This is a genomic window from uncultured Methanobrevibacter sp. (assembly GCF_902769175.1).
GTDB lineage: Archaea > Methanobacteriota > Methanobacteria > Methanobacteriales > Methanobacteriaceae > Methanobrevibacter.
Genome location: NZ_CACXNW010000003.1, coordinates 57,672 through 115,342 on the forward strand (window position 1 = coordinate 57,672; position 57,671 = coordinate 115,342).

At 32.0% G+C, this 57,671-nt stretch carries 44 protein-coding genes and 3 pseudogenes (2 of these 47 cut by a window edge); 11 read left to right on the forward strand and 36 right to left on the reverse strand.

Annotated features, from left to right (window positions below; all coding sequences use genetic code 11):
* The 35 genes and pseudogenes from QZV12_RS01480 to hpt all read right to left on the reverse strand — a co-directional run.
* A protein-coding gene (locus QZV12_RS01480) for a class I SAM-dependent methyltransferase (RefSeq protein ID WP_295616093.1) crosses the window boundary here: on the reverse strand, positions 1–173 show its 5' portion. 520 nt of this gene lie to the left of the window's left edge; the window shows 173 of its 693 coding nt (coding positions 1–173); it begins with the start codon at positions 171–173; its stop codon lies beyond the left edge, outside the window.
* Between the two features lie 261 nt (positions 174–434).
* On the reverse strand, positions 435–1,808 hold the full coding sequence (locus QZV12_RS01485; protein WP_295616096.1) for an AIR synthase-related protein: 1,374 nt from the start codon (positions 1,806–1,808) through the stop codon (positions 435–437).
* A gap of 84 nt (positions 1,809–1,892) precedes the next feature.
* Complete coding sequence (locus QZV12_RS01490; protein WP_295616099.1) at positions 1,893–2,144, reverse strand: 4Fe-4S dicluster domain-containing protein; 252 nt, start codon at positions 2,142–2,144, stop codon at positions 1,893–1,895.
* Positions 2,145–2,369: 225 nt separating this feature from the next.
* Positions 2,370–3,776, reverse strand: coding sequence for a carbon starvation protein A (locus QZV12_RS01495; RefSeq protein WP_295616102.1), 1,407 nt, complete (start codon positions 3,774–3,776; stop codon positions 2,370–2,372).
* A gap of 144 nt (positions 3,777–3,920) precedes the next feature.
* Positions 3,921–4,334 (reverse strand): MarR family winged helix-turn-helix transcriptional regulator, encoded by a 414-nt coding sequence (locus QZV12_RS01500; RefSeq protein WP_295616105.1) that lies wholly within the window; start codon positions 4,332–4,334, stop codon positions 3,921–3,923.
* 59 nt (positions 4,335–4,393) lie between these two features.
* Positions 4,394–5,779 (reverse strand): MATE family efflux transporter, encoded by a 1,386-nt coding sequence (locus QZV12_RS01505; protein ID WP_295616108.1) that lies wholly within the window; start codon positions 5,777–5,779, stop codon positions 4,394–4,396.
* A gap of 229 nt (positions 5,780–6,008) precedes the next feature.
* Positions 6,009–7,007, reverse strand: coding sequence for a GGGtGRT protein (locus QZV12_RS01510; RefSeq protein ID WP_295616111.1), 999 nt, complete (start codon positions 7,005–7,007; stop codon positions 6,009–6,011).
* An 11-nt stretch (positions 7,008–7,018) separates the two neighbouring features.
* Positions 7,019–7,711, reverse strand: a complete 693-nt coding sequence (locus QZV12_RS01515; RefSeq protein ID WP_295616114.1) for an iron-sulfur cluster assembly scaffold protein — start codon at positions 7,709–7,711, stop codon at positions 7,019–7,021.
* 190 nt (positions 7,712–7,901) lie between these two features.
* Complete coding sequence (locus QZV12_RS01520; RefSeq protein WP_295616118.1) at positions 7,902–8,522, reverse strand: cytochrome c biogenesis CcdA family protein; 621 nt, start codon at positions 8,520–8,522, stop codon at positions 7,902–7,904.
* A gap of 25 nt (positions 8,523–8,547) precedes the next feature.
* Positions 8,548–9,198 (reverse strand): thioredoxin fold domain-containing protein, encoded by a 651-nt coding sequence (locus tag QZV12_RS01525; RefSeq protein ID WP_295616121.1) that lies wholly within the window; start codon positions 9,196–9,198, stop codon positions 8,548–8,550.
* Positions 9,199–9,418: 220 nt separating this feature from the next.
* On the reverse strand, positions 9,419–10,012 hold the full coding sequence (gene hisH / locus QZV12_RS01530) for an imidazole glycerol phosphate synthase subunit HisH (RefSeq protein WP_295616125.1): 594 nt from the start codon (positions 10,010–10,012) through the stop codon (positions 9,419–9,421).
* A gap of 173 nt (positions 10,013–10,185) precedes the next feature.
* Positions 10,186–11,301: a Ni-sirohydrochlorin a,c-diamide reductive cyclase catalytic subunit gene (gene cfbD / locus QZV12_RS01535; protein ID WP_295616348.1), complete on the reverse strand. Its 1,116-nt coding sequence runs from the start codon at positions 11,299–11,301 to the stop codon at positions 10,186–10,188.
* A gap of 119 nt (positions 11,302–11,420) precedes the next feature.
* On the reverse strand, positions 11,421–12,608 hold the full coding sequence (locus QZV12_RS01540; RefSeq protein ID WP_295616128.1) for a redox-regulated ATPase YchF: 1,188 nt from the start codon (positions 12,606–12,608) through the stop codon (positions 11,421–11,423).
* 371 nt (positions 12,609–12,979) lie between these two features.
* Entirely contained in the window at positions 12,980–17,059 is a 4,080-nt protein-coding gene (locus tag QZV12_RS01545) for a hypothetical protein (protein WP_295616131.1), read from the reverse strand.
* A 30-nt stretch (positions 17,060–17,089) separates the two neighbouring features.
* Positions 17,090–17,194 (reverse strand): annotated as a pseudogene (locus QZV12_RS13615) (hypothetical protein); the annotation flags it as partial.
* Entirely contained in the window at positions 17,155–18,099 is a 945-nt protein-coding gene (locus tag QZV12_RS01550) for a hypothetical protein (RefSeq protein WP_295616134.1), read from the reverse strand. The gene QZV12_RS01550 and the pseudogene QZV12_RS13615, both read right to left, overlap by 40 nt.
* 519 nt (positions 18,100–18,618) lie before the next feature.
* Positions 18,619–19,410 carry a proteasome assembly chaperone family protein gene (locus QZV12_RS01555; RefSeq protein ID WP_295616137.1) on the reverse strand — a complete coding sequence of 264 codons (792 nt, stop codon included), beginning with the start codon at positions 19,408–19,410 and terminating at the stop codon, positions 18,619–18,621.
* 142 nt (positions 19,411–19,552) lie between these two features.
* Positions 19,553–19,723, reverse strand: coding sequence for an RNA-protein complex protein Nop10 (locus QZV12_RS01560; RefSeq protein ID WP_295616140.1), 171 nt, complete (start codon positions 19,721–19,723; stop codon positions 19,553–19,555).
* 12 nt (positions 19,724–19,735) lie between these two features.
* Positions 19,736–20,518: a translation initiation factor IF-2 subunit alpha gene (locus QZV12_RS01565; RefSeq protein ID WP_295616143.1), complete on the reverse strand. Its 783-nt coding sequence runs from the start codon at positions 20,516–20,518 to the stop codon at positions 19,736–19,738.
* A gap of 178 nt (positions 20,519–20,696) precedes the next feature.
* Complete coding sequence (locus QZV12_RS01570) at positions 20,697–20,876, reverse strand: 30S ribosomal protein S27e (protein WP_012954984.1); 180 nt, start codon at positions 20,874–20,876, stop codon at positions 20,697–20,699.
* Between the two features lie 9 nt (positions 20,877–20,885).
* Positions 20,886–21,064 (reverse strand): annotated as a pseudogene (locus QZV12_RS01575) (hypothetical protein).
* Between the two features lie 745 nt (positions 21,065–21,809).
* Positions 21,810–22,613 (reverse strand): hypothetical protein, encoded by an 804-nt coding sequence (locus QZV12_RS01580; protein WP_295616148.1) that lies wholly within the window; start codon positions 22,611–22,613, stop codon positions 21,810–21,812.
* A gap of 124 nt (positions 22,614–22,737) precedes the next feature.
* Positions 22,738–24,303 carry a hypothetical protein gene (locus QZV12_RS01585; RefSeq protein WP_295616151.1) on the reverse strand — a complete coding sequence of 522 codons (1,566 nt, stop codon included), beginning with the start codon at positions 24,301–24,303 and terminating at the stop codon, positions 22,738–22,740.
* A gap of 327 nt (positions 24,304–24,630) precedes the next feature.
* On the reverse strand, positions 24,631–25,971 hold the full coding sequence (locus tag QZV12_RS01590) for a hypothetical protein (protein WP_295616154.1): 1,341 nt from the start codon (positions 25,969–25,971) through the stop codon (positions 24,631–24,633).
* Positions 25,972–25,979: 8 nt separating this feature from the next.
* Entirely contained in the window at positions 25,980–27,533 is a 1,554-nt protein-coding gene (locus QZV12_RS01595; protein WP_295616157.1) for a hypothetical protein, read from the reverse strand.
* A gap of 388 nt (positions 27,534–27,921) precedes the next feature.
* Positions 27,922–29,550 (reverse strand): hypothetical protein, encoded by a 1,629-nt coding sequence (locus QZV12_RS01600; RefSeq protein WP_295616160.1) that lies wholly within the window; start codon positions 29,548–29,550, stop codon positions 27,922–27,924.
* A gap of 316 nt (positions 29,551–29,866) precedes the next feature.
* Positions 29,867–30,601, reverse strand: a complete 735-nt coding sequence (gene pcn, locus QZV12_RS01605; protein WP_295616163.1) for a proliferating cell nuclear antigen (pcna) — start codon at positions 30,599–30,601, stop codon at positions 29,867–29,869.
* Between the two features lie 502 nt (positions 30,602–31,103).
* The gene (locus QZV12_RS01610) at positions 31,104–32,798 is read right to left on the reverse strand and encodes a hypothetical protein (protein ID WP_295616166.1); all 1,695 of its coding nucleotides are present in this window, start codon (positions 32,796–32,798) and stop codon (positions 31,104–31,106) included.
* A gap of 402 nt (positions 32,799–33,200) precedes the next feature.
* Positions 33,201–33,626 (reverse strand): transcription factor S, encoded by a 426-nt coding sequence (locus tag QZV12_RS01615; RefSeq protein ID WP_295616169.1) that lies wholly within the window; start codon positions 33,624–33,626, stop codon positions 33,201–33,203.
* 511 nt (positions 33,627–34,137) lie between these two features.
* On the reverse strand, positions 34,138–34,551 hold the full coding sequence (locus tag QZV12_RS01620; protein ID WP_295616351.1) for an NUDIX hydrolase: 414 nt from the start codon (positions 34,549–34,551) through the stop codon (positions 34,138–34,140).
* Between the two features lie 226 nt (positions 34,552–34,777).
* On the reverse strand, positions 34,778–35,050 hold the full coding sequence (locus tag QZV12_RS01625) for a DNA-directed RNA polymerase subunit L (protein WP_295616173.1): 273 nt from the start codon (positions 35,048–35,050) through the stop codon (positions 34,778–34,780).
* 55 nt (positions 35,051–35,105) lie between these two features.
* On the reverse strand, positions 35,106–35,672 hold the full coding sequence (locus tag QZV12_RS01630; protein ID WP_295616176.1) for an exosome complex RNA-binding protein Csl4: 567 nt from the start codon (positions 35,670–35,672) through the stop codon (positions 35,106–35,108).
* 387 nt (positions 35,673–36,059) lie between these two features.
* On the reverse strand, positions 36,060–36,515 hold the full coding sequence (locus tag QZV12_RS01635) for a hypothetical protein (RefSeq protein WP_295616179.1): 456 nt from the start codon (positions 36,513–36,515) through the stop codon (positions 36,060–36,062).
* A gap of 142 nt (positions 36,516–36,657) precedes the next feature.
* Positions 36,658–37,665, reverse strand: a complete 1,008-nt coding sequence (gene dph2 / locus QZV12_RS01640; RefSeq protein ID WP_295616182.1) for a diphthamide biosynthesis enzyme Dph2 — start codon at positions 37,663–37,665, stop codon at positions 36,658–36,660.
* A gap of 292 nt (positions 37,666–37,957) precedes the next feature.
* Positions 37,958–38,524, reverse strand: coding sequence for a hypoxanthine/guanine phosphoribosyltransferase (hpt, locus tag QZV12_RS01645; protein WP_295616184.1), 567 nt, complete (start codon positions 38,522–38,524; stop codon positions 37,958–37,960).
* Positions 38,525–38,878: 354 nt separating this feature from the next.
* On the opposite strand from hpt, the gene QZV12_RS01650 reads away from it, so the two are divergent.
* The 11 genes and pseudogenes from QZV12_RS01650 to QZV12_RS01700 all read left to right on the forward strand — a co-directional run bounded on the left by QZV12_RS01650 (position 38,879) and on the right by QZV12_RS01700 (position 48,990).
* Positions 38,879–40,219 carry a signal recognition particle protein Srp54 gene (locus QZV12_RS01650; protein ID WP_295616187.1) on the forward strand — a complete coding sequence of 447 codons (1,341 nt, stop codon included), beginning with the start codon at positions 38,879–38,881 and terminating at the stop codon, positions 40,217–40,219.
* A 177-nt stretch (positions 40,220–40,396) separates the two neighbouring features.
* The gene (locus QZV12_RS01655; protein WP_295616190.1) at positions 40,397–41,659 is read left to right on the forward strand and encodes a tRNA pseudouridine(54/55) synthase Pus10; all 1,263 of its coding nucleotides are present in this window, start codon (positions 40,397–40,399) and stop codon (positions 41,657–41,659) included.
* A gap of 259 nt (positions 41,660–41,918) precedes the next feature.
* Complete coding sequence (locus QZV12_RS01660) at positions 41,919–42,944, forward strand: glycosyltransferase family A protein (protein ID WP_295616193.1); 1,026 nt, start codon at positions 41,919–41,921, stop codon at positions 42,942–42,944.
* Between the two features lie 4 nt (positions 42,945–42,948).
* Complete coding sequence (locus tag QZV12_RS01665; RefSeq protein ID WP_295616196.1) at positions 42,949–43,821, forward strand: beta-1,6-N-acetylglucosaminyltransferase; 873 nt, start codon at positions 42,949–42,951, stop codon at positions 43,819–43,821.
* 174 nt (positions 43,822–43,995) lie between these two features.
* A complete protein-coding gene (locus tag QZV12_RS01670; protein ID WP_295616199.1) occupies positions 43,996–45,435 on the forward strand; it encodes an MATE family efflux transporter in 1,440 nt (479 codons plus the stop codon).
* A 153-nt stretch (positions 45,436–45,588) separates the two neighbouring features.
* The gene (locus QZV12_RS01675) at positions 45,589–46,110 is read left to right on the forward strand and encodes a glycosyltransferase family A protein (protein ID WP_295616201.1); all 522 of its coding nucleotides are present in this window, start codon (positions 45,589–45,591) and stop codon (positions 46,108–46,110) included.
* The gene (locus QZV12_RS01680) at positions 46,005–46,634 is read left to right on the forward strand and encodes a hypothetical protein (protein ID WP_295616204.1); all 630 of its coding nucleotides are present in this window, start codon (positions 46,005–46,007) and stop codon (positions 46,632–46,634) included. Before QZV12_RS01675 ends, QZV12_RS01680 begins: the two co-directional genes overlap by 106 nt.
* A 109-nt stretch (positions 46,635–46,743) precedes the next feature.
* Complete coding sequence (locus QZV12_RS01685) at positions 46,744–47,787, forward strand: glycosyltransferase family 2 protein (RefSeq protein WP_295616206.1); 1,044 nt, start codon at positions 46,744–46,746, stop codon at positions 47,785–47,787.
* 195 nt (positions 47,788–47,982) lie between these two features.
* A pseudogene (locus QZV12_RS01690) lies at positions 47,983–48,255 on the forward strand (glycosyltransferase family 2 protein); the annotation flags it as partial.
* A gap of 25 nt (positions 48,256–48,280) precedes the next feature.
* Entirely contained in the window at positions 48,281–48,601 is a 321-nt protein-coding gene (locus tag QZV12_RS01695; protein WP_295616209.1) for a hypothetical protein, read from the forward strand.
* Positions 48,601–48,990 carry a hypothetical protein gene (locus tag QZV12_RS01700; RefSeq protein ID WP_295616210.1) on the forward strand — a complete coding sequence of 130 codons (390 nt, stop codon included), beginning with the start codon at positions 48,601–48,603 and terminating at the stop codon, positions 48,988–48,990. The genes QZV12_RS01695 and QZV12_RS01700 overlap by 1 nt, the downstream gene beginning before the upstream one ends.
* A 345-nt stretch (positions 48,991–49,335) precedes the next feature.
* Here QZV12_RS01700 and dltA read toward each other — a convergent pair whose 3' ends face one another.
* Positions 49,336–57,671 carry the 3' portion of a D-alanine--poly(phosphoribitol) ligase subunit DltA gene (dltA, locus tag QZV12_RS01705; protein WP_295616213.1) on the reverse strand. Its footprint extends 1,324 nt past the window's final position, so 8,336 of the gene's 9,660 nt are visible here — the last part of the coding sequence; its start codon lies beyond the right edge, outside the window; its stop codon occupies positions 49,336–49,338.

The following is a 57,671-nucleotide window of genomic DNA, read 5'->3' on the forward strand; positions in this document are numbered from 1 at the left end:
CGATTGATGTTTATTCCTCCACCACATCCTATGTCCAATATAACATCTTCTGGAGAAATATCCAAATGATTCAAACCCCATAGGGAAACTGGAGTGTGTTCCTTATTCATTGTTTTAAGTATAATATTACCTAATTTCCCTTTCGGATTTCCCATATTTTCAAAGAATACCATTTTGACACCAAAAACGTATGATTTATGCTTATTTGAAAAAATAATGACTAATTAAATATTTTTACCATATAAAACTTAAAGTTTTTTAATCCTATTTGAGTAATTGATTGATGAATTTCATAAAGTGAAAAAAATAGAAAGATTAAAAAATAAAATAAAAAAATTATTAAAATAATTTAAACAATAAAAACAACCATTAATCATTTATCATTGCTTAAAAAAAATTATTAAAATAATTTAAACAATAAAAATAATCATTAATTATTTATTATTGCTTAAAATATAATCAATAACTCTTTCTTTTTTCTTGATTGAATTATCAGCTGCCTTTTGGACTTTTTCCTTCATGATTTCAAAGTCTTCAGGAGTTGTGTCTCCAACAAGCTTTTTGATTTTAGTGTATGCAGCTTCTCTAAATAGTGGAACAAGCTTTTCCACTTCTCCATCTTCCTTAATGAGTCTTGGAGAGCCTTCATCGTCCACTTTACCGATTTCTGTAATGTATACTCCAACATCAGAAACGACTTTCTTAACATCTTCTGCAATTTCAGGAGGCACTACAAGCATAAGGGAGTCAGTTGAAACACCAAGAGGATCAATATCCAAGTCTTCAAGCATATTCAATACATTTGGAGCTACAGTGGATTTAATCTTGTCATGATAGAACTCCAATCCTACACCAGTTGTTTCACAGATTTCATGAGCATCTCCTCTAAGACCACCATTGGTTACATCTGTCATTGCATGAACATCCTTAACAAGGTCTGCTGCAAACAATGCCTTGGAAGCCTTAACAAAGCTTATGTTCATTGTATCCCATACAACATCAAAGTATCCATTGTAAAGTGCAGTTGTGGTTATTGTTCCACCTCCAGCACCTTCAGTCATGAGAATTATGTCACCTTCAGTTGCTCCTTTTCTTGCAGTTGGAGGGTGCTGTGAAACACCTACGCTTCCTACACAGCTGACTAACCTGTCACCAAGAACCATATCTCCACCTACACGCAAAGTACTTCCTGCTACAAGAGGAACATCAATAAGCTCAGACACTGCACATACACCTGCAGTATAATCAAACAATTTGCCTATATCACCATCATCAGCTAAATGCAAGTCACTTAAGATAGCTACAGGGTCGGCACCCATTACACATACATCCCTTAAAGTAGCTCTGGTTACATGGAAACCACCTAAAAATGGATATTCACTAAGTCTTGAATGGATACCGTCTACAGCAGTGGTTATGTAAACGTCATCTCCAGGAGCAGGGACCTTAACCACTCCACCATCATCTTGAGCATTAGGATCCACTACAGACTGAACCTTAGTACTTTTAACAATCTCTGCAATCTTTCTGTGTACAAAGAAGTCTCCTGCACCACGGGAACCTACACCCATTTTTCCCATTCCGACATTAGCCTTTGGCACAGTTATGATGTCCTTTAAAAATTCATCTTCAGTATTGTTAAGCTCAAGTGTAGTCTTGACCTCATCAATGACGCTTTCAGCCATCAAAATTGAATGTTCATCTGAAATGTCCTTAAATTCTCTTATTCTTTCTGCAAGGATAGACTTAAGCTCTTCTTCATCTTCGCCTTTGGTAAGCCTTCCTCTTACAAAACCTTCTATATCCATGTTTACACCATTAGAAATAATTATAAATTTTTGAATTTTAAGTCTTATAAAAAATAATTATGTTAGAAATTATTATGAAAATATTCAAAAGCTAACAAAATTTATGCATTCATTTGGACAAGCTGCAACACATACCTTACAGTCTCTACAAATGTAACCATCCTTTAGAGATGAATTACCATCCTTAATAATAAAACTGTTGTTTGGACAGACTGCAACGCACCTCTCGCAAGCTTTACAATTTTCTCTATTAATCTCAATATGAGATTCTTCCTTAACTTCTTCAACCTTTTCTTCCTTAACCTTATCTTTCTTAAAAAATGAAAATAATCCCATAAACTTACTTTATTAAAACAAATTAATAAGTTTTTATTAATGAATTTAAAAATAGGTGAAAAATAAAAAGAATCTAAAAGATAAAAAAAAGAAAAATTCAATAATGTTAAGAATCTAAAAGATAAAAAAAAGAAAAATTCAATAATGTTAAGAATCTAAAAGATAAAATCAGAAAAAAAAAATGAAAAAATAATAAAAGAAAAAGAATAATCGAATTTAATCAAATTATTCCTCAACTTGAGACTTATTTCTATACTTATAAATAAAAATCACACTTACAATAACTGTTGCAACTACAGAAATTGAATTAGCAATGAATGGACTCAAACGGAACCCTTCTGGAGCTTGCAAGATATATCCGAATGTAATCAATGTACATAGGACTGCTGGAGCAAATGTAACAATATATGGTTTTTTCTTTCTCATCAGATATGCTGTTCCTGAAAGAAGGACTGCAGCACCTACCAATAATTGTGCCCAAGCAACATATCTCCAAACCAAAGTGAAATCAACGAATGTCAATGCAAAACCGGCAATAAACAAAGGCAATGCAATTTTTAATCTGGAAGTTAATTTTCCCTGGTCTATATGCAATTCATCAGCTACAGTTATTCTAGAGCTTCTAAGTGCAGTGTCTCCTGTAGAAATTGGGCAAACAACAACACCAAGAATAATCAAGACCACACCTATTGGATTAAGTAATTTTGTTGCCATTTCATAAACTGCCACTGTTGGAGCTGCTGCATATCCTGCAGCAAGTTGTGGTTGGACATGGAAAAATGCCAATGCGATAGCTGCCCAACATAAAGCGGTTAAACCTTCTAAAACCATTGCTCCAAAGAACACTGGCCTTGCATCATTTTCATTTTTCATACATCGTGCAACAATTGGTGATTGAGATGCATGAAAACCGGAAATAGCTCCACATGCGATTGTGACAAACAAATATGGGAAAATGTTTTTATCTGTTAAGTATAATCCTTGTGTTGTAAATTCTGGTATTGTATATGCTGGATTTAGAATTAATGCGCCAGTCATTAGTATTACCATTACTAAAAACAATATTCCGAAAAGAGGGTAAAATCTTCCAATAATCTTGTCAACTGGGAATAGTGTTGCAACCAAGAAATAGACAAATATTATCACTGTCCAATAAAATACAGGAGTGTTTGTCAAACTACCAATTAATGCTGCAGATCCAGTTGAGAATACTGCCGCAACAAGAACCCCAGTGACGACAGTAACGATTGCAATAAATTTTTGAGCTGTTGTTCCTAAATACTTGGATATGATTCCAGGCATTGTAAGACCATCGTTTCTTAAAGAAAGAAAACCTGAAAAGAAATCATGAACAGCACCTACAAATATTGTACCGAATGTAATCCATAAGAATGCTGAAGGACCAAATAATGCCCCTTGTATAACTCCAAATATAGGGCCTAAACCTGCTATATTTAAAAATTGAACTAAAAATGCTTTAAGTCTAGACATTGGCATATAGTCAACGCCATCTTCTAATCTCCACACAGGTGTTTGTCTATTTTCATCAACACCGACAAACCTTTCAAGGAGTTTTCCATAAATGAAATATGAACTTACCAGTAATACAAAACAAAGAATAAAACTATACATAATCTAATATTAAATTTTTTAAAATTTAAATATTTCCTACTAAACCATATTAATAGTTGAGAAAAGTATTTAAAAAAAGAATTTAAGAATGTCAAATTAAAAAAAAAAAAAGAACTAAAAAAAGAACTAAAAAAATAGATTAAATCAAATCAAACTATTGGAAATATTCATAAGAATGCTCCTAAAATGATCATACTCTTCAAGGCCTATGATTTCCTTAATCTTATTGTCCCACTGGACATGGTAATCCATAACTTTTTGTGCTGTTTTTTTACCTTTTTCAGTAACCTTTATCAACTTTTTACGCTTTTGAGGAATTCTTTCAATGAATCCCTTTTCTTCCAGCTTTCTCAAGTTTCTTGTTATTGTACTTTCATTTAGATGAAAAGCTTGAGCCAAATCCTCTTGAATTATTCCCTCATTTTTATAGATTGTTATAAGAAGAGGGAAAAGACCAAAGCTTAAGTCTTCACCCTTAATTTTTTCATTCAAGTATTTGGCATGTTCCCTATACAATATAGACACTAAAGGAACTGTTGGAACATCATCATCAATCATTCTAATTCCTCCACATTAAATGAACTGTTGGAACATCACCATCTATTTCCTTCACAAGATTATGATGCAATAGCTTCATTATCATTCTTTGCTCCTTTAATCAATCTGCTGATATACCACTCAATGGCAGCATAACCGATTAGAGAACCAATTCCACCACCTAAAAGCATACCACAGTAGATTCCAAATTCTCCCATATTGAATACAAATCCTAATAAATAGGAAAATATGAGAACCAATATGAATTCCCTAAATGCAGTTATACCAAAGGAGATTGTTCCCTTTCCAATTCCTTGGAAAACATTAGCGGCACTTGCACCAAATGGAACATAAAGGATGAACAGGCACATTATCTGTATAAAGCTTGTAATCAAAGGCTCTAATTGTGCACTGCTTTCTGAATATGAGAATACAAATGCAATTTGGTTTGCAAATACATTCAATAAAATGCAAACTATAATTGATGCAATCAATGCAACCTTAACAGCACATCTTGCAGTGACCCTTAGATTCTCGTACTTGCCAGCTCCAAATGCCACCCCTGCAACTGAAATTGAAGCAGTACCAATACCAATAGCTGGAAGCATACCTACTGTTATTATTCTCCAACCTGCAGTATAAACAGCAACAGCAATAGGTCCTGAAACTAATGTAAGCATGTAATTGACCACTATGGTTAATGCAGACAATATCAATTGCTCTAAACTGGCAGGAATACCTACAACTAAAATGTCCTTATACATTGACAAGTCATTGTGGAAGCTTTCCCTATTGTATTCAAGGTATGTGTCCCTTTTTATAAGCATCCAATAAAGCATAGCGGCAAGGGAAAGAAAGTGTGCAATAATGGTTGCCCATGCAGCACCTGCCACACCTAAGCCAAATACATAAATGAAAATAGGATCTATGAACATGTTTATGATAGCTGTGATTGCAATAGGCAATGTTGCCCTTTTAACATCTCCTTCAGCCCTAAATGCTCCACCAAAGATAGGAGGAAGCAAGACTGCAAATGAAAAGGCAAAAATTATTTGTCCATATTGAATGGCATAATACAAAACGCTTGATGCTCCCATCAACTTAAGCAATGGCTCTAAAAATATAAGCAAAATTGCAGCAACAAATATGGAAATTATTATTCCTAAAATCAGGTTATGTATCGCAGCATTGTTTGCTGAAGATTTATTTTCAGCACCGATATAACGGGAAATAAGGGAATTTCCCCCTGCACCGATACCATTTCCAATTCCAACAAGCACCATGAATAATGGTGTTATGTACCCAAGTGCAGCAAGTGGGTCTGGACCAAGTCCTGCAACCCATATACTGTCAATAATGTTGTTTGCAAATATTAAGAGCATACTTGCAATAATAGGTAGTGATAATTTGTTAATGGCCTTTTTAGGGTCTCCTGTAATCATTTCAATATTTGAATTTTTTTCCATTGCTTGCCTCTTTATAAATAAATAAAAAAATAATAAAATAATAATTTTGATAATAAGATAATTGAATAATTAATGCAAAGTATATAACACTTGCATATGCAATTGTCCTATACTTGTATATGCAAGTGTTGATATATAAAAGTTTTGATTATTAAAAATATGAAGAAATTCTAAAATCAGTAAAATTAGAAAAAAAATAAAAAAAGAATAGTTTAAAATATTATTTAAACTATTTTAAAGCTTCCTCTACAGCTACTGCAACAGCAACTGTTGCACCTACCATAGGGTTATTGCCCATACCGATTAATCCCATCATTTCCACGTGGGCAGGTACGGAACTTGAACCAGCAAATTGAGCATCAGAATGCATTCTTCCTAAAGTGTCAGTCATACCATAGGAAGCAGGACCTGCTGCCATATTGTCTGGGTGCAAGGTTCTTCCAGTTCCTCCACCAGATGCAACAGAGAAGTATTTTTTGCCTTCAAGAACACATTCCTTCTTATAGGTTCCAGCAACTGGGTGTTGGAATCTTGTAGGGTTGGTTGAGTTACCTGTGATTGATACATCAACACCTTCAAGGTGCATGATAGCTACACCTTCCCTTACATCGTCAGCACCGTAACATCTTACTTTAGCTCTTTCACCATCAGAATAAGCCTTTTCTCTAACCACTTTCACTTCACCAGTGAAATAGTCAAATTCAGTTTGAACATAAGTGAATCCATTGATTCTTGAGATGATTAAAGCTGCATCTTTTCCAAGCCCATTTAATATAACTCTTAAAGGCTCTTTTCTAACCTTATTTGCAGAGTTTGCAATACCAATTGCACCTTCTGCTGCAGCAAAACTTTCGTGACCTGCTAAAAATGCAAAACACTCGGTTTCATCACTTAAAAGCATTGAAGCAAGGTTTCCGTGACCTAAACCTACTTTTCTATCATCTGCTACACTTCCAGGAATACAGAATGCCTGCAATGCTTCACCGATTGCAGTTGCTGCATCACTTGCCTTTTTGCAGTCCTTTTTGATTGCAATAGCTGCACCTAAAGTGTAAGCCCAACAAGCGTTTTCAAAACAGATTGGCTGAACAGACTTTACAATTTCATAAGGGTCAAACCCTTTTTCATTACAGATTGCCTTAGCTTCTTCAAGATCTTTAATGCCGTATTTTTCAAGGACTGGAACAATTTGATCTATTCTTCTTTCATAACTTTCAAATAAACTCATGATTATTCCTCCTATTCCTTCCTTGGATCAATTTTTTTAACAGCATCTTCAAATCTGCCATATTGACCGCTTGCCTTTTCAATAGCTTCCATTGGATCTGTTCCATCTTTGATTAGGTCAAGCATAATTCCCAAACTGATGTATTTGTATCCAATGATTTCATCATCTTCATCAAGACCTATTTCAGTAATGTAACCTTCAGTAAGCTCTAAATATCTTGGTCCTTTTGCTTTTGTTGAATAAATGGTTCCAACTTGGGACCTGTGACCTTTTCCTAAGTCTTCAAGTCCAGCTCCAATTGGAAGACCACCTTCAGAGAATGCTGATTGGGTTCTACCATATACAATCTGCAGGAATAGTTCACGCATAGCTGTGTTGATTGCATCACATACAAGGTCTGTATTCAATGCTTCAAGGATTGTCTTCCCAACAAGAATTTCACCAGCCATAGCTGCAGAATGAGTCATACCAGAGCATCCAATAGTTTCAACCAATGCCTCTTCAATGATACCATCCTTAACATTTAATGTTAATTTACAGCATCCTTGTTGAGGTGCACACCATCCGATACCGTGAGTGAGTCCGGAAATGTCACTTATTTCCTTGGATTTTACCCATCTTCCCTCTTCAGGAATAGGTGCAGGACCATGGTCTGCTCCCTTATGAACAGGACACATATTTTCAATTTCTTTTGAGTAAATCATTTCAATCTCCACTTAAAAATCTTAAAATTATATTAAAATTATTTAAATTATTAAAAATGATAATAAAAAATTTAATAATTTTATAATCAATATGTAATTATATTTGTTTTATTCAGTATATAATATTTGATTTTTAAAATTTGGAAGTGAAATTTAAAATTAAAAAAAGAAAAAAGAGAAGAAAACTAATTTATATAAAAACTAAAATTGAAGTATAAAACAAGTAAATAGCACCAATAATAATCAATACAGAAAATACTTTTGGAACATAACTTGCCTTGGAAATCAATTTCTCCAAATCTATTTTTGAAATTGCCAAACATAAGACAAGCAAAGTCAATGCAAATCCCAGCACATAGATAATTATGTTTCCAACTGCATATAATGGACTGTTTGAACTTACAAGCAATGTTATAAGTGAAATGAGATAAGCGCTATAGCAATCTGCCCAAGCGATTGATGTAAAAAATCCTAAAGCAAATGAATTAAGAACTCCACCACCTGATTTGGCACTGATTGATTTAAATGACAGATTATAATCAAAAAACATCAATATTCCTATAATCAATAATAGAACTGCAGCAATGAGCCTTACATATATGATGTACCTATAGAGCATAGCTGTAAAGAATCCAGTCATGAATATGATTATTGTGAAAATGCTGAATAGACCTAATATAAAAGACAATATCTCTGCTTTTGATTTGGTCTTTAAACTAAAGCCTACAATTATTGGTATGGTAGGTATGATGCAAGGAGACAATATTGAAGCCACCCCTGTGAAAAATGAAATAATCGGCATTATCCCCATTTTAAAATCTCCCTTCAATCAAATATTAATTACTGATATCTTTCAAATGAGGCAAATATTCCTCTGGAGGTTCAAAACCATCAATTCTACCTAATTCCCTAGCATTTTCATCAAAAACGACTGTTGTAGGAGTTCCATGAATATTTAATTGAGATGAAAGCTCTGGACTTTCACTTGTATCTGTAATCAATATAATATAATTATCATTTATTTCCTTTTGAACACTAGCATCTGTTAAGGTGTCTTCCTTGAGATACTCACAATAGATACATGCAGCTCCATCAAATATGATCATTACATTCCTATGGTGTGCCTTAGCATCCTTGAATGCCTTATCCAAATCATTGCAGAAATACAATCCATTAATGAAAGATCTATCATAATATTTGGAATCATAATTCATCTTTTTATCTACACTGTCTTTCTCTTTCATCTTTTTATCCGCATTGTCTTTTTCTTTAGAACTGGATTTTTTAATAGAGTCTGCATGAGTATCATTAGAATCTACTAAGCAACTACCATTTTCACAATCGGACTGATTTAGATTTCCAGAATCAGAAACAGGTATTAGAGTCATTGAATCATCAAAAGAAGTAGGAGCCTCCACTACCATAATAATTCCGCATACAAAAACAAGAGCTACAATCATAATAAAAATAAGTTTAAATTTTCCCATGATATCTCCCCCAAACTTATTATGTACATGGTTATTTAAATAATTTTCTAAATAAATAAAAGGATTTGATAAAAAGGAAAAAACTGAACTTTTGATTTTAAGGAAAAAACTAAACCTATTATTTCTAAAATATGTCACAGCTTAGGAAATATAAAGAAAAAAAAGATATTAAAAATTTAAAAGAAGATAAGCAAATAAAAAAAGAAATAGAATAAAAAAATTATTCTAAACTTACAAAGTTCTTAAGTATTTTCAAACCTGGCTCTCCACTTTTTTCTGGGTGGAACTGTGTTGCAAATACATTATCCTTTGAAACTGCAGCAGTTACATCAAATCCATAATCCGCTGTTGCAGATAGATTTTCAGTATCATCAAGGACTGCATGATAAGAATGTACAAAGTAAAAGTCCTTGCCATCTACTCCATCTAAAATAGGACAATTCTTTGTTTGTCTGATTTGATTCCAACCCATATGAGGTATTTTTCTACCTTCAGGAATCTTTGCAACATGTCCTTTGAAGATATCGAGTCCTTTTACACCGGGAGATTCTTCACTTGAAGATAAAAGAACCTGAAGTCCTAAACAGATACCTAAAAATGGCTTTCCATCATCGATATGCTCAAAAATAACATCCTTATACGGTTCAATGTTTTCCATAGCAGTCCCAAAAGCACCTACACCTGGAAGAACAAGATGTTTTGCATTTGCTATTTCAGCAGGATCATCAGTAATAATTGCCTTTGAGCCTATCTTTTTAAAGCTATTAGAAATGCTTCTAAGATTTCCACTTTTATAATCAATAATTGTAATCATAAAATTACCTACAAAATTTGAATTAAATCCTTTATTAAAGTTTAATCTAATAAGTTACAATTTGAAATTAGATTGTTTTTAAGTTTAATATATTAAACTATTTTTAGAAAAAATTATTCTATAATTTAAATTAAAATAACGATTAATTAAAATGATAGATAATCAAATAAACATTAATTTTCTTCTAGCTCCCATTCAATTACTGAACGTATCATCATACCAAAGTCTGAATCAACTATGCTATCTATACCTAATGTCTTAGAATGAGCATCTAATTCAGCTATCACATGACTGTAGCCTAATTCATTAAGTGGCTGAACAAGTCTTGGACCGTCTGTAACTGCAATGGTTTCACAGTCAAGCTCCTCTACATACAATGCATGTGGAACACCTGCAACAATGACCAAATCAGGATTGATTTCTTTAAGATATTCCTCTGCCTTTCTTGGAGTGATTGGATATTCATCTAATCCTCCGGTAATGTATTCAATATCAATTCCAGTTTCATTTAATTCTTTGGTAATATTTACTGCATGCTGTCTTATTCTTGGAAGACCTATGTTTTCATCCAAATTAGCTATGAAATGAAGATTTTCAATATCCTTGTTTGAATTTATATTAGAATCATCAAATAATCTTGAAAAGTCACAATTTAGAATATCTGCAAAGAGATAGGAAGTTTCTTTTTTCGCATTCAATACAAATGCAACATTTTTACCTTCTTTAACCGCATTTACAATGATTTTTGCAACTTTTTCCTTATTGTCTCCAAAATTAGGCTTGATGTATTTGCCTTGAGCCATACCACGAGTCTTTTCAACATGTGTTGCAAGCCTTAGCATTTCATTTTGACGGTCTGCCTCTTCTTGAGGAATTACATCATATTCAACAGCAGCGTTAAGCACTGCAATAGCACCTTCTGTATTGTCTCCTTCACCGAAACCACCATGGGATTCCACTGGCAAAACAACACAATCAAGGCCAAGGTTTTCAATTGGCTCTTTTAAGTCTTCACCAATAATCATACTTGCACAGGTTCCTACGATTCCTATCAATTTTGGATTAAAGGTATCATAAGTCTCTTGCAAGGTTTCTTCAAGCTTTTCTGCAGCTCCCAATATAAAATCATTTTCAGCCATAGCTGTTGTAACAACCCTTACTCCATCACTTTCAAGAAGCCTGCCGGTTCTAAAGCAACAGCCATGAGGACCATGCATGATGATTACATCTGCATTTAAATCCCTTAAAGTGTATAAGGAAGCAGCAATTGGACTTGGACGTGGATGCATCATTTTTATTCACCTAATAATAATTAACAAATTTTAAATAAACTGTGAATTTTAAAAACATTAATAAAATATTAATAAATAAACTCTGAATTTTAAAAATATCAATTTATTTTAATAAATTAATGAGTTACAATCTTAATAATATCTCTGTCTTGAAGTTCATAATCACTTGCAATTCTCATGCTCTTTCTTGCATCAACTGCATGCATAAACTTGTCACCTATATCTGTGTGAATGATATATGCAAATTCACGTGGAGTGGATCCTTTAGGAACTAAGAAAGCATCTGGAAGCACATTTCCCTTTTGGTCTGTTAGCTTATGCTCATCTCCTACAGGATAAACAACAATCATGTTTAAAAGATCAAATACTGCAGTATTCAATGCCTTTTGGATTCCAGTGCTGCCATAAACATCAAGAATATTTGTTTGAATATATTCTAAAGCCTTAATCTGATTGGCATTTAACTTGCTTTCATCTATGATTTCAAAACTGCTGTCTCCTGAAATGTAGGAAATCAATCCTGCCCTAGTAGCATTCATAAGTGCAAGCTCGGATTCAGCAGATGTTGGAATTACACGAGGATACTTTTCCTGCATTCTTTCAATATTTTCATGTGCTCCAGGTAAATCTGCATTATTTGCAATGACAAGGGAAGGTTTTGCAATATTCAAGAGATTGCGTACAAATTCAATAAGGTCTTCATCTTCCCATTTGCCGTAATCAGGACTGACTGTTCTTAAGGCTTCAATTACATCTTCAATTAAAATTCCAGTACCAGACAATTGGTCAAAAAGGACCTTTGAAATGTCCAAATGTTCAGCTTCAACCTTACGGATAAGCCTTACCCAATTCTTGCTTACGATTCCATACATCCACATGACAATTTCATGCTCTAAAAATTCGATGTCTTCCAATGGGTCATGTGAACCAGGATCAACAGGGTTTCCTTCTGCATCAGTAGACCCTGAAGCATCGATTACATGAATGAAAACTTTAGCTTGCATCAAGTCATCCAAGAACTTGTTTCCGAGTCCCTTTCCTTCGTGAGCACCTGGAACAAGTCCTGCCACATCTATCAATTCTATAGGAATCAATCTTGTTCCGTCAATGCATTGAGAGTTGTGTGGATTGCAAGTGACATTCATTTCCTTACAGGGGCATTCGCTTAAAACATGGGCAACAGCCTTATTTGCATCTATGGTTGTAAATGGATAGTTTGCCATTTCCACTTGAGATGCAGTAGCTGAATTAAAAAATGAGGATTTTCCTACATTTGGTTTACCAGTAACTGCAATTTGAAGCATATTATCATTCCTAATTATTATAAATGTAAATTTAATTAAATTTTTATTAATTTTTGTAATTTTTAAATGATTAAAATTTAGTTTATTTGAATTTTAAATAAACTTTTAATTATTATAATACTTTATTATATCTATTTTACAAAGTATAAAAAATTATTTAAAAAATAGTTTCATAATTATGAAACAGAAAAATGATATGAAGATAATATAATGCAGAGAAAATAACTGTTTGATAAGATCAGATATAAAATATATTATAGTGTAGATGGATATTTTGCTAAATATAACCCACTATAGATTATAAAACAACACATCATCTACACTAATCAGGTACAATATTGTATGTGTTTGATATGATCTTGATGCAATCATTACAGTTTGGTCGATATAATGCGATCAATTGCACAATCAGTAGTTAACCTTACATCTACGGTCCTATCATCAAAATACATCTTTCCAAATATACCTTTAAAGCTTATATAACTCACTTCCAGATTAAAGGATTGGCCTTTAGCCAATTTAACCACTTCCTTGTTATTTGGATCTAATAGATAATCTTTAATTTCATTTAAATCTTCTTTGCTTAAACGAAAACGTAGATTGTTGGTAAATGTTACTTCACGTTCTATTTTAGCAGAATTTGCAGATATTTCTTCTGTTTGTTCTGATTTTATGTTTATATTCTCATTTCCTGGTTTGATTATATTTTGATCATTTTTATCAACACCATTATTAATAGTTCCCTTAATAGAAGCTTCATCATCATCACCCTTATTACTAGTTCCCTTAATAGAAGCTTCATCATCATCAATTAAAAGGTTTCTTTTTTCCTCCATTTCAATTTCTTGATCTCTTGAAATAACAGATTTATCATTCCCCTTATTAACCAATGGCCATAGGAATCCACATATTCCTCCAGCCCAAGCACAAATCACACCAACTGCAGCATAACTGGCAACAATATCAAAACGATTACTATGGTCCCTAGCAGAGCCTCCAATAACAGCATCATCAATAAAACCGAAACCTACGCCGATACCGAAACCAAATGCACTAACTGCTACAACATCAATAGCAGCACTAGCAACAGCACCTAAACCAATCAAAGGAATTGCAGCACCAGCAATAAGATAACCGCATCCAAAAGACAAAATACCGGCAGACCATATTAAAGCAGTACGAATAAGAACCTTCTCTAATTCGGAATACTTTTCATAATCGTTTACCAAACTACAACCGGAACAATTAAAAAGACCACAATCATCAGTCTCAAAATTCGCAACAGAAACATCACCAGCACCATTAAAAGCCAAATTAACGCCAGCAAAACTACCATTATAATTATAAATCAAACCATATTCCCCATAGGAATCATTAAAGAAAGTAGAATTGCACATAACTAATGAACCGCCTTCATTATAAACAAGACAACCGCTATTGCTATTGCCTTCAAAAAGACAATTGGCAAAACTGCAAAGGCCCTTATTCACAACAAGATACTTGGCAAGATTGTCAGTGAAATTACAGCCAACAAAACTACAGGAACTTGAAACATTAAAAGCAATGTGATTATAATTACTAAACAGCAAATCAGCAAAAGTGACAGAACCTTTATCAATATTTATGGCATTGCCAAAATTGAAATTCACCTTATGCCCGTTTCCAAGAATAAGCAAATCACCATCATAAGCTAATTTAACCAAATCTACATCACAGTCACAGCTTATGTTCAAAATCAATTTGGAAGGCTCGAAATCTCTAATATCCTCAAGAAGAGTAGGTAAATAATCATTTTTACTTATCAATGCTTCATAAGCTTCACAAGACATGCAACTGCTATTATCGCCATCAAAACCAATCCTATAAAAGAATGATCCATTACATAAATCAATGGAAGACTTCAAATCAGAACAAGCCTCAACAATAGCCCTGCTAACCTTACCTAAAAACTTGCCATCACAATTAATGAAATTACAAGATTCAAACCTTACAAAACCATTGCTTACATCTAAAGCACCACCATTGCCACTGAAACTGCAATTGATGAAATAATTGGAAGCTCCAACACCATACAACACTCCACCAAAACACTTATTATCCAACAAAGAACAATCATTCAAAACTAAAGTGCCGTAATTATGGAAAACACCATTGAAATTAGATAAGCTAAGGCCATTCAAGGTTAAAGAACCACCATAACCAATAAATGCAAAATGGTCATCAATATTAGTGTGGGCAAGCTTAATCTCAGCACCATTACCATTAATAACAATAGGAACAACACCTACATCCAAAGCATACCTCTCAATCCTATCCGGAATACCGTAATGAGGAACATCAACAGTAGGATGATAAAACTCATCCCTCCAATCCAAAGGTCTAATACAACCATCAGCACAGAGCCAATCACTCTCAATCTCATAAACGCCAGGCTGCAAATTAACAACAACTCTCGGACAATTAGGAACCAAGGAATTTAGCAAATAAAGAACACTTTTAAGCTGACCAACATCACTGCAATTAAAAACAACCTCACTTCCATTAGATTGGCTAGAGACACTAGACCCACTAGAAACACTAGACACATTAAACTCACTAGAGACACTGCATAAGCAAGCAGTTGGATCAAAATAGCAATCCCTAAAAATATCACTAAGGTCATCTCTATGATAAATGACAGTCATACTATACTCACAAGCCTTAATAAACCTGGTTCCAGACCCTTTAAAGTCACAATCATGAAACATGTTTACAGACTTTGGACCAGCATATAAAATGCCACCCCAAAACTCCCACCATTTACTGAAATCCTTCTCATATGATTCCATGGTGGCATGATTTTCCCGGAACACACAATGATCAAAACATGCAGTACCATAATTTGCAATAACACCACCAGAAACAGAAGTAGCCTCATACACATCATTAGGAGTGTCATGATCCTGAGGGTCATTATCAAAGAAATATGAGCCAATGCAATAAACAGTACCCTTGTTCACAACACAATGACGGAAATTCTGCAAAGTAACATTAACCAAAGAAAGACTGCCTGTGCTTCCAACATAGATAAACTGATTCTCAGCACCATTAACTACAGATCCCATATTACCATTAATGCATAAGCTAACATGATTTAAATGAAGACAGAACTTATGATAATCACTAAAGCCTGCATCAAAAACCGTATAGGGAGCCAAAGTAACATTAACAAACTTCCAATTAGCTTTTCCAGTCCCCATAAAATCAAAGAGAGTCTTCAAATCACCACTCTTATCCAGCCAAAAGCTAACGTTCTCCTTATCCAAACTCACATTAGACAAATCATCAAAAACCTTACCTTCTCTCAAATAACTTAATGATAGATGAGTATCTTTAAAATTAACATCTGAACTGAATTCAGGCCCAATATTATGCATATGAACAACATTAAGAAAATCTACATCAGACCCATAAACGACACTGGAAAACTCTCCATGATTCAACTCAAAAAAACTATTCACACAACGAACACTACCAGACCCACTGTACAATGCACCGCCATTAGCTGCAACATTACCTCTAAAGTAAGAGTAAAAAGGCTTTGTAACATCTTGATCAATATTAACATAAATGTTTTTCACTGCATAAACAGCACCACCGGAAGGCAAATGTAATATACACTCATTATCCTCAAAGCTAGAATTATAGACAAAGGCATTACTACCAGAGTATACAGCACCACCATATGCAGCCATACCAAAATGACTGCCATGTGCAGTATTCTTTTCAAACAAGCTGCCCTTGGAAGTGAAAACACCATCACAACAAATCGCCCCGCCTTTCTTAAAAGCAGAATTAGAAATGAACAAACCATTATTCAAATATAATGAGCCAGCACAACAGATTGCACCACCATCACCATCATCAACACTATTGCTTATGAAGCGACATGGATAATCATCACTGATATTATTGATGTAAACACTGCCCTTAGCAAATACTGCATCACCACAATCATCAGCATAATTGCTCTCAAAGAAACTGCCATCAACATACACATCAGTATTTGCATATATCGCACCGCCATTATAATCACAGAGATTTGAGCTTCCATCCACATGATTTTTTAAGAATCTGCAGCCCTTTGCTTTCACTGTTCCAGAACTGTAAACAGCTCCTCCTTTTCCACAAGCTACATTGTCATTAAACTCAGCATAATTGATGATAGCATCACCTTCACAGTAGATTGCACCACCATCATGATCATCAACCTTATTGCTTATGAAACGGCACAATACACTATTATCATTATAGTTTATGTAAAGTTTGCCTCTTGCATAAATTGCACCGCCCCAATCATCAGCATAATTGCTCTCAAATTCACAGCCATCAACATACAAGTCAGCATTTGCATATACTGCAGCACCATTAAAATCATATAAAGATGAGCTTCCATCCACCTGATTTCTCAAGAATCTGCAGCCCTTTGCTTCGATTGTTCCTGAACAGTAAACAGCACCGCCTTTTCCACGAGCCGCATTGCCAATAAAACCACAATCAGTAAAGTTTAAAGCAGCTTCACAGTAGACTGCACCACCATCATCAATGCATTATTGCCTTCAAAGCTTGTATTTAAAGCACATATTCCTCCTTTTGAGAAAATCGCACCACCATTATCATCATCAGCAACATTGCCTTTAAATAAACAATCCTTAAGGGTTAAAACATTATCAGCCTCATTATAAATAGCACCACCATAATCATCAGCCCAATTATTAATGAAACTGCAGTTAATCAAAGTGTATTTAGCAGAACCGGTAATATATATTGCACTGCCCTTATCAGTGTAATCGTTATGGCCATTGATAATGCAAAGGTTCTTCAATACAATATTCCCGCTGTTGGAATAGAATGCACTGCATCCTCCTTCACCTAAACAATTCAAGGTATGGCCATGACCATCAATAGTCAAATCCTTATTAAACTGAATCCTAGAACCATAATTCCCATTATAATCAAAAAACAAATGCAATGTAGAACCTGAAGAAGCCTTATCTATCTCCCCTTGAAGGACATCAAAAGAAAAAGGCTTAGGACTATGAAAGATTACATCAAAATCACCAATCTTAGGACCATGAATAACTAATTCTGTCCCATTTACCACCTTTGGACCTTGAATATTTAATTCAGCACTGTTTTCTTCTTCATCCTTTACCACAGCATCATTAGACTGCAAATCCAAGTTAGCCATACCCATATTTGAGCTTGAGATATTCTCATCAGCACGAACATTCAAAAGCACAACATCAATCTTAGCTTCTTCATTAGCCATAACACCATCATCACAACCAATACCAGAATTAAGACCATCATGAATAATGCCAACATCACATGAATCAAAATTTCCATTAGGAATCAACTCTGCATTTGAACCATTATCCGCAGCACATACACAATTGATTCCTAATAAAAATACAAGAATTAGTATAAAAAAAGAAATTTTAAATTCCATATATTTTCACTACCACAAAAAAATGTTTAAATTCTTTAAAGTTCCCATCATACACTACAAAAACTTATTTTAGGGAACTAAAAAAAATGTTTAAATTCTTTAAAGTTCCCATCATACACCCAAAAAACTTATTTTAGGGAACTAAAAAAATCAATAATAAGCATACATAAATTAATTATTAAATCCAATATGCCATTTTAATTAATCATAATATAATCATTTTCATATAAATTAATATATGTAAAAGAGAATATATAAACTATTTCGAGTGCAAGTACTTACTTACATCCTTAAAAGCTAAAAAAAATAACTACACAACCACATTTTCAAAAAAAATAATAAAAAAACAGTTTATTTTAGCTATAAATCACTTAAATAAAGTTTTATTAAGCCCTAAATATTTTAAAAAAAAATAGTGCAAAAATAAAATCAAAAAGCATATTGAAAAAAAAATAAGAAAAAAAGAAATAGCTAAATAGCTATTAAATTTAAAAATAATATTAAACTTTTTTTAAAAGCCTACCCAATGTATCTAAGGTCATCTTGAGGTTGTTGTGGTGGCTGTTGACCCATAGCTCTTGAAAACATTTCTTGTTCCATTTGTTGAGCTTGGCTAATCATTTCACGAACTTCTTCAGCTTTTGCTTCAAGCTCATCAGTGCTAACTTCAAGTTTCACTAAAATAGCTAATTTTTGCAAAATAGCTTCAGCTGCTTCAGCATCAATGAAATATCCAGGAGTTTTGCCCATTAAACAAATTCCTTTCATTCCCCTAAGTCTACCTAAACCTAAGAATAAACCAGAAGCACCAACAATACCTCCATCAGAAGATCTGAGTTCAATATCTGCCTCTTTAAGGACTTCAATAGATTCCTCATCAGTTGCAGCTGCTAAAACACGACCGTCTGTACCTTCTAATGGTTGACCGGTAGCAAGACCACCTAAAGTGAATAGCTCTTTAGCTCCTAATGATTCTACAAAATCAAGTACAGTACCGCAAAGCTCGTATTGACCTTCAGGTGCCAAAGCTTGACAATTGCCTACTAAAAATATGAAATCCCTTTCATCCGCACCAGCAGATTTCAAGTAGTACATTTCATTTTTCATATCTTCTACAACTCCCCCTTCTCCAACAAGGACTTGTGGAGGGAAGAATGGAGAATAGATCTCTACAAATTTAGTGGCATCCAATTCATCAATTACATGATCAATTGCTAATTTTCCAACATGACCAATTCCAGGAAGTGCTTCTATAAATATAGGGTTATTTAAACTAACTTCTTCTAATACTTTAAATTGAGTTGTTCTCATAAGATCATCCCCTAAGAACCTTTAATGATAAGATAATAATAAAAATAGAAAAAATAAAAAATAGAATAAATAGTTTAGACTAAACAAAGGATAAAACAAACATTAATCTAATGTTATTCCATCATGAATAATCAAAAACCTCTTATTCCTTATTAAGCATCTCTTTTTTTAATTGTCTACGATATTTTCCATACTTATCCTCAACGGAAAATTTAGGTGGGTAAATCACTTTCAATTGCCCCCCACATTTTGGACATTGAGTTTTAAGTGTGTAAATATTACAAACAGGACACTTCTTCATTTTCATTTTCATCTGATTCACTAATTAGTTTTCAATTTCACGTAAGAATTCTCCTGTACCATCTGCATCCTCTACAATTGAAATAGCTTTTTCAGCTGCTTCCTTCAATTGCTTTTCAGCAACCAAATAATCTGTAGAAGTTACAGTTATTCTGTAACGAGGAGCTCCAACACATTGAACTTCAATATTTTCAGCTTCAGCTGCCATAAGTGCCTTTTTAATAACTTCTACACCATCTGGGTTGTAGTTCTTAATGTCTACATATCCACTGATGTGGACTTCAGGTGATTGAATGTTTTTAACAGCAACTTCAGTTATAGCATCAGCCCATTCTTGACTAATTCCCTCTTCAGTAAGAGTTTCTGCTCCTTCTTCAGCAGAACTTTCGAAAGCACCATAGATATCTCCAAAGATATCCATAATCTCATATCCCACTTCATCATAAGCAGTGTCTAAGTCTTTATCTAAAGATTTAGCAGCTAATTCTAAGAATTTTTCAGCCTTTTGTTCAATTTTCCATTGCTGGATTTTTTTAGTCCTTTGGTCTTCTCTGATTCTTTTTAAAGAAGCGTCTACATGACCTTTTTTAGGATTAACTCTTAAAACACGAGCAACAATCTTTTGATTTTCTCTTACATGATCTCGAATATTCTTTACCCAACCAGAAGAAACTTCAGAAATATGAATAAAAGCTTCTTTACCTGCATATTCTTCTAAGTTAGCAAATGCACCATAGTTAAGAACCTTGTAAACAGTTCCTACAATAAGTTCTCCTTCGTCTGGCCATTCTTGACTTTTTCTTACCAATTAAAACACCGAAATAAAAATAGTTTAGATAAATAATTATTAACTGTGATACAAGCATAAACCTCATATCAAAATATAAATTACTTACCTTTATTCTAAGATCACATAATAATTGAAATTTTATAAGATTGCAAAAGCAACCTTTAATAAAATAGAACAATTATTAATAATTTTAAGCTTAATCTAAAACTTCATCGATGTGAGCCATGATTTTAGCTTTTCCACCACGGGATTTAACGATGGTTTTACCGCAGATTATACATTTTACATCAGAAGCTGCACGATCGAAAATGATTTGCTCGTTATCACAATCTAAACATTTAACTCTTAAAAAGTTACCTCTACCATTACTTGCCATACAAATCACCTATTTAGATATCCACTCAGGTTTTCCTACTCTGAAAGATTTTCTGATGTGGGATTTTCCACATTCTTTACATTTGTATCTTAAATCTAATTTTTTAACCGGCTTGTTACCACCTCTTCGTGCATAGTGTGTTTTTTACAGTGTGGACAGTACGTTCTTTTTTCTTTAGGCATTTTCATATTCTTCACCTTTAATAATTTTCTCTGTTAAAAGACTTTTAGAACTTAATTAACAGATTTTTCAAATAATAAGTTAATTACAACAAACCAATTGGAACTGTTTAGGTTTCCATTTAGCATGAGGATGAGTTATAACATACTGATAAGAACATTTTTCAGTTTCCTACAAGCATGAGAGTATCTACATTTCCTATAAAAATATTCATAGTCCTAACTAAGTAGGATAAAAAGTTTTAAAAACCATAAATTCATAGTCCTAGCTAAATAGGATAAAAAGTTTTAAAAACTATAAAAAAAGATTTAGCAAGTGCAAATCTTAGAATCTAATAATTAAAAAAATATTTTAAAATAAGAAAATATCATATTATTATAGATACATTAATTATATATGATTATTATCTATATATAAACCTTTTGCAATTAGAGATGAGACTCTTTCAAAAACTTTGTTGATAATGTATTAAAATGCAAATTCATATTATGAATAAAAACTAAAATCAACAAAGTTTTTTACAGTCCCAGATAATAGGACTCTTTCAAAAACTTTGTTGATAAACTATAAAATCTAATTTGGATTTAATCAAAAAAATAAATCAACAAAGTTTTCTAAAGTCTCAGTAATGCACTTACATAATAAAACCATCATTAGTTAGGTCTTTAGCTCTTGCTAGAGTATATTTCAAGGAAATGCATTTACATAATAAAACAGTCATCATTCTCTCAGGGATTCCATATGTGTAGTTAATTAACTTGAATCATTCCCTAAATCAATAAATTGGCAATCATCATCACAAGAAGATTCAAACATGCCCTTAACCTTTGATTTAAAATTACAAAAAAAGGTACAGTTGCGTGCATTAGATTGATACATTGCATCACCCCAAATTGCAGTATTGTTGATGAAAGTACAATTGCATGCATTACTACAACTGATTCCTCCACCATAACTACAATAAACGGATGTGTTGTTGATGAAAGTACAATTGCATGCAGTACCACCATTCATTCCACCACCATTATTCTGAGCCCTGTTGCCTATGAAAGTACAATTCCATGCAGTACCACCATTCATTGCTCCAGCATCGTATCCTTCATTGTTTTTGAAAGTGCAATTGTAAGCATCACCATGAGTCATTGCTCCACCCCAAACATATCCAGAGTTGCTGATGAAAGTACAATTGTATGCATTGCCACCATCGATTCCTCCACCAAACTGTGCGGAGTTTCTGATGAAAGTACAGTTGAATGCATTACCCTTATGAATAGCTCCACCATCAGTGCATCCTCGATTAGCATTGAAAGTACAGTTGAATGCATTACCTTTATCAATAGCTCCACCGTCCCGATGGGCTATGTTGTTCTTGAAAGTACAGTTGTATGCATCACCACCAAAAATAGCTCCACCATTACCGCCAATCCTACCATCATAAAAATTGGTTATATTGCTGTCGAAAGTAGAGTTGTATGCAGCGCCACCATACATAGCGCCACCATCCAAATAGGCGGAGTTGTTCTTGAAAGTACAGTTGTATACACTACCATCATACATTGCTCCTCCATAATTAGCACGGTTGTAGAGGAATGTAGAGTTGTATATGCATAAATCTCCATTGGAATAAACTGCACCACCCTGCTTTTCTGCAAAGCATTTTTCAAAGGTACAGTTGATTATGTTACATTTTTTTTAAGCTTTTAAAGAAGATTGCTCCTCCTTTATCATCATCCTTGTTGAATCCATTGATGAATCTGATGTTTTTAAAAGTAACTGATCCGTCAGTGACTTTAAAATAATGATCATGCTTGCTATCTCCAGCTAAATCAATTGTATGACCATGGCCGTCTATGACTATAGATTTATTAATTATAATTATTAGCTTATCCTTGATAGTTGCATAATTAGAATTTAGGTTTAAAGTTGAGCCTTCCTTGGCACTGTCAATTAAAAGTTGAAGGCAATAAAGGTTACCTGGAAGGCTGGAATCAATTATCTTCACCTTGCCTTTGCCTACAATTGGCTTATCGTCTTTGATAATATTTGGATAAACAGTGAAATTAATTAAACTCAAATCTTTTCCAGCATAAATTGTTCCAGCAGAATCATCTGCAACATTCCCCATAAAAGAGGAACTATTAACAATTAGATTACCATTGGCCCATATTGCTCCACCATCATCATTTGCAGAATTGTTGAAGAAAGCACAAGGGTATATTTCAGCAGTTGAACCTTCAACATCAACAGCCCCCCTACAGTCCTCTGCAACATTGCCCATAAAATAGGAATTATTAAGAATTAAATTGCCTTTAATCCATATTGCTCCACCATCATCTTTTGCATGATTCCTTATAAAATGACATTTGCATATTTCAGCAGTTGAACCTTCAACATCAACAGCCCCACTGCAATCACTAGCATTGTTGTTTTCAAATGTACAACCATCTAAATACAAAGAGCCTTTAGAATGGATTGCACCTCCATCGTCACCAGCAAAATTACCAATGAAAGAAGAATTGATTACAGTCAATTTGTTTCCAGTCCTATCGGCTATAGCTCCACCATGTTCTTCAGCCCAACAATTCTCGAAAGTACAGTTGACAATTCTACCTTTGGCATTGCCTTCAAAGGATATTGCACCTCCATTGTCACCATCCTTATTGTAACCGTTGATGAAGTTAATATTTTTAAAAATAATATTACCTGATTTCACTACAAAGTAATGGTCATGTTTGCTGCTTCCCTTCAAATCAATAGTATTGCCTTGACCATCAATAGTGATATCCTTACCACTAGTGATTTTGATTATAAGCTTTTTATCAATTGTTTCAATGTTATTCTTTAAAACAAGAGTGTTGGAATGAACCTTAGGTATGTCTGTCTGATACATAACCGCTACCCTTTCACGTAAAGCCTCTCCTGAATCTGTACCGCTGTTATCCATAACTGACACATATAAATTAAGACCATCCAAATTACTAGCTTCACAGATTACATCAGGAACAGTATCCTTATTTTCCTGTCGATCAGAGCCGTTATCAGAAGAATTATCATCTGATTTTTTATCATAATCCCTAGGAAGTTCCATTTTTGGCATTTCACCATCATCATTTTCAGAACCAGAACCACTTAAATCAGAACCGGAATCATCCACATCTAAAGATTCATCTTCAAATTCCGATGAATCCACTACATCAATTTGATTCACATCAGCAGATGAAACAGCACCTGCTGATAAAATAAGCATAATTATAGAAAAAAACAAAATTAGTTTAAAATTCATTATATCCTTCCAAAACATAGTCCAATAATACTATTCTAAAAACCCCATAAATAAAGTCTTGCAAATGCAAGCATTGTTAACATACTTAAATCATAAATAAACTACATAAGAGAGCATTATAAATGCAAACACAATCCAACATTCTTTAAATCATAAAGAAACTGCAGAAAACTTTTTTTATTTTCAAGAAAAGATGATTTTAGAAAAATATCAGATTAAAAAGGGCCAGGGGATGTATAGCCCTTTTCTTTATAGATATTCTTCTTTGTATAAATTGCATCACCTAGCCATTTAATCGGCCTTAACCTGCAAATCAGTGATGAATGTACAATTAATTGTAATAACATAATCATCTACATTGTCACCTTTTTTTGCAATGTTTTTATTAAAAATACAGTCAGTTGCAGTTCCCATGAACATTGCTCCACCAACATCGGCAGTATTGTTGTTGAATGAACAGTTGTTTGCATAACCTTCACTTAATGCTCCACCATACCTTTCTGCAATGTTGCCAGTGAAAACACTATTATTTGCAATGGCTCCATACATAGCACCACCATATAATGCACTGTTGGAATTAAATGTAGAATTTTCCACAAAACAACCTTCCATATAAAGCATGAATACAGCTCCTCCATTTGTTCTTGCAATGTTGCCAGTGAAATTACAACCTATTACAGATCCTCCATAGACTGCTCCACCATAATTTGCTGTGTTGGCAAAAAATGAACAATTTTCCACAACACAAGCATATCCATTAGGGGCATATATAGCTCCCCCATCCGCATTTGCAATGTTGCCAGTGAAAATGCAACCTATTACATATCCTCCATAGACTGCTCCACCATAATTTGCTGTGTTGGCAAAAAATGAACAATTTTCCACAACACAAGTATTTTCATAAGGCGCATATATAGCTCCACCTTTATTTCCAACTTCATTATACCCATTTCCGTTTAGGAATCTTATGTTCAAGAATTTCACTTGAGCACCTTGGCCTATGTTGAATAGGTGTGCCTTATGTAAACAATCTATGCTAAATCCATTACCATTTATAGTCACGGAACGATTAATAGTGATTCCATTAATATAACGTGAATCATCAAGATAAGTACTATTAAAAACATAATTGCCTGATAAGGTAACTTCACTGTTTTCATTGCCATTAATCACATCATCTAATGCATAAAATGAACCTTTTGATTGGTTTCTGTAAATTTTATCCGCTTTGACAGAATTACCGTCAACAAACACAACATTGCCGTCCAGATAGACATCTTTATATGACCAATCACCTTTTGAGAAAATTGCATCACCATCATCATCTGCCTTGTTTCCTGAAAACAATGCATTTTTTACATAGATATCATTCGTACAATAAATAGCCCCACCATCATTGTCTCCAGCCTTGTTACCAATGAAAAATGTATTAATTGGTTGATAGTGAGTTTGATTGAAATTTATATAAACCTTAGAAGCATCAACTGCTCCACCATAATCTGCTGCATAATTATTTTTAAAGGTACAATTATCAATGCATACAATCCTAGCAAAAATTGCTCCACCAGAATTTTGAGACACTAGTTGTCCAGATGCCCTATTGGAATCAAACAAACAAGTAGTAGCAGACAAATTGCCATTCATAGTAAAAACTGCACCACCTTGCCATTCTGCATTATTTCCCCTAAATCATTATGTGTTTGTTGTTGGTGATATTGATGTTGCCCTTGCCATTCTGCATTATTTCCCCTAAATACTGTATTTTTAATACAGGCTTCATAAAGATAATGAAGTGCACCACCCTCATTGTCTTCAGACTTACTATTAATGAAGAAAGTGTTAAAGGATTGTTTATCTTGATTTTTATTTATATAAATGTAATCGGCATAGACTGATCCACCATAATCATCTGAGGTATTGTTTTCAAAGGTACAATTGTCAATATATACAGTTTCTTCAGAAAGTATAGCACCACCTTGACACTGCTGCGCTAGTGCTCCAGATGCCTTATTGGAATTGAATATTGATCTTATTACATTGACATCTTTTTTACAGAATATTGCTCCACCATCACATTTAGCCTTATTGGAGTTAAAGAGACAATCTTCAATATTCAAAAGGCCTTTTGAAAAGATTGCTCCTCCATTGTCATCACCTGCACAATTGGATTTGAATATACACTTTTTGAATGTTGATGGCTTGTCTGATTCTATATCGATTGCGCCACCATAATCATCTGCATGGTTGTTTTCGAATATGCATCCTTCCGCATACATAGGACCTTTACAAAAGATAGCACCACCATCGTCATCACTTGCCTTATTTCCTATGAAAGTGGAGTTTATCACTGTTAATTTGTTTCCGGTTCTGTCTGCTATAGCTCCACCGTAGTCTTCAGCCCAACAGTTCTTGAATGTACAGTTGATTATTGTACCTATAGCTTTATCTTCAAAGGAGATTGCTCCTCCCTTATCACCATCCTTATTGTAACCGTTGATAAAGTTTATGTTTTTAAAAATCACATTGCCTGATTTGACTACAAAGTAATGGTCATGCTTGCTGCTTCCCTTCAAATCAATTGTATGACCTTGCCCATCAATGGTGATGTCCTTACCATTAGTGATTTTGATTATAAGCTTTTTATCTATTGAACGAATGTCCTGCTTTAAAACAAGAGTGTTAGAATGCTCCTTAGGTATGACTACCTGATACATTCCACTTAATTTTTCACGTATGCTCTCACCTGAAGCGGTACCGCTATTGTCCATAAATGACACATATAAGTTAAAATCTTCAAGTTCATAAGCTTCACAGGCCACATCAGGAAGTGACTCCTTAACATTTAACTTTTCCTTAAGCGCATCAATGCTCTGCCTTAAATCAATTGGAATAGTGCGTTCCCTTATTATTTTTCCAGAATACTCAGAATCCGCTTTCCAAGATTCTTCATCATCTAAAGAATCGCCATTAGTTTCCATAGCATCCAATAAACGTCCTTTGTCACTGTCAACAGAATTGGCAGATTCCTGTAAAATAAGATTATCTTCAACAGCTAAATCTGTGCTTTCAGAAAAATCTCCAACATCTAAAGATTCATCTCCAAATCCCGACGAATCCACTACATCAATTTGATTCACATCAGCAGATGAAACAGCACCTACTGAAAAAATAAGCAAAATTATAGAAAAAAACAAAATTAATTTCAAGTTCATAATATCATCCTAAAGTATAGTATGCTGATATTATTCTAAAAAAATGAATATATAAAGTTTTCCGAATGCAATCGCTTGATAACATGCTTTAAAACTTAAATAAACAACATAGAGAAAGAATTATGAATACAAGCACTTGCTAACATTATTAAAACTATAAATAAACTATAAAAAAGCTTTTTCTATTTTCAACAAAAAAGAATTTAAAAAAATATAAATTTAGAAAAAATATCCAATAAATAAAGGGTTTAAAGAAAAAATAAAGATATTTTAAAAAAAAGCCATATCCAATAAACAAAGAGTTTAAAAAAAAAGATATAATTTAATAAAAAATAGAATGAGAAACATTATCCAAATCACAAAAAGAAAATTAACATCTTAGCAAAGTAGCTTTATTGTTATTGATAAGGATTTGAGCATTGATATTCGGAACGATAACAACATCATTTTCTAAAAAAGGACCATAAATCTTTCCATCTATACCAACCATTTCATCAATGTTTTCACTGATGACAACTGCAGTATTTTTTATTTCATCTTGAGTGAATAATCCTCCTCTTGTTTTGTCAATTGGCTTTTTAGGAGCATTATCCTTTGGTTTTTCAATAGCTTTACTACTTGTATCAAGATTAGAGACTTTGCCTTCTTTTACATCAATGCCAGATGAAAATCCTAAATCAGATTGTGCTGGTGCAGCCTTTTTCAAAGAACCGGAATCACTGTTGAAAGAATCAGACTGTATGGATTCAGCCTTATTTACAGGAGCAGAACCACTATCACTTACAGGTTTATTAAATTCATCAGATCCGACTTGATTAAATTGATTACCTTCAGATTTAACTTGATTAAATTGATTATCTCCAGATTTAACTTGAGAATCATCAGCTTTAGGCTTTTTAGGTTTTGCAAAAATCATATCAAAGTCATCATCACTTGGAGCAGCATAATTGGATCCTGCAGCGATTGAATCATAGAAATTGTCATTATAATCAGGTTCAATATTATCCAAATCGACAAATTGTCTATCAGGGTCTTTAAGAATATCATTTATATCCCCTGATGAGGAACCTTTACTTTTTGTTTGTTTTTTTTGCTCTACTTGAACTTCTTCCTTAGGTCTTTGAACAGTAGATTGAACTTCCACTTGAGGCTTTTGAACAGAAGATTGAACTCCTATCTTTGGCTCTTCAACATTAGATTGAACTTGAGGCTGATTAGTGGATTGGACTTCTGCCTTTGGCTCTTCAACAGATGATTGAACTTCAAATTGACTGTCGTCCTCAACATAAACATCTTCTTGAGATTGAACTTCAGCAGTTTGACCAGGATACATCTGATTAGCTACCTGCTTGTCAATATGTTCACGCTTTTCATCTGTAACCACTGTAGCATTTTTGATTTCATTAAGCCTATTCAAAACTTCGTCAGACTCTCCAAGAGCATCAGAAATCTCATCTTCCAAGTCTTCGCTAATGCTATCAGCATCAGCTTCATTGGATTGGCTTGATTGGTCAAAAGAATCCTCTACAAAAACAGCTTCATCCTCATCCTCATCTAAATCATCATACTCTTCTTCAGAATCCCTAGTGCTGTCTTCAGCATATTCATCTAAAGCAATTCTATATCTATGATTTTTAAGAACATCCATCAAAGAGAAATATAATGTTTCCTCTTCTTCTGTAAGGTTTAATGGAGTTGTATCCAATAAATCAAATTGAGGATTGTCCCTTTTAAATAAAAGAAAAGATCTGTAAATATTATTATTGGCCGCTTTAGTAATCTTAGATTCTCTTTGTTCGCAGATTTCAGTGGCGATTCTTTGAGCATTGTTCAAAAGCAATTGCTCATTTCCAAAAGGATCACTAGCTACAGACTGCTCTAGGTCTTTAATGTACTCACGTAATTGCTTATAAAAATCATTATCCACTTTGGATAGTGAAGATTTATTACGTTCCTCCTTTTGAACTCTGCGTAATACTTGAAAAAAGTCGCCTTGCATAAGAATCATCTAAATAAAGTTAAAGTCAGTTATCCTAATTAATTTAATATAATATTAAAATGCTAAATAATATTCATAAATAATAATCTAAATTATACTCGCAAATAATATTTATATTATACCTATAAATAATTATTTAAATTATACTCGTAATTAATAATCATAAATAATTTCTTTTCAATAAAGTCAATAATGTAAGTCAATGTATAAAAATAATAAGATGGTGTAAAACGTGTTGATTGCTAATAAAAAATAATAAAATAAATTAATTTAAAGATAAATTAATTTATTGAATTTTAGCATTGCTATTGTCTATTTAGTCTTCAGATTCAATTCTTGGAGCGAGTAGGAAACTAAGTTCCCCATCTTCAGCTAACCTTTTAAGACTAAGGGTTAATGGCATATCGTTTCCAAGACAGATAGTAGCAATATCAGAGAATTTTTCTGCTTTAAGCATTTCTCTAATCTTTTCTAAAGAGAAAATAGATTTAGCTTTAGTGTCTATTTTTTCACCATGTAAATATTCAATGTTTGCATCTCCAAACTCACCTTCAGCAGATGCATAGAAGTTTTCCTGATCTACCATTAAAGTGATTTTGTCAGAGAAGATATCCATATCTTGAATAGAGTCCTTTAAAAGAGAGAAAGGAATCTCAAATTCAGTAGGATAATCTAATGAAGGAGGTGCTGGGGAATCATATTCGATATCAATCAATCTGATTTTGAAAGTTCTGGTTGCTTCACCAACAAAGGTGAGAATAAGATTTCCCTCATCTAAAGACATTAAAACACGATCATTAGATTTAGAACGTTTTAATACTTTCATTAATTCATCAGTGTCAATATTGATCTTTTCAGGTTCATCACAAATGAACTCATCAAACATGCTGGATTTGAGTTCGAGATGAACAAAAGTAATATGACTACGGTCTAAGGCATCTAAACGAAAACCTTCACTGTCAGTTTGGATTTGTACTTCATCAACAATAGATGAAATAGCATCAAAACTGGTTTTTAAAATACTTGAATCACTTAATTCTGCTTTAAACATTAAAAATCAACTCTTGATTTAATTTTAAGCATTGATTATTTATTTTATAAATTAAAATAAGCACATATAGCAATATTTCAATTATAAAAAATTATAAAAATAATGCGTTATAAATTTTTCAATTTGTATAAAAATTTATATTTTATTATAATTATAATTTAGTACTTAATCATTTATAAATCTAATTAAATGAAAGAAATTTTTATAAAATTTTAGTGAAAAATAGAATAATTTTTGAAAATAGATAATGAAAATTAATAAAAATAGAAAAAGATTAACATACGACCAAATAAATAAAAATAAATATCAAAAAACAGCACAATTACTAAATAAATACAATTAAAGGTACAACATACAGACTAAGCAAACAAAAAAAATACCAAATAAACAACATACAGACTAAGCAAACAAAAATAAATATCAAATAAAACGGCATACAGACTAAGCAAATAAAAAAACGAGGATTTCCAATACAAAAAAGAAAAAAATAGAATAAGAAAAATTAATCTTTTCTTAAGCTATTATCAAAATTGGTTCCTTCGATTATTCTTCTTTTTTTCTCTGCTAATTCTTCAGCTTTTCTCTGTTTTTCAGCTAATTCCTCTTCAGTTAAAGGGGCTTCTTCATATTTTGATAAATCTACAGATTTTTTGAATTTAGGTTTGAAAATAACAGGTTCTTCCACTTCCTCTTCAGAATCCTCTTCAAAATCATATTTTGCATATTTATCTTCTAACTCTTTATTTTTATTAGCATTTAAACTGGAATCAGCTTCTTCATCAAAGCTTTCTTCAATAATCTCTTCTTCCTCAACATAATATTCATCATCTGAATCATAATCCTCTTGAGAATCCTCTGAAGAGTCATCTTCAAAACCATCATCAGATTGTTTGTCTGTTGTAGAATGAATAGGGCTTATATCATCAGCACCATCATCATAGTCCTGTGAAACATCTGTTGAGTCAGCAGTTTCCTGCCCCTTAGAAGAAGATTGATTTTTTTGAGATGTCAAGTTTGATTTGGAATATAAGGAACTGATATCATCATCAGAAACTTCATCTTGATCTTTCTCATCCATATCATTAGAATTATCAACAGATTTGCCTTTTTTGTCGTCGTCGGAAAAATCAGAGCCTTTATTTCTTTTAAAGATGCTAAAGATAGCATCAAAATCTTCACGAGAGATAGCGTCCTCGGAAAAGTCTTCATAATCAATATTTTTAATGCTGTTAAACGTATCGATAATAATCGAAGACTTTGAAGATGCAAAGAAATTCAATATGGAAAATACCATTATAATAAGACCAATAATAGCTACAATAATAGCAAGCCCTGCTGTTTCTCCTGATAAAACATTGTCGACTACCCTATCAGAACTTGAAGCGTAATAGGTTATTCCAATAAGCAAAATAGTTAAACCTATAATAAAACTAACAATGGAAATAATTGAATTTTTATCAAAAATATCGAAAGATTTTTTAGAATCGGAAGTTTTATCCTTATCATTTATCAATACACCTTGAGCAGAAGATTTACCAATTTTCTCTTCTATATCTTCATCTGCTACCACATTATCACTATTCTTTTCAATGATAAAATCATCCTCATCCGCTAATGCATCATCACTATTTCTTTGGGTGATAAAAGCATCATCATCAATTTCTTCAACACTATCAATAGATTCTCTGGATTTTTCAAAATTATATTTAGAATATTTATCCTCTAAATTAGGTTCATCAAAATCAGCTTCACCACCAATAGAATCAGTATTTTCTATAGAATCATATTCCTTTGATTCATTAACATTTTCTTCAGCTAAATCCTCTGAATCAGGATTGATTATTATTCCTCCATCAAGAGTTTCTTCAACTGAAGCTTCTGATTTATCTAAATCTTTATATTCATTATGAATAGGAACAATTTCCTCTACAGAATCATCTTTCTCATCAGAAGATATGACCTCTTCATCAGCAGATCCATCCTCTTCATTATGAATAGGGATAATCTCATCTACAGAAGACTGATTAAATTCAGAAGATGGATCATCTTCCAATTCCAAATCCTTAAAGACTTCTGAGATGGATTTAGATTTAGTAAATCTAGTTTTCTTATTAGAAGTGGAATCATTTGCCTTGGGAGCAGATTCATCGTTTCCATTAGAAACATCTTCTAATTTACTATTTTTTGAATTAGACATTTTATCTCCTTACTTAAAAATACTAAGAATACTCACTCATAACTTTAATAACACACCATAATATTCTTAGTAAAATCGCTATAAATACGATTAAATGTATAATAAATAAAAAATATTAAATTAAAAACTAAAATAAACATTAAATAAATTATATTATTAATTGAATGATTAATTGAATAGTTTGAATTACTTATTTGAATTTAAATCAAATTAAACAGATTGTTAAATCAAATTATTAAATTAGATAATAATTTAAATAAAAAATTTTGATTAATAATTTAGATTAATTATTTAGATTAAAATTTAATAATAATTTGGATTAAATAATTCTATAAATTTATAAAACTATAATTTATAAAATCATAACCCTATTAACTAATCTCTAAATAATCTAAACTATGCTTAATCATATCCACGCCATTTGTGATGGCATTTATCACAAGTGAAGAAACGAGTAGGTGCTTCATCAGCACTACGAGTTTGAAGCAATTCGTAGGAAGCACGATCATGTCCACATTTAGGACAGATTTCCCTTACAGTGGATTTCATACCGCTTTCGTCTCCCCTCATAATTACGGTATCTTCACTTTTAACTTTTTTCTCAACTGAATATTCTTCGATAACCTCTTCAGATAAATCCTTTTTAAAACCGCAAGAGTTACATTTAAGATAGTTTACAGTTTTTGTTTTAGGTTCTTTTTCTTCCCCATCCGCATTTTCTTCAGCTGCATCTACAGATTCATCAACATTATCTTCATTGTCCTCTTCAATGACTATTTCCTCTTCAAAAGGAAGCATCATACCTCCACAATCTGGACAAAACTCCATAACTTCATCTCTCCTAACATATTAATTAAAAACAGAAATTAAAAATTTTATGAACTATTAAATTTAAACACAAAACAAATTTAATTATAATCTCCGATAATTATAATCTTCTACATTTACCTATAATAATCCGACACCATGAAAATCTTTAATTTCAAAGTTTTTAAATATTGTAAATGATTTTACTAATATATTATATACTTATAAAATAACTTTAATAAGTCATAGTATTTAAAGTTAATTTAAAAATAGGGTAAAAAATGCCTAAAAATTAAGAAAAATTGTAAAAATTTAGTAAAAAATAATAATAATAACAAATTGTAAGTAGATTAAAAAATAGTAAAAAATTTATAATTTTTAGAAAAAAATTTTAATAAAATAGGGGAATTGATTGGAAATTTTTAAAAAAAAATAATACATTATTATGAAAAAATATGAAAAAATTAAAAAATTAAAAAGTTAATGAAATTAAAAAGTTAAAAAATTAAAAAATTAATAAATATAAAAATCTCTATTTTTCCAAATAATCCTTAATTTCATTTAAAATCATTCTATGATCAAATGCAATATCCAAATTGTCTAAATCTTCAAATGAGTATGTTCCAATATCCTTTGCATCATCATCTGCTTTTGCATCATCAAAGTTTCCATGAGCCAAATAGAATACAGAAACTGTATGACGTCTTGGGTCACGGTCTGGGTCTGAATACACATTGAAAAGCTTGATTAATTCAACATCAATTGATGTTTCTTCCTTTGCTTCCCTAATAGCTGCATGTTCAGTTGTTTCACCATAATCAACGAATCCACCAGGCAATGCCCAACAGTCTTTGAAAGGATCGTTTTTCCTTTTGATAAGTATAAATTCATTGTTTTCATTGAAAATAAAAATGTCTACAGTTAAAGATGGAATTTTATATTTTATACTATCTCCCCCTAAACAATAAAATAAATATTATATATAATCAAACATTCGAATATAAAATAAATAATTAATAGCAATCAATGTGGAAAATAACCTAATATTCAAATATAAATTGAATTCAAATAATTCAAATAAAAATAAAGCAGCCAATCTATAAAATAAACTAAAAAATGAAAAAATAGAAAGTAGAAAAAGTTATGATTAACCTTTTCCAAAAAGTTCAGCCCTAAATACCTTCGAGCAATTCTTTAAATTCAGCAGTTTCTTCTTTTAATCTTAAAACTGCTTTATTGAGAGAATCTCTAGGTCTTTTTGTTCTTTTAGTTTTAATGGTCATGATAGGTTCACCGGTAAGTGGGTGATCAATACCATAAACTGCATATTCTACATCATCATCTTCCATGAGATATTTTCTTAAAACATTACAAAGAGAGTGATTTTCCCCATGAATAATCATTTCAAGTTCTAATTTAGTATCTTTTACAACTTCAATTTCCATGTTATCTTTTCCTTAATTAAATGAGCAATCAACTACATTAGGTTTTTTAATAAAATTAATAATCATAATTTTTAGAAACTTTCCTTTTTTCCTTTCTATCACATACAGGACAATAAACTTCAGATTCATTACAAGGATCCATAAAAGATCTGCATCTTGTACACATAGCTTTTACTACACCGGAAGTAATGTCTTCAGTATTTAAGTCAAGGTTGTCTCCCATGATTTTAACAACTTTTGCTTCAATCAAATCTCCGATTCTGAAAGCATCTGTAAGCTTATCAATATAACCTGGGGTAACTTGTGAAATGTGAATAGCTGCCATATATGGAAGAGCCAATTCACGTTCAACGCCTTTTTTAGCATAAATGGTTATTAATGCTCTTTGACCACGTAAATCTTTCACTTCACCGTATACAATATCTCCAACTTTCAATAAGTTTGGACCACCAGATTTTGATATTACTGAGATTTCCTTTTCTTCTTCATCTATTAATACATTTCCAGGAACACCTGATTTAACACTTCCATCATCTTCATATGCTCCTTGACCTGGCAAGAACTGTTCACTTACACTTAAAAAGTCACCAGGCATTACAAAATCTCCAGATTCTATTTTCATCTACACACCTCATAAATGGCAATAAGCCAATTCTTTATATTTTATAATTCCGTTTATAAAATAAGGACAAATTATCCACTCATAAATTATAACTCCGTTTATAAAATTAGGATAATCATCCAAAAAATAAATTCCATAATTCCATTTACAGAATTTATAAAATCATATGAAATTAAATTTGAAAAATTTTCATCCATACACTTCAATAAATGAACTTAAATTTTGACAAATAATCATCCATAAAATTAAATTATTTATATGTAAATTATTTATGTTTTTTAGTAATATATAAAAAATTCGGTTTTTAGAAATAGTTTTAAAAATAACAAACAATTATAGAAGCTCTTTTTTATGATTGAAAGGAATAATTTTAAAAATAACAAACAATTATAGAAGCTCTTTTTTATGATTGAAATGAATTCCAATATGACCAATTGCCAATATTAGACTTGAAATAATCAAAAGATAACTATTTGCATAAATTCCTAAAAGGAAAAATGCCAAAACAGGCAAAGTAGCAAGAGGAAGAGGAACTTTTAAGAAATCCTTATAAAAATCACCCATTGAATAATCAGAATTGAAGTATCTAATCCAAGCAATCTCATACATTACCATTAAGACAAATGCGATCAGCAATAGTAGGGAATAAGTGAATTCAGCTCCACAAAACAATGAAAATATTACAACCAAAATTTGGCCAATACGCTCAAAGGCCAATAAAATCCTGCTTTCCCTTTGAGAATACTTATCATAATCCTTAGGTTGATATTTGGTCCAAATAATATTTGGAACAAATAGCATGATTAGAAACACTAATCCAACAAGCGAAAATTCAAAATTCATATTATCATATCATCTATACAAGAGAAAATTCAAAATTAAAATTTTCATAGCATTTAGTTATTTAATGAATTAATATCCAATGGGATTTTGACATTTTTATGGATAATTCTTATCATTAAAAAAAAATCAATTCATCCCCATTCTATTGATAGTATCTATCTTCAAATAAGATTTCATCTAATTGATACTTTTCCCATTCTCTTTTATTTAATACAATCTCCAACTCTTTTGGTGTGATGACTGGTTTTTTATACATTTGAGAATCGTCTATAGCTATCCTTGGGCATGCAGTTACAACAAATCCTTCCAATTCCATATATGGAAGTAAAACATCAGGGTTTACATGATCCATAAGAAGGATAAATGCTTCCATTCCCTCATCTTCCAATAGCTTTTTAATTTCCTTAGCCAATTTCATTCTATATTGACCTTCTTTAGAGGAAACGATTATTCCCCATTTTGTAACTTCCCTTGCCTTTACGATTCTTGCAAATCTGATTCTAAAAATCCTGTCTGCATAAGCGCTCATTTCACGAATGTCACCGCTGTAAGGATCAATAGCTAAAACCGGAGCATTTGTAAATAGGTAAATTCCTAAAGGATGGAAATTGCCGCTTCCAAGGAATAGGTAAACTTCAGCACCTAAATTCTTTACTGAAGCGAAATTGCAGCCTAAAACCTGACCTTTCCTTGTGCTTCTTGAAGAACCTATAACAATTTCCTTTCCATTGTCTTCCAAAAAGTCTACAATCTCATCAAGCAAATGCAAGTGTTGAGCAGTTGTTGCAATAGCCACTTTAGAATAGTCCTGCAACTGTTCCAAAGCCTCTTCCAAATAATCCTTTACCTTGACATTTGCTTTAGCTTCTATAAACATTGTAGGAATGCTGTATTTTAGGGGAAGTGGAGTGTGGCCATAATGAACAATGAAATCCACAATCCCATTCATTTTCCTGTCTGAAACATCACAAGCTCCAAAGCAAGGGTCTGCAGATACAATCACAGTAGCTTCTGTCTGTTTCTCAATTTCCCTAGCCAGAGCTACAGCTTGCATCTTAAGTCCTTCTGGAAACTGCAATCCTACATTTCTTACATTTAAAGAGTTGATTTTCTTTATAACCCTTTTAAGTTCCATATCATATAATGCCATTTTATCAACTAATAATGAAATGATTTAAATAATAAAAACAGATTTTAATCGCTTTAGAAAAATATTTCCTAAAATGATTAAAACAAACATAATAATAAAAATTAATTAATATTTTAAAATTTAATTATATTAAATAAATTTAATCATATCGAATTAAAATAATTAAATTATTTTGACTAATTGAGCCATTAATTAATTAAAATGATTAAATTAATTGACTAGAGCTTTATTAATTAAAATGATTAAAGTAATCAATCAAATGAATTAAATTAAATAAAAGAAAAGAAATCGCTTACAATAGTGACTCAGCAACAACTTTTCCATCAACAACATCCAATTTTACAAGAGTCCTGATTTTTTCACCGGTAGCTTCTTCAACAACGCCTTTGCCTTCTCCTTTTTCAACAGCTACAACAATGTGAACCAGATTTACACCCATCTCCTTTAATTCATTGATTAAAGCAGTAAGGGTTCCTCCAGTACTTACAACATCATCAACTAAAATGATATTGTCCCCTTCCTTCAAGTCATTGACATATAATTTAGAGGTTGCATAACCGGTATGCTTTAATATTTCATGTTCACCTTCCAAACCATATTGTCTTTTACGGATAACCAGGAAAGGAATGCCAGTTTCCAAAGACAAAGCGGTTGCAATGTGAATTCCCATCGCTTCAACCCCTACAACCTTATCAACATTGGATAAGTCTAACTTCTCATTTATAACCTCAACGATTTCCTTTAAAACTGCTGGGTCCATTGCAGGGACACCGTCACTGATACCATGAACAAAATAATCATAATCCCCTTTTTTAACAACAGGCGCATTTCTTAATGACTCAACTAATTTTTCTAGCATTTTTAAACCTCAATACCATTATAAACCATTATTGTAATCTTTATAATTTTTGTTAACTTTTTAAAATGAAAATCACATAAATTAGCATATTTTAATAATAATCAAAACAAAATTTATGTATCCACATCAATAATTATATAATAAAAGATAAATAAACTTTTATATAATATTAATTTATACATTTAACTTTATAAGATAAACTATTGGTTTGTTTTTTAGTTTTGGAAACAGTTGAGAAATAGTTAATCTATTCAAAATGATTTGAAGGATAATACTTATCCCAATACTGAAATGAAAAAATTAAATATTAAATAATATTGATTAATCATCGAAAAGAAATATGGAGGGGAAAATATGTCAATGTTAGGAAGTTTAGGAGAAAACCTTACAAACACCATGAAAAAATTGGCTGGAATGAGTGTTATTGATAAAAAGGTTGTTAAAGAAGTTGTCAAAGATATTCAAAGAGCTTTAATTCAAGCTGACGTAAATATTCAACTTGTTTTACAATTATCAAAAACAATCGAAGACAGAGCTCTTAACGAAGAGCCTCCAAAAGGAATAACACCAAGAGAGCATGTAATTACAATTATCTATGAAGAAATGGTTAAGTTGCTTGGAAGTGAAGCTAAAGAGCTTGAAATCAATAAAAAACCATTTAAAATATTGTTCTTAGGATTGCAAGGTAGTGGTAAAACCACCACAATCGGTAAATTATGCAAATACTTGCAGAAGAAAGGTTTCTCACCTGCTGTTGTATGTACAGACACATGGAGACCTGCAGCATATGAGCAGTTAAGGCAATTAACTGAAGATATGCAAATCCAACTTTATGGAGACCCAAACAATAAAGATGCTTTAGACCTTGCTGAGAAAGGGCTTAAGCATTTCAAAAATCAAAAGGTCATTATTTTCGATACTGCAGGTAGGCATAAAAACGAAGAGGATCTTATTGATGAGATGAACAAATTGGATAAGATCATCGAACCAGACGAATCCATTCTCGTTATTGATGGTACCATCGGTCAACAGGCTGGAGAACAGGCAAAAGCATTTTCACAAGCAACAGATATTGGTTCAATAATCATTTCAAAATTAGACGGTACTGCTAAAGGGGGAGGAGCTCTCTCTGCAGTAGCTGAAACTGGTGCACCAATTAAGTTTATTGGTACTGGTGAAAGAATCGATGAGTTTGAAGCATTTGACCCTGAAAGATTCATTTCAAGATTATTAGGTATGGGAGACATCAGAAGCCTTGTTGAAAAGGCTGAAGAAGTTATTGATGAAGATGTAGCAACCCAAACCATGAACAACATGCTTAGCGGCAAATTCACTTTAAAGGATATGCAAAATCAGTTTGAAATGATGAACAACATGGGACCTATGCAACAGGTCATGAATATGATTCCAGGTTTAGGAGGCAAGATACCTAAAGAAGCAAGCCAAATGACTGAAGAAAAGATCAATGAGTTTAAGGTCATCATGTCTTCAATGACTGAAGAGGAAATGCTAAACCCTAAAATAATCAAACAGTCACGTATACAAAGAATCGCTAGAGGAGCTGGTGTAGATGAAAACAGCGTGAAGGAATTATTGAAATACTACAACAATACTAAAAAGGCCATGAAAGGTATTGGACGTAGAGGAGTAGGTGGAGGCGCAATGAATAGACTTATGGGCCAATTTATGAAATAGATTCCAATCTATTTCATTAGTTTTTTTATCTATTTTGAATTAAATTTTGAATTTTTCAATGTTTAAACTTATAAAAACAAAAAAACTTAAAACAAACCTTAAATTTTTTTAATAATCAAATTTAAAAATCATTCTTATTTTATATTATTTACAACATCTTTTTAGAGAGGAATTTAATTGAATCAGGAAATATTAGATAAAGCAGAGCAATTAATTAATTATACAAATGGAAATATCTGTAATCACTGCCTTGGACGTAAGTTTTCAGACTGTGTGGACGGAAATGGAAATGAAGAAAGAGGCATTAAGATTAGAGAGGCGCTAAATCTGGAACCATATGCTCCTAATGAAAGCAATAGGGAAAAATGCGCTGTTTGCCATGATTTATTTGAAGACATCGATACTAAAGTTCTTGATTTGGTGAGAGAAAAAATAGAATTCCTCAATGTTGAATTTGACACCTTTGTTGTAGGCTGCAAATTGCCAAAGGAAATCGTTGAAAAGGATCAGGAAATCAGCGACGAATTTGATTGCAATGTTGAAATAATCAAAAAGGAAGTCAATAGAGAAATTGGAAAGATGCTTGAAGCTAATCTTGAACAGAAAGCTGATTTTGATGGGGAAGATGTTCTTGTAATGGTTGACTTTAGAAGAATATTGAATGAAGGACAGGAAAATCCAATTAGAGTCAGACTTCAAATCAATCCAATCTTCATTGAAGGAAGATACAGAAAGCTTATTAGAGGCATACCTCAAACCAAATGGCCTTGCACCAAATGTAAAGGAAAAGGCTGTGAAGAATGCAATTTCACTGGAAAGCAGTACCCAGAATCAGTTGAAGAGCTTTTATCTGAAGTTGTCCTAAAGCATGCAAATGGTTACGAAGCCAAATTCCATGGTGCCGGTAGGGAAGACATAGATGTTAGAATGCTTGGTACAGGAAGGCCATTCGTTCTTGAAATAAAAGAGCCTAAGATAAGAAAGATAGACTTTGACAAGATATCCGAAGAGGTTTCACAAACAGCTAAAGGAAAAACAGAATACCTAAACCTTAAGTTTACAGAAAGAAAACGAAAAGTGGAGATAAAGGGATCATCTCCAGACACCTATAAAGTTTATAGGGCTCTTGTCAAATGTGAGGATGACATTAAGGAAGAGGACTTGGAAAAGCTCCAATCCCTCCATATCATTCAGCAAAGAACTCCTATAAGGGTTTCACATAGAAGGGCAGATAAGATTAGGGAAAAGGAAGTCAAAAATATTGAAGCTAAATTCATAGACTCTAAAACCTTTGAAATGATTATAAAAACAGAAGGCGGGTTATATATTAAAGAGCTTATCTCCAGCGATGAAGGAAGATCCAATCCAAGTGTAAGCGAAGTATTAGGCACCCAAGCCATTTGTGCCGAACTTGATGTGATTGAAGTTGGAATAAAATAAGTCATACCATTTAACTAAACCAAAGATGCTGTTTAGAAAATAATTAAAAAAAAGGAATAAACAAAAAAAGGATTATAAAACCTATTTTAAAAACTGTTGAGGACGTGTCACAATTATTTTTAGTCAAAATTCGATATAATTATATTAAAAATAATTGTGGAACATCACCTATTTCCAAAAAAAGGGAGAGTTTAAAAAACATTAAAATATAAGTTTATAAAAGAGAAACTATAAAACTGAATATATGGTTGAAATTTCAGTGATTATACCCACATACAATATAGAAAAACATATTCAAAAATGTTTAGATAGTGTAATCAATCAAAGCTTTAAAGATCTGGAAATAATATGCATTGATGACAAGTCAACAGACAATACTCTAAACATATTAAATGAATATGCCTTAAAAGACCCAAGAATAACAGTTTATCCAAAAGATGAAAACAAGGGAATAGGCGATTCAAGAAACATATCATTAACACTTGCAAAAGGCAAATACATTTTCTTTTTAGACAGTGACGATTATATAGTGCCTGATGCACTCGAAAAGGCTTATAATATTTCTGAAGAAAAATCCTTAGACATTTTAATGTTTAAGATGATACATTTCTATGAGGACAGTGAAGACTATTTCAAAATTAGATACACAGAAATGAGATATTTAAAAAAAATTGTACAAGATAAGGTCTTCAATTATAAGGATGTAGAGGAATACCTTTTTTACTTATGCGTAAACCTGCAATGCAAACTCTTTAGAAGGGACTTGATTTGCGATATAAGATTTCCAAATGAAAAAATATTTGAGGACACCCCCTTTTTCATTGAAGCCATGCTTAATGCTAAAAGGGTTTATTTTCTCCAAGAGCATTTAACCTACAAATGTGAGAGAAGGAGGTCCCTGTCACATACCCATGACTATAAAAATGCAGATATAATTTATATGGCGGATCATGTTAGTGATGTGTTAAAAAGAAATGACATCTTTGATGAATTAAAAACTAGTTATTTGCAATTTAGAATTAAACACATTACCTATTACTATAGGTATACAAAGTTCAGATATAAATCTAAATTCTATGTTCGGATGAGAAGGGATTTTATTGACAATAAACAGGAATATGATAAAGCTTACGATGACTTATACAAAATATACCAAATAATCTATGATTCTTGCATCAAAACGGAAAATGATAAAATATTTATGCTTAGATCCTTTTGTCAATTTTTAATGCATTTTCCAAGATTAATAATAGATTTTATAAGGGAATATTTAAAATGGAGTTGATTGATTGAATAAACAAGCAATCCTAATAATTGCCCATAATTATTCAAATTTGGAAATACTTAATAAACAATTAGATGTATTGGATAGCGAATGCTTTGACATTTTCATCCATATTGATAGAAAATCAAAAATGAGAATTGAAGATATAAAAAAATGTGAAAACTCAAAGATGCATATTTACAAGAAATTTAGAACCTATTGGGGACACTCTTCACAAGTTTACTGCGAACTGTTTTTAATAAGAAAAGCATTGGAAACAGAAGAAAAATACGATTATCTTCATTTGATTTCAGGAGAAGATTTTCCATTGAAAAAGCCGGAAAAAATCCATGCTTACTTCAATAAACATTATGGAAAGGAATTTGTCCATTTTCAATGCTTAAAACTAACAGAAAAAAAAGTATACTGGAATAAGTATTATAGATTCATAAGAAATCATAATGATGCATCATGGAGTAGAAGGATAGATATTAAGCTCCTGCATTTGCAGATGCGACTTAAAATAGATAGAACTAAAAGACGGGATATTAAACTTTATACTGGTGCTAACTGGTTTAGCATAACTGATAAATTCGCTGAATTTGCAATTTCCAAATCAGAATTAATGAAAAAACTAAGATTCACAGCACACCCAGATGAAATTTATATGCAAACAATTCTTTATAATTCAGAATTTAAGAATAATCTCTATTATCAAGGATTTGATGACAATTATGATTCCTGCAAAAGATTGATCGATTGGAAAAGAGGAAAACCATACATATGGAAAATGGAAGATTTAAAGGAAATAGAGGAATCAAATTTTTTCTTTGCAAGAAAATTTGACATCAATACAGATAGGAAAATAATCGATTACCTAAACAAAAAACTAAAATAAAAAAACAGATAGGAAAATATAAACAACATATATGATATAAGTTTATATAAATCATTAAATACTATTTAATAAAAATATAAACTATTGTACTTAAATTGTAATTAAAAAGATATATAGAAAATATTAGGCAACTTGAAAAATACCTATTAATATTCATAACAAAGAGTGAAAAAAATGGATGATGGCACCAATATTGAAAAAATTTATAAGGCTAGCGATATTGAAGCAAAATCAGACAGAAACATTGAAGAAATAGCGAAAAACCCAAAATCCGCATTATTTAAATTGGCATTTCCTGCAATTGTTTCTTTAGGAAGTATTTTCTTTGTTACATTTATGGATTCAATCTGGGTTAGTGGTTTAGGCCATGTAGAAGTTAGTGCAGTAGGATTATCCAGCCCAATATTCTTATTATTGACTGTTATTGGAATTGGAATTGGTAATTCCGTTAATGTATCTCTCTCAAAGTCTATGGCAGAACAAAATGTCCTGGAATCAAACAGTATTGTTAAAAATACACTAATAATGATTATTGCTCTAGGCATATTGGTTCCATTGATAGTACTGCCATTTTTAGATAAAATACTCTATGTTGTCGGTGCAGGCGTAAGCTTTGAGTACTGTTATGATTACTTAACTATTTTAATCTTATGCATGGGTATCTTCTTCACTACAGATATTGCACCATTCTTTTTAAGATTACAAGGTTATATTAAAGCACCCCTTTATATTACTGCCGCAACCTGTTTATTAAATGTTATCTTAGACCCTATCATGATATATACACTTCACTTAGGAATTAAAGGAGCTGCAATAGCAACCGTGATTTCAGCAGGTACAAGTGCTATCATTTATATTTTGGTGATAATTAGAAAAAAAGGAAAATATATTTCTGTTGGAAATATTGGTTATGATATAGATAGAGATTTTAATACCTTAAAAAAGAACTTAAAAATTGCTGGACCAATAATAGGCCAATCAATCATGTCATTGATTTTTACAATTTTATTAAACAGATTCTTTATATATGAAGGTTTAGTGTATATTACAGCATACACTTTTAGTGGAAAAATAATGTCTTTCATAAGCATTCCATTATCCGCTTTTTCTTCATCAATGCTTTCAATCAGCGGATTCCTAATAGGCAGCCACCAATGGGAAGAAATTAGGGAAACTTTCAGATATTCCTTGATTGTAGTTGAGGTATGTACAATTATCCCTTGTCTCTTATTCTTCGTTGGATCAGACTTTTTAAGCTATACATTATACCAAACAAAGGATATGGTTGTAATAAATCAAATTTCATTAGCAATAAAATTCTTATCCGCATTTCACATATTCCAAGCAGGTGCCACCTTAGTGGATAGTATGTTCCTTTCAATTGAAAAGCCCTTCAAGTCATTTATAATAATATTTGTCGGCATAATTGTAGATCTAATTGTCTTAAGCATAATGGTATACAACTTACATATCATAAATAGTGTTTATTATGTTTTATTGATTGGTTCATTTGTGCAAATTACTATATACGGTCATATGCTCCGAAAAGATTTAGATGAGTTTTTAGAGAGAAAAAGGGCAGAAGATGAAGATGCAGATATAACTCCAAATTAAAGGACTTCCAAATTAAAGGACTGATTGTTTAGACAAAAAACAATCCAAAATTTCTAAAATATTCATTTAAAAAAGATTTTTACAGACCAAAAAATTAACACTTTTTAAAACAACCCCTCACTATTTTAAAAAAAATCATAATAAGATCATAAAATGGTAGAAATTTCAGTTTTAATCCCTTCATATAATGTGGAAAAATATATCCGAGAATGCTTAGACAGCATAGCAAATCAAACCTTCGAGGATATGGAAATAATTTGCATTGATGATGGATCAACAGATTCGATTTTAGATATATTAAATAAGTATGCTTTAAAGGATTCTCGAATAAGAGTATATGAAAACAATGCAAATAAAGGAGTAGCATATACTAGAAACTATTTATTAAGTCTTGCAAAGGGACAATATGTCTCTTTTATAGATGCTGATGATTATCTTGAATTGGATGCCTCTGAAAAGCTCCATAACTTAGCTGAAGAAAAATCATTAGAAATGCTGATGTTTAAGATAAGGCACTTTAATGATTTGACAAAAAAGAATTTGAATTCAATTACAGCGAGATGTATTATTTGGAGAGATTCATTGGAGACAATGTCTTCACTTTTGAGGATGTTAAGGAATTTGCTGCTGAAATGTGTGTCCATTTGCATGGAAAATTGTTTAGAAGAGACCTGATTCAGGATATTGAATTTCAAAGAGGACGCATATTTGAAGATTATCCTTTTTTCCTTGAAGCGCTAATCAAAGCAAAAAGAATGTATTTTTTCACAGAACATCTATACCACAAACGTGAAAGAGAAAAATCAATCATGACAAGTTATGATGAAAGCTATTTGGATTTTGTTGATGTGATAGATTTTTCAAAGGATGTTGCAAAAAGATATGGCATATATGAAGAATTTAAACCATATCTATTTCAATATTATATTCGTACAAATCAATTTATGATAATGCAATTAAGTTTGAAAACCCGATTGAAGTACTTTAAAAAAATGAAGGAAAAATATACCGACTATAAAAATGAAATCGAAGAAATTTATTACGATTTATTCTTTATATATCAGACACTGTTTGATTCATGCCTTAAATCAAGCAATTACATTACATACGAAATAAGGAAAAACTATCTATTCAGAAAAAATAAAGAAAAATTCTGGCAAGAGAGAAAAATGGAAAATTCAGAGTGGGAAAAGAATTAATCTAAAAAATAGAATTTCGAAAAGTTAATGTGGGAGGAATATAAAAATATTATCAAAAAAGTGAAAAAAAAATTAAACATTTTTCAAAAAAAGGCAACACGGTAATAACATGGTTAAAATTTCAGTTTTAATCCCTTCATATAATGTGGAAAAATATATCAGAGAATGCTTAGACAGCATAGTTAATCAAACCTTCGAGGATATGGAAATAATTTGCATTGATGATGGATCAACAGATTCGACTTTGGATATATTGAATGAGTATGCCTTAAAGGATTCTCGATTGAGAGTGTATGAAAACAAGGAAAATAAAGGAGTGAGCTATGCTCGAAACTATTTGTTAAATCTTGCAAAGGGAAAATACATCTTTTTTATGGATAGTGACGATTATCTCGAACTAGATGCCCTTGAAAAAGCTTATAATCTAACTGAAGAAAAATCATTAGACATCCTAATGTTTAAGATAAGGCACTTCAACAACAAGACAAAAAAAGAATTCGAATCTGTTTATACTGAGATGCATTATTTGGAAAAATTCATTGGAGACCGGATTTTCGCTTATGAGGATGTTAAGAAATTTGCTCCCCACATATGCGTCAATTTACCTGGAAAATTATTGAAAAGAGATTTGATTCAGGATATAAAATTTCCAAATCGAAATATTTTTGAAGATAACCCTTTTTTCTTTGAAGCACTTCTCAGGGCAAAAAGAATCTATTTTTTTAGAGAATACCTATGCAACAAACGGGAAAGAAAAAATTCCATTATGGAAAGCAAGGATGAAAGCTATTTGGCAATAATGGATAAGTTTGACAATATTATAGAGATTGCAAAAAGATATGGTAAATATGAAGAACTGAAACCATATTTTTTTAAACACTGCATATCTGTAAATCAACAAAGGATAAGGGAAGTGAATTTAAAAACCAGATTTAAGTTTTTCAAAAAAATGAAACAATATTATATCTGCAATAAAAATGAAATCGAAGAAGTTTATGATGAGATTCCCTTCCAGTATCAAACAATGTATGAAGCATGCATTGAATCCGACAATTATATTACATACGAATCAAGAGTATTATATCGTATAAATAGAAATTTAAAACAATACCGAAAAGATGTGGAAATGGAAAACTTAATTTGGAACAAATAATAATATTATAGTATAAGGTCCTCAAAGGTTCCAATAAATCCAAACATTAGAGTGCTCGCCAAAAATATATTTTTATAAAAATTTATTTCTTTATTTTTAAAATGAATGGTTTTTAGATGTTTTTTTAGATATTTTTCATACTTTTAGCGGATACTCCATTAAAAAAAAAAAAAAAAAAAAAAAAAAAAAAAAAAAAAATATATCAGAGAATGCTTAGACAGCATAGTAAATCAAACCTTCAAGGAAATGGAAATAATTTGCATTGATGACGGATCAACAGATTCAACTTTGGATATATTGAATGAGTATGCTTTAAAGGATTCTCGAATACGGGTCTATGAAAACAAGGAAAATAAAGGAGTGGGATACACTCGTAACTATTTATTAAGTCTTGCAAAGGGAAAATATATCTATTTTATGGATAGTGACGATTATCTAGAATTGGATGCCTTTGAAAAGGTTTTATAAATTAGCTTAAGAAAAAAGACTAGACATGATCCTATTTAAGATAATTCACTTCAACAACAAGACAAAAAAAGAATTCGAATCCAATTACACAGAAATGAATTATTTAGAAAGGAAAATTGGAGATAATGTTTTCACATTTGAGGATGTTAAGGAATTTGCCCCAGAGATGTGCGTAAATCTACAAGGAAAATTCTTTAAAAGAGAACTGATACAGGATATTAAATTTTTAAATGGGTATATATTTGAAGATGTTCCATTTTTCCTAGAAGCACTGATTAAATCAGAAAGAACATATTTTTTTTACTGGAACACTTATGTCACAAACGTGACAGAAGAAATTCCATAATGACTACTTTTAATAAGAAATATTTGGATTACATTGACATAATGTTTTATGTTAATGATGTGGCAAGAGCCTATGGAAAATATGAAGAGTTAAAGCCCTATTTATACCAGCATATAATCCGTACAAATCAATATATGTTATCCCGATTAGGCATTAGAACCAAATGGGCATATTATGAAAAAATGAAAAAAGATTATATTCTTCATAAAAAAGAAATTGAAGATGTTTATGATGAACTATACTATAAATATCAAGCAATATATGATGCTACCATCAAATCAAATAATTTTATTACACAACAAATACGGATAAGTTATCTTTTCCTAAAAAATAAAAAAAAGGTTTGGGAAGAAGAAAAAATAGAAAGGTCAATGTGGCACCCACGATAATTCAATCTGCACTTATGGGATTTTCATTGACTGAGTGTCCGCCAAAACTATAAAAATTATTTCAAAAACATCTAAAAACCATTAATTTTAAAAATAAAGAAAAAAATTTTTAAAAAAATATTGGCGAGCACTCATATGAATAAAAAAAACAGAAATATCATCAAAAACAGAAAAAAAAGAGACTGTAAAATTTTATAGGCTTATTTTAATTTTATTAGATTTCTTTATAAGTTAAAATCAATATTATGATTTTAAGCCTAAACTTTTTTACAAACTCAAAAAAAGAAACCATAGGAATAAAAAAAAAGGATTTTTAATAATCAATCCTAAAAATAGAATCAACCACTAAAAATCACCATTAAAGAAAGGAACCAACTTCCAATAGTCAACCTTCAGTATATCACTATGATTTGTAGACTCAATCAACTTGATTTTATTATTCGGAGATATTAAATCTAATTTTTCATTAATTTGCTCAATTGTAAACAATTCGCCAGTTGATAAGTAAAGAACAGGGGAATTCAATCTTGGCTCCTTAAAGTCAATATTCACATTCTGCAAGGTTATTTCAACAAATTTTTCAAATTTAGTACCTTTTCTTTCAATTCCTACAATGAAATCAAATTCATGGTGCTTCCAATGGACAAGTGCATCCTTATACAATGTCTCTCTTGTATAAAGGACATCTTTAAAGGCTAGTAAACCGTCTATAAGTATGCATTTAGCTGTCTTTCCTTCTTTTTCTAATTTTTCAGCTAAGAGAAGTGAGAATATTCCTCCGGAAGAGTATCCTACAAGAATATCTCCATCGTTGAAAATATCCTTTATCAACTCATAGAACTTATCTAAAGTATACTTGCCATGATTCTCCAATGACTTAATTTCCTCTAAAGACAAATTGAATTTAGGATCGTCTATTGCATAAACATTTCCCTCAAAGTCAATGCTATGGACAAGATTTGAATATTCAAATGAAAATCCTGTCATAGGAGGAATTAAAAACATGTTTTGATCATTAATCCCTTTTTTAATGAGAGAGCATGAATTGTCACAATCAACATAATCTATTATCTGTGCAATACTATAAGGAGTTCTCTCAAGCAATATGCTCCTTGCATTAAACTCAATATTGTTTTTTGAAAGAAATGTTGTGACCCTGATTGATTTTAGGGAATCACCTCCCAATTTAACGAAATCATCATAAATGCCTATTTTCTCAAGATTGAAAACGGCTTTAAATGCATCTACAACTATCTTTTCAGTTTCAGTTGATGGAGGCACATAATCTGACATCAAGCTTTCAAATTCCACTTCAGGCAAGGCATTCTTATCCACTTTTCCATTGACAGTTAAAGGAATCTCATCTAACTCAATGACATATGAAGGAATCATATAATGTGGCTTACGTTCAGTAACATGATCCTTCACTGACTTGACAACAGGAAGAACATCATCATAAACAACATAGGCCACCAATTCATAATTGTCTCCATTCCTAATTGTTTGGACAGTGACATCCTTTACAAAAGTCAAATCACGAATTACAGCTTCCACTTCACCTAATTCAACCCGGTTTCCTCTAACCTTTACTTGACCATCCTTTCTTCCGATTATACCAAGGCTTCCATCAGGCAATACCCTAACCATATCACCAGTACGATACATCTTAGCATACTCTTCAATCTCTTCAAAAGGATTGTCTAAAAATGCATTTGAAGTTCCTTCATCACGATTCAGGTACCCTTGGGCTAATTGACGGCCGGATAAGTATAATTCCCCTAATGCACCTATAGGCACCCTTCGAAGTTCCTCATCCAAGACATAGGATTTCATATTATAGGAAATATAGCCTACAGATGAATGATGGATCTTTTGAGAATTGCTTATATGGGAGACATAGTTGAAAGTTTCAGTTGGACCATAGGAATCAACCAATTGGTAGTTCTCAGGACTTGCAACATCCCCTAACTTTTCACCGATGACAAAGAGCACATCAAGTGGAGCATCATCAACATCCTCCATAAAGAGCTTTCCAAGCTGTGTTGTGATAAATGAATGTGTAATGTTCTGACTAATGAAATAATCATTTAATTTAGCCATATTCAGCCTAGCATCCTCTGGAATGACAGACAAGCATGCCCCAGCAATAATCGATACAGCAATGACAAAAATGCTTACATCAAATCCTATTGCAGTATGCAATCCATAAACGTCATTGCTGTCCAAATCATAATTGTCAATATAATATTGGCAAAGGTTAGTGATTGCCTTTCTCCTGCCTAATACTCCCTTAGGCACACCAGTACTTCCACTGGTATAATGAACGCTTACCAAATCACCATATTCATATTCCAAATAGCTTAAAGTCCCAATATCTTCCTTAACAATATTAGAGACATTTATAAGAATCAAATCATCAGATAAGGCTTTAGCCCTTTCATAGGTATCATCAGTTACAATAAGCACTCTTGAATCAATATCATTTAAAATGAATTTCAAACGTTCATCAGGATGAATGTCGTCTAATGGAACATATATGGCACCAACAGACAGGATTCCAAGATTTAACAATGGATACCATTCGCTGCGAGGAACCAGGAATGGAACAAAATCACCAGATTGGATGCCTGCTCCATTTAAAAGCTTTTTAATCTCATTTGCAATAAATGCACCCTCTCCATAAGTATAGGAAATGTCATTATAGGAAACAAGCTTATTGTCAGGACATTTGGCGAGATTATCATTAAATGCATCTAAAATATCATCATAGATAATTTCCATTTCCCTTTCGTTATAGCTGTCCAATAGCTCCAAGTCGGAAGAGTCAGTATATTCAATGTCTGATAATTTTTCAACACACATCATTTGTGATAAGACCCTATTGTATGTCTCCATAAACCTATTTATTGTAGACTTGGAATACTTGCTTGAATACTGGGCATTTAAAGTATATCCATCATCTTTTTGATTTACGTTCATTATCAAATCCATATTGAAGTCAACAATATTGTCAATTATCTTATTGTCAACATTATAGAATAAATCATCCTTGTTTAACCAAGCAGGGAAGAATTGGAATAATATTTCCATATCCAACTCATGATCAAATATCAAATTCCTATAAGGATAATAATTATACCGAAGCACATTGTAAATTAAATTAGACATATCCTCAACAAATAAGGAGATTTCCTTATCCTCTGTATCAACCAATAAAGGCAAGGTATTGACATACATTCCAATTGAGTCAAAATTGTTAAACCTGTCACGACCATGGTCATCAACACAGAATCCAACCTTATTGCTTCCTGTAAATCTAGATAATGTATAGGAAAATACACTGGTAAAGAAAACATATTCGCTGATTGAATTTTTTCTTAAAAACTCTTCAAGCAAATCACGATCAAAATCCAAATCACAAGATGCGAAGCCTGGACCATCAGGCAAAACATCTTCCAATAATTGGCCCGCGCTATCAAAATCTGATAACATGGAACCATAAAACTCCTGAGCATCCTTGTATTGTTCAGTATTTTTAATTTGGGTATGGAATGCAGAAACCTTTAAGAATGAATCATCGAATTTGATTGATTCTTCAGAGGAATCTGAAATCAAATCAGCCAATTCTTCATTAGAATAGGCAATTAAATCAACTCTTTCTTCATCAAATGATGAATTGCTGAAATCAATGTATCCTCCATTCAGGATATGTTTAAAATCATGTTTAAATACATGGATAGACCTTTCATCAAAAATTAAGTGGTGGAAAACAGAATACAATACATGACCGTCATCATTCTTAACTATTAAAAATCTGCATAAGCTGTCATGCAAATCAAAAGGATCGGCTAAAAACTTATAAATCTCTATGTCATCAGCATTAGACATAACTGAAATGGAAGGCACTCTGCCTTTTACCATATGAGGAATTTCATAATCATCGTTAATGCACATTGAACAAATTGGATGAACCATGAAAAGCATGTTTAAAGCAGTTATTATTTCATTTTCATCAAACTCTTTAGGAATAGGAATTACGAATGGAATGAAGTAGGAATCTACATCCATCCTTGTGGCAACATCCAAATAAATATTCAGTTGAGACTCATTTAAAGGACAGCCTTCATCTATAGAATAAATATCCCACTCAAAAGTATCTTCTGTAATGTTATCTGCAATTGCCTTTGGAGTGCGCAGACTCATAATGTCTGCAGAGGTGACATTGTAATCCTTAAGATAGGAAATCAATTTAATGGCTATTAATGAATCACCACCTAAATTGGCAAAATCATCAAGCAAACTGATTTTTGACATGTTGAATGCATTTTCAAATGCATTGACAATATCCTTTTCAACATCTGTTCTTGGAGCTATATACTCTGTTTTTGAATCATTGAATCCAATATCCAATAATGCCTTCTTATCAACTTTTCCATTGGCATTTAGAGGAATCCTTTCTAAATTGATGATATGTGAAGGAACCATATAATCAGGCTTGTTTTCACTTATAAACTCTTTAATAGAGTCATTATACTTCTCATCACAAACAATATATGCCACCAATTCATGATTATCTCCATTTTGAATCGTTTGAACGCTAAGGTCTTTTACATAATCCAATTGGCGAATAATCGCTTCAACTTCTCCCAATTCAAGACGATTGCCTCTGATTTTCACTTGAGTGTCACGACGGCCAATGAATCCAATGGTTCCATCAGGAAGAATCCTAACCATGTCTCCTGTACGATACATTATGCTATAGCCATCATCGTATGGATTATCAGTAAAAGGATTGTCAAGAAATGCTTCTGCTGTTTTTTCTGGACGGTTTAAGTAGCCGTCAGCAAGTTGGTCACCTGACAGGTACAACTCTCCAACTGCTCCAACAGGAACCCTGCGTAATTCATCATCAAGGACATAGGATTTCATATTGTAATCGATTAAACCTACTGATGAATAGTCAATCTTTTCATTATTTTCAATTGCTGTTACAAATGCAAATGCTTCAGTAGGACCATATGCATCAACCAGCGCATAATCTCCAGAATTATCAAATTCCCCTAGCTTTTCACCGATAACAAGCAAAAGATCCAAATAGCTGCAGTCAACATTATTCATGAATAGCTTTGAAACCTGAGTTGTAATGAAGGCATGGCTAACATTCTGCTCTTTGAAGTATTCGTTCATCCTATGCATGTCAAGCCTGATTTCATCTGGAACCACAGAGAGACAAGCTCCAGAATAAAGAACTGCATTGATGACAAAAATTGTCACATCAAATCCAATTCCTGAGAAGAGCCCATAAACATCATTTTCATCCAAATCATATTTGTCATTATAGAAAGCGCAAACATTTAAAATGGATTTTCTGGTATTTTTAACACCTTTAGGAAGACCGGTAGTGCCGCTGGTATATAATATACAAGCCAAATCATTATAGGAAACCGACAATTGTGACAATTCTCCATTTACATTAATATCTGCCACATTCAATAAGGTTAAATCAGCAAACAGTTCCTTTGCACGTGGATATGTGCTGTCATCAACAATAATGACCTTGGAAGAGGTGTCTTCCACCATGAATCTTAGACGCTCATCAGGATGAGAGCTATCCAATGGAACGAAAATGCTTCCACTTGCTAAAATTCCTAAAATGCTGAACAAATACCATTCACTACGACTAAGCAAGAAAGATACACATTCACCAGATTCAATTCCCAAATCATTTAGATTATTGCTTATTTGAGATGCAATAAAAGCCCCTTCTGCATAGGAATAGGAACTGTCCTTAAATGAAACCAAGGCATTATCAGGATTTTTAGACAAGTTATCATTAAAGGCATCTAAAATATCGGCATAATCCATATCCTTTTCTGTTTGATTGAAGGAATCTAAAAATTCCAAATCCTTTTCACAGACATAATTGATGTCAGCCAATAAGTCAACATCCAAAATTTCCAATGCAATCCTGCTGAAAGCATCAATGAATGACTTGACAAAATCAATGCTGAATTTGTTTGAATGGAAAACCCTAACTGCAAATCTTCCATCATTGCAATCATATAGATTAAACAATAGGTCGCTGTTTTCATCATGCCTTAACTCTTCAATAGAAAAATTATCGCTTTGAATCATGCTAGGAAGATATTGGAATAGAATGCTTGAATCCAAATCATATTCATTAGCTAAAACACGGAATGGATACAAGTCGTATTTCATTGCAGAATTAACCATATCTGCAGAATATCTTAAGAAAGAGCTGACGCTTTGATTCTTGCAATCCAATAGCAAAGGCAAAGTACGAACAAACATTCCTACAGAGTTTGATAAATCGATATGTCCTCTTCCATCTTCAAGCAAATTAAACAAGACCTTGGAAGATCCTGTAAATCTGGATAATGCATAAGCAAAAACACTTGAGAAAAATTGATTGTGAGTGATTGAGTGGCTTTGCAAAAAGTCTCTTAATTTGCTGTTGTCCATTTCCAAACAGGAGATGATTTCTCTACATTCATTGGAAGATTTCAAGTCAGAAATATCTCCATCACCCAAGCTTACAGAAGGCATCAAATCAGAAATATCCTCACCATCAAAACTAACAGAAGGTATCAAATCAGAAACTTCATCACGACTAGCCAACATCATATCAAAGAAATCCTGTGCCTCTTTGGAATAGTCTGAATCCAATATGCTCTCTTCAAATGAAATTTGCCTTAAAATACCATCATCAATTGAATTTACTTTAGAACCCTGTAAAATTTTTAAAAATGGTTCTGAAAGAACATTGGCAGAAGCACCATCAAAAATTAGATGATGATAATCCATACATAATACTGTTGAATTTTCAGTGTTTGCTATCAAAAATCTGGATAGATACTTATCCAATTCAAAAGGTTGGACAAACTCATCAATCTCATCAATCGATCCTTCTTTGATTTCTGGATTGGCATCAAAACTAAGGTATAAATCACCTTCATCATTAACAACACGAGAGGATAAAACAGGATAAACTTCCAATAAACTTTTTATAGCATTTCTTATTTCATCTACAGAATAGGAATGATTGAATTCGATTTTAAATGGATTATTATATTCTGTTTTTGCTTCATACCCCATTTCATCAAAATAAACGTTTAATTGAGACTCAGATAATGGGCATAATCCATCAAATGTATATTTAACATCAATTGTTGTGTGAAGATTCAAATTAAATTTGATTTTGTTTGCAATATTTGCAGGATTTCCAAGTTCAATTAGTTCATTGGAAGATAAGGTTACTCCTGTTTTTTCTTTCAATAAGATTTGCATTTTCATTGCAGATAAAGAGTTGCCTCCAAATTCCACAAAATCACTATCTATCAAAATAATATCCTGATTTAAAACTTCTTTAAAAGCCTGAATAACAATATAAAGAATCTCATCTTCAATATGATCACTATAATTTTGCTTCTTTAACATTTCCTTTATGGAACCCTTATCAATTTTACCATTAACATTTAAAGGAATCTTTTCTAATTCTATAAATAATGAAGGAACCATATAATAAGGCAATTCCATTTTTAAAGCATCTGTTACATCCTCCATATCGACTTCATCATTGATTGTGTAGAAAGCAATGAGAGTATCATGGTCCACATCCAAATAAATCTCAGAAAACTCATTGAATTCTTTCATAATATTTAAAATCTCATCGGATTCTACCCTAAATCCTCTAACGGATAATTGGTTATCCTCACGGCCGACAATTTCAATTTCACCATCAAAATTAAAAAAGCCAATATCTCCTGTACGATACATCTTTCCATTATCACTAAATGGATCATCAACAAAGACTTTCTTGGTTAAATCAGGGTCATTATAATATCCGGAACTTATATACTCACTGGAAATACATATTTCTCCTGGAACGCCTATTGGCATCTGATTAAAATTTTCATCCAGCACATAAACTCTTTCATTTGGGATTGGTCCACCGATTGATACTTTTTCACTACTTATATCATTTAAATCATAAACTTTCAAAACTCCAATGATTATTTCAGTTGAACCGTAAATATTGACTAATTTGGTATGTCTCTCTTTTTTAATTAATTCATTTAATTTTGAACCGACTAAACACAAATAATCTAATTTTAAATCTTCATTTTCATAAATAGGAACCCCTATAGATGGAGGCAAAACTAAACTATTCATAGGATGCTCTTTAAGGGATTTGATCAACAATAAAATATCCTTTTGTTCCCGTTCATTGAAAATCCTAATGCAACAGCCATAGATTAATGTTACAAATATCAGATATGATGCTATAAAACTAAAGCTAAGGAAACATCCAACAACCTCACCTGGAGAAATATTAAAAAAATGTGTTATTATAAAGGGCAAGTTAGAAATTTGCTTATTTAAAATCATAACTCCCTTTGGAATATTGCTTGTTCCTGAAGTGAACATAATGGAAAATAAATCATTGCCCTTAGGGATTATCTCCACATCGACTTCATCATCATAGCTCAAATCTTCAAGAAGTATTGTATCAATATTGAAATTATTTGAATTTGCAACATCCCTTGTTGTAATGATTTTTTCTATCTGTGCAATATTTATCATATATTCTATACGATTAATAGGCAATAAAAGGTCAATTGGAACAAATGCAGCGCCAATTTTATTCAATGCCAATACCA

What these genes read in the sequence shown, in the direction of transcription:
- QZV12_RS01505 (WP_295616108.1), bottom strand. Translation starts at nt 5,779, where the DNA reads ATGGAAAAAAATTCAAATATTGAAATGATTACAGGAGACCCTAAAAAG.
- QZV12_RS01650 (WP_295616187.1), top strand. Translation starts at nt 38,879, where the DNA reads ATGTCAATGTTAGGAAGTTTAGGAGAAAACCTTACAAACACCATGAAA.
- pcn (WP_295616163.1), bottom strand. Translation starts at nt 30,601, where the DNA reads ATGTTTAAAGCAGAATTAAGTGATTCAAGTATTTTAAAAACCAGTTTT.
- QZV12_RS01685 (WP_295616206.1), top strand. Translation starts at nt 46,744, where the DNA reads ATGGTTAAAATTTCAGTTTTAATCCCTTCATATAATGTGGAAAAATAT.
- QZV12_RS01495 (WP_295616102.1), bottom strand. Translation starts at nt 3,776, where the DNA reads ATGTATAGTTTTATTCTTTGTTTTGTATTACTGGTAAGTTCATATTTC.
- QZV12_RS01635 (WP_295616179.1), bottom strand. Translation starts at nt 36,515, where the DNA reads ATGAATTTTGAATTTTCGCTTGTTGGATTAGTGTTTCTAATCATGCTA.
- QZV12_RS01625 (WP_295616173.1), bottom strand. Translation starts at nt 35,050, where the DNA reads ATGGAAATTGAAGTTGTAAAAGATACTAAATTAGAACTTGAAATGATT.
- QZV12_RS01525 (WP_295616121.1), bottom strand. Translation starts at nt 9,198, where the DNA reads ATGGGAAAATTTAAACTTATTTTTATTATGATTGTAGCTCTTGTTTTT.
- QZV12_RS01500 (WP_295616105.1), bottom strand. Translation starts at nt 4,334, where the DNA reads ATGATTGATGATGATGTTCCAACAGTTCCTTTAGTGTCTATATTGTAT.
- QZV12_RS01520 (WP_295616118.1), bottom strand. Translation starts at nt 8,522, where the DNA reads ATGGGGATAATGCCGATTATTTCATTTTTCACAGGGGTGGCTTCAATA.
- QZV12_RS01555 (WP_295616137.1), bottom strand. Translation starts at nt 19,410, where the DNA reads ATGAGAACAACTCAATTTAAAGTATTAGAAGAAGTTAGTTTAAATAAC.
- QZV12_RS01490 (WP_295616099.1), bottom strand. Translation starts at nt 2,144, where the DNA reads ATGGGATTATTTTCATTTTTTAAGAAAGATAAGGTTAAGGAAGAAAAG.
- QZV12_RS01695 (WP_295616209.1), top strand. Translation starts at nt 48,281, where the DNA reads ATGATCCTATTTAAGATAATTCACTTCAACAACAAGACAAAAAAAGAA.
- QZV12_RS01570 (WP_012954984.1), bottom strand. Translation starts at nt 20,876, where the DNA reads ATGGCAAGTAATGGTAGAGGTAACTTTTTAAGAGTTAAATGTTTAGAT.
- QZV12_RS01675 (WP_295616201.1), top strand. Translation starts at nt 45,589, where the DNA reads ATGGTAGAAATTTCAGTTTTAATCCCTTCATATAATGTGGAAAAATAT.
- QZV12_RS01585 (WP_295616151.1), bottom strand. Translation starts at nt 24,303, where the DNA reads ATGCTTATTTTATCAGCAGGTGCTGTTTCATCTGCTGATGTGAATCAA.
- QZV12_RS01600 (WP_295616160.1), bottom strand. Translation starts at nt 29,550, where the DNA reads ATGCAAGGCGACTTTTTTCAAGTATTACGCAGAGTTCAAAAGGAGGAA.
- QZV12_RS01615 (WP_295616169.1), bottom strand. Translation starts at nt 33,626, where the DNA reads ATGGAGTTTTGTCCAGATTGTGGAGGTATGATGCTTCCTTTTGAAGAG.
- QZV12_RS01550 (WP_295616134.1), bottom strand. Translation starts at nt 18,099, where the DNA reads ATGGAATTTAAAATTTCTTTTTTTATACTAATTCTTGTATTTTTATTA.
- QZV12_RS01540 (WP_295616128.1), bottom strand. Translation starts at nt 12,608, where the DNA reads ATGCTTCAAATTGCAGTTACTGGTAAACCAAATGTAGGAAAATCCTCA.
- QZV12_RS01510 (WP_295616111.1), bottom strand. Translation starts at nt 7,007, where the DNA reads ATGAGTTTATTTGAAAGTTATGAAAGAAGAATAGATCAAATTGTTCCA.
- QZV12_RS01580 (WP_295616148.1), bottom strand. Translation starts at nt 22,613, where the DNA reads ATGTATGATGGTAGTGTATACAACTGTACTTTCAAGAACAACTCCGCC.
- QZV12_RS01610 (WP_295616166.1), bottom strand. Translation starts at nt 32,798, where the DNA reads ATGTCTAATTCAAAAAATAGTAAATTAGAAGATGTTTCTAATGGAAAC.
- QZV12_RS01630 (WP_295616176.1), bottom strand. Translation starts at nt 35,672, where the DNA reads ATGAAAATAGAATCTGGAGATTTTGTAATGCCTGGTGACTTTTTAAGT.
- cfbD (WP_295616348.1), bottom strand. Translation starts at nt 11,301, where the DNA reads ATGCATCCACGTCCAAGTCCAATTGCTGCTTCCTTATACACTTTAAGG.
- hisH (WP_295616125.1), bottom strand. Translation starts at nt 10,012, where the DNA reads ATGATTACAATTATTGATTATAAAAGTGGAAATCTTAGAAGCATTTCT.
- QZV12_RS01485 (WP_295616096.1), bottom strand. Translation starts at nt 1,808, where the DNA reads ATGGATATAGAAGGTTTTGTAAGAGGAAGGCTTACCAAAGGCGAAGAT.
- hpt (WP_295616184.1), bottom strand. Translation starts at nt 38,524, where the DNA reads ATGCTAGAAAAATTAGTTGAGTCATTAAGAAATGCGCCTGTTGTTAAA.
- QZV12_RS01560 (WP_295616140.1), bottom strand. Translation starts at nt 19,723, where the DNA reads ATGAAAATGAAAATGAAGAAGTGTCCTGTTTGTAATATTTACACACTT.
- dph2 (WP_295616182.1), bottom strand. Translation starts at nt 37,665, where the DNA reads ATGGCATTATATGATATGGAACTTAAAAGGGTTATAAAGAAAATCAAC.
- QZV12_RS01515 (WP_295616114.1), bottom strand. Translation starts at nt 7,711, where the DNA reads ATGATTTACTCAAAAGAAATTGAAAATATGTGTCCTGTTCATAAGGGA.
- QZV12_RS01670 (WP_295616199.1), top strand. Translation starts at nt 43,996, where the DNA reads ATGGATGATGGCACCAATATTGAAAAAATTTATAAGGCTAGCGATATT.
- QZV12_RS01700 (WP_295616210.1), top strand. Translation starts at nt 48,601, where the DNA reads ATGACTACTTTTAATAAGAAATATTTGGATTACATTGACATAATGTTT.